This window comes from Dactylosporangium sp. NPDC000555 (assembly GCF_040300025.1).
GTDB lineage: Bacteria > Actinomycetota > Actinomycetes > Mycobacteriales > Micromonosporaceae > Dactylosporangium.
The window spans coordinates 57672-98750 of the sequence record NZ_JBEPDB010000024.1 but is presented as its reverse complement, the minus strand read 5'-3'; the positions used below and the strand labels follow the sequence as shown (position 1 = coordinate 98750).

38 protein-coding genes and 6 pseudogenes (1 of these 44 cut by a window edge) are annotated in these 41079 nt (G+C 69.7%); 23 read left to right on the top strand and 21 right to left on the bottom strand.

The features are described from left to right. Positions 1-638, top strand: a 638-nt coding sequence (locus ABT297_RS17455; protein ID WP_350550181.1) for an ABC transporter ATP-binding protein, incomplete at its 5' end; no start/stop codon positions are given. A 623-nt stretch (positions 639-1261) separates the two neighbouring features. Here the strand turns inward: ABT297_RS17455 and ABT297_RS17450 are convergent. The 3 genes from ABT297_RS17450 to ABT297_RS17440 are packed head-to-tail and all read right to left on the bottom strand — an operon-like array spanning position 1262 to position 2498. Further along, positions 1262-2080: an SDR family NAD(P)-dependent oxidoreductase gene (locus ABT297_RS17450; protein WP_350550179.1), complete on the bottom strand. Its 819-nt coding sequence runs from the start codon at positions 2078-2080 to the stop codon at positions 1262-1264. A 56-nt stretch (positions 2081-2136) separates the two neighbouring features. After that, on the bottom strand, positions 2137-2259 hold the full coding sequence (locus ABT297_RS17445) for a hypothetical protein (RefSeq protein ID WP_350550177.1): 123 nt from the start codon (positions 2257-2259) through the stop codon (positions 2137-2139). Next, complete coding sequence (locus ABT297_RS17440; RefSeq protein ID WP_350550174.1) at positions 2259-2498, bottom strand: DoxX family protein; 240 nt, start codon at positions 2496-2498, stop codon at positions 2259-2261. Before ABT297_RS17440 ends, ABT297_RS17445 begins: the two co-directional genes overlap by 1 nt. Before the next feature lie 130 nt (positions 2499-2628). Between ABT297_RS17440 and ABT297_RS17435 the strand changes: the two genes are divergently transcribed. From ABT297_RS17435 to ABT297_RS17410, 6 genes and pseudogenes are all read left to right on the top strand, one after another. Beyond that, positions 2629-3123 carry a MarR family winged helix-turn-helix transcriptional regulator gene (locus ABT297_RS17435; protein ID WP_350550171.1) on the top strand — a complete coding sequence of 165 codons (495 nt, stop codon included), beginning with the start codon at positions 2629-2631 and terminating at the stop codon, positions 3121-3123. A gap of 85 nt (positions 3124-3208) precedes the next feature. Further along, positions 3209-3877, top strand: coding sequence for an SDR family NAD(P)-dependent oxidoreductase (locus ABT297_RS17430; RefSeq protein WP_350550169.1), 669 nt, complete (start codon positions 3209-3211; stop codon positions 3875-3877). A 37-nt stretch (positions 3878-3914) separates the two neighbouring features. After that, entirely contained in the window at positions 3915-4652 is a 738-nt protein-coding gene (locus ABT297_RS17425; protein ID WP_350550166.1) for a dioxygenase family protein, read from the top strand. Between the two features lie 15 nt (positions 4653-4667). After that, positions 4668-4964 carry a hypothetical protein gene (locus ABT297_RS17420; protein WP_350550164.1) on the top strand — a complete coding sequence of 99 codons (297 nt, stop codon included), beginning with the start codon at positions 4668-4670 and terminating at the stop codon, positions 4962-4964. A gap of 103 nt (positions 4965-5067) precedes the next feature. Then, positions 5068-5361 (top strand): annotated as a pseudogene (locus ABT297_RS17415) (IS5/IS1182 family transposase); the annotation flags it as partial. A gap of 575 nt (positions 5362-5936) precedes the next feature. Then, positions 5937-6153 (top strand): annotated as a pseudogene (locus tag ABT297_RS17410) (ISL3 family transposase); the annotation flags it as partial. Here ABT297_RS17410 and ABT297_RS17405 read toward each other — a convergent pair. Next, positions 6144-6716, bottom strand: coding sequence for a site-specific integrase (locus ABT297_RS17405; RefSeq protein WP_350550186.1), 573 nt, complete (start codon positions 6714-6716; stop codon positions 6144-6146). The pseudogene ABT297_RS17410 and the gene ABT297_RS17405 overlap by 10 nt on opposite strands. A 327-nt stretch (positions 6717-7043) precedes the next feature. Between ABT297_RS17405 and ABT297_RS17400 the strand changes: the two genes are divergently transcribed. Beyond that, positions 7044-7946: a COG4705 family protein gene (locus ABT297_RS17400; protein ID WP_350550161.1), complete on the top strand. Its 903-nt coding sequence runs from the start codon at positions 7044-7046 to the stop codon at positions 7944-7946. A gap of 362 nt (positions 7947-8308) precedes the next feature. Here the strand turns inward: ABT297_RS17400 and ABT297_RS17395 are convergent, their stop codons facing one another. Continuing rightward, complete coding sequence (locus tag ABT297_RS17395; RefSeq protein WP_350550158.1) at positions 8309-9667, bottom strand: hypothetical protein; 1359 nt, start codon at positions 9665-9667, stop codon at positions 8309-8311. A gap of 660 nt (positions 9668-10327) precedes the next feature. On the opposite strand from ABT297_RS17395, the gene ABT297_RS17390 reads away from it, so the two are divergent. Further along, positions 10328-10816: a hypothetical protein gene (locus ABT297_RS17390; RefSeq protein WP_350550156.1), complete on the top strand. Its 489-nt coding sequence runs from the start codon at positions 10328-10330 to the stop codon at positions 10814-10816. Beyond that, positions 10813-11694, top strand: a pseudogene (locus tag ABT297_RS17385) (acyl-CoA dehydrogenase family protein); the annotation flags it as partial. The gene ABT297_RS17390 and the pseudogene ABT297_RS17385, both read left to right, overlap by 4 nt. 252 nt (positions 11695-11946) lie before the next feature. On the opposite strand, the gene ABT297_RS17380 reads toward ABT297_RS17385, so the two are convergent. The 12 genes from ABT297_RS17380 to ABT297_RS17325 all read right to left on the bottom strand — a co-directional run bounded on the left by ABT297_RS17380 (position 11947) and on the right by ABT297_RS17325 (position 23021). Then, the gene (locus tag ABT297_RS17380; protein ID WP_350550153.1) at positions 11947-12849 is read right to left on the bottom strand and encodes a LysR family transcriptional regulator; all 903 of its coding nucleotides are present in this window, start codon (positions 12847-12849) and stop codon (positions 11947-11949) included. 310 nt (positions 12850-13159) lie between these two features. Continuing rightward, positions 13160-13378: a tautomerase family protein gene (locus ABT297_RS17375; protein WP_350550151.1), complete on the bottom strand. Its 219-nt coding sequence runs from the start codon at positions 13376-13378 to the stop codon at positions 13160-13162. Positions 13379-13414: 36 nt separating this feature from the next. Next, a complete protein-coding gene (locus ABT297_RS17370) occupies positions 13415-14539 on the bottom strand; it encodes a mandelate racemase/muconate lactonizing enzyme family protein (protein WP_350550149.1) in 1125 nt (374 codons plus the stop codon). Beyond that, a complete protein-coding gene (locus tag ABT297_RS17365; protein ID WP_350550146.1) occupies positions 14536-16149 on the bottom strand; it encodes a phytoene desaturase family protein in 1614 nt (537 codons plus the stop codon). The genes ABT297_RS17370 and ABT297_RS17365 overlap by 4 nt, the downstream gene beginning before the upstream one ends. Continuing rightward, entirely contained in the window at positions 16146-17345 is a 1200-nt protein-coding gene (locus ABT297_RS17360) for a pyridoxal phosphate-dependent aminotransferase (RefSeq protein ID WP_350550144.1), read from the bottom strand. The genes ABT297_RS17365 and ABT297_RS17360 overlap by 4 nt, the downstream gene beginning before the upstream one ends. Then, positions 17345-18583 (bottom strand): metal-dependent hydrolase family protein, encoded by a 1239-nt coding sequence (locus ABT297_RS17355; protein WP_350550141.1) that lies wholly within the window; start codon positions 18581-18583, stop codon positions 17345-17347. The genes ABT297_RS17360 and ABT297_RS17355 overlap by 1 nt, the downstream gene beginning before the upstream one ends. Before the next feature lie 50 nt (positions 18584-18633). After that, a complete protein-coding gene (locus ABT297_RS17350; protein WP_350550138.1) occupies positions 18634-19467 on the bottom strand; it encodes an amino acid ABC transporter ATP-binding protein in 834 nt (277 codons plus the stop codon). Continuing rightward, a complete protein-coding gene (ehuD, locus tag ABT297_RS17345) occupies positions 19454-20113 on the bottom strand; it encodes an ectoine/hydroxyectoine ABC transporter permease subunit EhuD (RefSeq protein ID WP_350550135.1) in 660 nt (219 codons plus the stop codon). The genes ABT297_RS17350 and ehuD overlap by 14 nt, the downstream gene beginning before the upstream one ends. Further along, positions 20110-20826: an ectoine/hydroxyectoine ABC transporter permease subunit EhuC gene (ehuC, locus tag ABT297_RS17340; RefSeq protein ID WP_350550132.1), complete on the bottom strand. Its 717-nt coding sequence runs from the start codon at positions 20824-20826 to the stop codon at positions 20110-20112. Before ehuC ends, ehuD begins: the two co-directional genes overlap by 4 nt. 39 nt (positions 20827-20865) lie before the next feature. Then, a complete protein-coding gene (locus ABT297_RS17335) occupies positions 20866-21543 on the bottom strand; it encodes a FadR/GntR family transcriptional regulator (RefSeq protein WP_259858035.1) in 678 nt (225 codons plus the stop codon). 106 nt (positions 21544-21649) lie between these two features. Further along, complete coding sequence (locus tag ABT297_RS17330) at positions 21650-22141, bottom strand: hypothetical protein (protein WP_350550127.1); 492 nt, start codon at positions 22139-22141, stop codon at positions 21650-21652. A 37-nt stretch (positions 22142-22178) separates the two neighbouring features. Beyond that, on the bottom strand, positions 22179-23021 hold the full coding sequence (locus ABT297_RS17325; protein WP_350550124.1) for a transporter substrate-binding domain-containing protein: 843 nt from the start codon (positions 23019-23021) through the stop codon (positions 22179-22181). Between the two features lie 529 nt (positions 23022-23550). Here ABT297_RS17325 and ABT297_RS17320 point away from each other — a divergent pair. The 10 genes and pseudogenes from ABT297_RS17320 to ABT297_RS17275 all read left to right on the top strand — a co-directional run bounded on the left by ABT297_RS17320 (position 23551) and on the right by ABT297_RS17275 (position 33565). Then, on the top strand, positions 23551-23790 hold the full coding sequence (locus tag ABT297_RS17320; RefSeq protein ID WP_350550122.1) for a tautomerase family protein: 240 nt from the start codon (positions 23551-23553) through the stop codon (positions 23788-23790). 246 nt (positions 23791-24036) lie between these two features. Continuing rightward, positions 24037-25665: an L-glutamate gamma-semialdehyde dehydrogenase gene (gene pruA, locus ABT297_RS17315; RefSeq protein WP_350550119.1), complete on the top strand. Its 1629-nt coding sequence runs from the start codon at positions 24037-24039 to the stop codon at positions 25663-25665. A gap of 490 nt (positions 25666-26155) precedes the next feature. Then, positions 26156-27505, top strand: a complete 1350-nt coding sequence (locus ABT297_RS17310; RefSeq protein WP_350550117.1) for an acyltransferase — start codon at positions 26156-26158, stop codon at positions 27503-27505. Positions 27506-27527: 22 nt separating this feature from the next. Continuing rightward, positions 27528-27736: pseudogene (locus tag ABT297_RS43165) on the top strand (ArsR/SmtB family transcription factor); the annotation flags it as partial. Beyond that, positions 27658-27957 (top strand): annotated as a pseudogene (locus tag ABT297_RS17300) (hypothetical protein); the annotation flags it as partial. The pseudogenes ABT297_RS43165 and ABT297_RS17300, both read left to right, overlap by 79 nt. A 64-nt stretch (positions 27958-28021) precedes the next feature. Further along, a pseudogene (locus ABT297_RS17295) lies at positions 28022-28294 on the top strand (TIGR02391 family protein); the annotation flags it as partial. A 605-nt stretch (positions 28295-28899) separates the two neighbouring features. Beyond that, on the top strand, positions 28900-29958 hold the full coding sequence (locus ABT297_RS17290; RefSeq protein WP_350550115.1) for an ATP-binding cassette domain-containing protein: 1059 nt from the start codon (positions 28900-28902) through the stop codon (positions 29956-29958). Further along, the gene (locus tag ABT297_RS17285; protein WP_350550113.1) at positions 29958-30785 is read left to right on the top strand and encodes an ABC transporter permease; all 828 of its coding nucleotides are present in this window, start codon (positions 29958-29960) and stop codon (positions 30783-30785) included. The genes ABT297_RS17290 and ABT297_RS17285 overlap by 1 nt, the downstream gene beginning before the upstream one ends. 525 nt (positions 30786-31310) lie before the next feature. Next, positions 31311-31784 carry a winged helix-turn-helix domain-containing protein gene (locus ABT297_RS17280; RefSeq protein ID WP_350550111.1) on the top strand — a complete coding sequence of 158 codons (474 nt, stop codon included), beginning with the start codon at positions 31311-31313 and terminating at the stop codon, positions 31782-31784. Further along, positions 31781-33565 carry a non-ribosomal peptide synthetase gene (locus tag ABT297_RS17275; protein WP_350550108.1) on the top strand — a complete coding sequence of 595 codons (1785 nt, stop codon included), beginning with the start codon at positions 31781-31783 and terminating at the stop codon, positions 33563-33565. Before ABT297_RS17280 ends, ABT297_RS17275 begins: the two co-directional genes overlap by 4 nt. Positions 33566-33624: 59 nt before the next feature. Here ABT297_RS17275 and ABT297_RS17270 read toward each other — a convergent pair whose 3' ends face one another. Beyond that, entirely contained in the window at positions 33625-34836 is a 1212-nt protein-coding gene (locus ABT297_RS17270) for a cytochrome P450 (protein ID WP_350550106.1), read from the bottom strand. A gap of 162 nt (positions 34837-34998) precedes the next feature. Between ABT297_RS17270 and ABT297_RS17265 the strand changes: the two genes are divergently transcribed. Together ABT297_RS17265 and ABT297_RS17260 are read left to right on the top strand one after the other, a co-directional pair. Continuing rightward, a complete protein-coding gene (locus ABT297_RS17265; protein WP_350550104.1) occupies positions 34999-35766 on the top strand; it encodes a thioesterase II family protein in 768 nt (255 codons plus the stop codon). An 87-nt stretch (positions 35767-35853) separates the two neighbouring features. Further along, positions 35854-36927 carry a DNA glycosylase AlkZ-like family protein gene (locus tag ABT297_RS17260; RefSeq protein ID WP_350550101.1) on the top strand — a complete coding sequence of 358 codons (1074 nt, stop codon included), beginning with the start codon at positions 35854-35856 and terminating at the stop codon, positions 36925-36927. Here ABT297_RS17260 and ABT297_RS17255 read toward each other — a convergent pair. The 3 genes from ABT297_RS17255 to ABT297_RS17245 form a co-directional block, all read right to left on the bottom strand. Then, positions 36903-37760: a sugar phosphate isomerase/epimerase family protein gene (locus ABT297_RS17255; protein WP_350550097.1), complete on the bottom strand. Its 858-nt coding sequence runs from the start codon at positions 37758-37760 to the stop codon at positions 36903-36905. The genes ABT297_RS17260 and ABT297_RS17255 overlap by 25 nt on opposite strands. Further along, positions 37742-38473 carry a thioesterase II family protein gene (locus ABT297_RS17250; protein ID WP_350550095.1) on the bottom strand — a complete coding sequence of 244 codons (732 nt, stop codon included), beginning with the start codon at positions 38471-38473 and terminating at the stop codon, positions 37742-37744. The genes ABT297_RS17255 and ABT297_RS17250 overlap by 19 nt, the downstream gene beginning before the upstream one ends. A gap of 62 nt (positions 38474-38535) precedes the next feature. Beyond that, positions 38536-40257: a non-ribosomal peptide synthetase gene (locus tag ABT297_RS17245; RefSeq protein ID WP_350550092.1), complete on the bottom strand. Its 1722-nt coding sequence runs from the start codon at positions 40255-40257 to the stop codon at positions 38536-38538. A gap of 169 nt (positions 40258-40426) precedes the next feature. On the opposite strand from ABT297_RS17245, the gene ABT297_RS17240 reads away from it, so the two are divergent. Beyond that, positions 40427-41079, top strand: the 5' portion of a protein-coding gene (locus tag ABT297_RS17240) for an SDR family NAD(P)-dependent oxidoreductase (RefSeq protein ID WP_350550090.1). It continues 118 nt past the right edge of the window; 653 of the gene's 771 nt are visible here — the first part of the coding sequence; its start codon is at positions 40427-40429; the stop codon falls past the right edge of the window.

The following is a 41079-nucleotide window of genomic DNA, read 5'->3' as shown; positions in this document are numbered from 1 at the left end:
ATCCGCACGAGCTGTCCGGCGGGCAGCAGCAGCGGGTCGCGCTCGCCCGGGCACTGGCCCGCCGCCCGGCGCTCGTACTCCTCGACGAGCCGTTCTCGTCGCTGGACACCGCCCTGCGGTCGGCCACGCGCACCGCCGTCGCCGACGCCCTGCGCGCCGAACGGGTGACCACGCTGCTGGTCACCCACGACCAGGCGGAGGCGCTGTCGATGTCCGACGAGGTCGCCGTGCTGACCCACGGCAGGTTCACGCAGGTCGCACCCGCCCGCGAGATCTACGCCACCCCGGTCGACCTCGACACCGCACGGCTGCTCGGCCCCGGCACCACGTTGCCGGGGAAGGTCGACGCCGGCGCGGCGTCGTGCACGCTCGGCACGCTCCGTGTCGCGCAGCCGTGCCCGGACGGCGACGCCACCGTGTTCGTCCGGCCCGAACAGCTCCGCGTGACACCTGCCGCCGGTGGCAACGCCGTCGTCCGCGCCAGCGGATTCCTCGGCGCTGACACCGTCCTCACCGTGGAACTGCCCGACGGCACCCTGCTCGACGCCCGCGCCGACGCCACGGTGGCGTACATCGCTGGCGAACGGGTCACGGTCGACGTGGTCGGCGCCGTGAACGCCTACGCCACCCGCACCTGAGCCACGGCGGCCGCCGATGGCATCTGTCAGGACCGCTGCGGCGGACACGGGCCGGCCGTGACCGGGTGTCGGACACCCCGGTCACGGCACCGGCCGTCCCCGCCTGATCACACACCCCGTGGACCAGGCGCTTCAATCCCGCTTACCAACGCACTGGCAGTAAAGCGGTTGCGGCGGGTGATGAGGGTGTCGGGGTGGTCTGGTCCGAGCACCGACGGCCGGTACCGCGGGTTCTATCCGTGTGCCGGCCGCATGGCGTGTCCGCGGGGCGCCGTCTCAGCCGCCGGGGCGATGGTGTCGAACTCGATCGGGAGGTGGCGGGGGCCGCGGAGTTCCGGGCGGGGTCGGTATGGCGGCGGATCGGCCACCAGCCGGGGATTGACCAGTCGGCGGGCGAGCGCGGGCAGTGCCACCTGCGCCTCGACGCGGGCCAGTGGGGCGCCGAAGTTGGCGTGGAAGCCGCTGCCGAAGCCGAGGTGGGCGTTGTCGGTGCGGTCGGGATCGGGGAATCGGGCTGGGTCGGGTTCGCCGGTGGCGAGGACCAGCGCGAGGAGCGAGCCGGCAGGGATGGTGAGCGGGTAGCCGGCGGGGGCTGCGGAATCGGTGGTCCTCGGTCCGAAGGGTCAGGCGCTGGTCAGGTCGCGGGAGGCGGCGATGACGGTGCTGGTCTGGCTTGCGTCGAGGCTGATCGGTGTCGGGTGGCTGAAGTCTCCGGTCTTTCGCCAGTAGGAGCTCGTGGGCCAGTCCTGGCGACCGGTGGCGTTGATGGCGTTGTGGGCGGCCTTGTCGATGGAGTCGAAAAACAGCGGTCCGAGGACGGCGGCGGTGGTGCGCATCCAGCGCGGCTGCATGCGGAAAATGTCGGTCCGGGCGGTGCCGGCGTTGACAACGCCGGCAAGCAGGCCGGGTTCGGTGGCGGCGAGGTGAGCTGCGTAGTGATGGTTCGCGATCTGGATCGGCTTGCGCATCCGGGTGAAGCTGAACGGGGTGTACTGCGGGAAGTCGGCCATGTCGATCCGGGTCGTCAGGGGTACATGAGCGCTCATCATGACCACGCGCGGGTGTTCGGCGTAACGCAGGGCGGGCAACAGGAGCTGGGTGAGGTGGTAACGGCTGAGGTAGTTGACCGTGAAAAACGGGTGTAGGCCGTCGGCGGTGCGCAGATCCTCAAACGTCATGACACCGGTGGTGTGCAGGATCGCGTCGTAGCGTTCGTGCGCGGTCAGGAGTTCTCGGGCGGCCTGGCGGACGCCGTCGTGGGTGGACAGGTCCGCCTGCACGAACGAGGCCCGTTCGCGCGTCGCGCCGAAGGAGGCCAGGGCGGACTCGCCCTTACGCGGGTCACGGCCGAGGATGACGACGTGGTGGCCGTGCTGCAGGAGGCCGCGGGCGGACTCGAGCCCGATGCCACTGTTGCCGCCGCTGACGATGATGTTCTGCATGATGTGGTCCTTAACCTGGGTGCGCGGGGAAGGCCCGCGATGATTCGCGGGGATGGTCAGAGGCGGTAGGGGGCCGAACCGGCCCAGGCGAGCACGGCCGCCAGCACCAGCAGGATCGCGTTGGCGGCGATCATCTGCGGTTCGCCGCGACGGGCGTGGGTGATCGCCGCACCCGCCATCAGCAATACAGTCCGAGTGCCGCGAGAGGCACCAGGATCTCGGCGACGCCGAGCACCGCGGGCAGGGTCAGTCCGATCGCGACCAGGACCTCGGCGGCACCGATGAGCTTCACCGTCACGGTGCTGACGTCCGCGGTCCAGCCCAGGCCGGAGGCCGCCAACTGTTCGTTCGTCCGGGCCAGCTTCATGGTGCCGGTGGCCAGGAGCACGACGGCCAGCACGACCGCGACAACCCACATAGCGACGTGCATCGTCTATCGAACTCCCCGTCTATGACTAAAAGCTTGTAGTTAAGCTAGCAGCTTTTCGCTACAAGCTACAAGTCAAAACTCTCTGGAATGGCTACAAGCTTGTAGCTATGCTGGGGGCATGGACGACACCGAGGCACCCCGCTGGCTCGACGAGGAGCAGCAGCGGATCTGGTACCTGTTCGCCTACGCGCTGATCAGGCTGCCCGCGACGCTGGATACGCAGATGCAGCGCGACGCCGGCATCAGCCAGTTCGAGTACATGGTGCTGTCCTCGCTGTCCATGGCACCTGATCGCACCTACCGGATGAGCGTGCTGGCCGGCTACACCGCCAGCACCCTGGCCCGACTCGGCAACGTCGTCACCCGCCTGGAACGCCAGGGCTGGGTGCGCCGCAAGCCCGATCCGGCCGACGGCCGCTACACCCTCGCCACCCTCACCGACGAGGGTTGGGACAAGGTCGCCGCTGCCGCCCCAGCGCACGTCGCCGAGGTTCAGCGGACCATCTTCGACCCGCTCACCAAATCTCAGCAGCGACAGCTCGGTGTCATCGCCGAGCGCCTGCTCAAGGCAGCCGACCCGGACGGCCCTCTGAACCGCGCCGTCGACCGGTAGCCACCGGCTCCACACGTGCTTCTTTTCGCGATCTGACAGCAGGTGTCAGGCGTTTCCTCACCATGCCCGAAAGGGGTTTTCGCCCATGCCCACCATCGCCATCGTCGGTGCCGGCCCCGGTCTCGGACTGTCGCTCGCCAAGGTCTTCGGCGGTCACGGCTTCCAGGTCGCCCTCGTCTCGCGCAGCAAGGACAAGCTCGACGCGCTGGTCGCCGAACTCGCCACCGCAGGCATCACCGCTGGGGGCTTCCCCGCCGACACCGCCGACCAGGCGGCCCTGGCCGGGGCACTCGAGCGGGCCGCCACGCACTTCGGCGGGATCGACGTCCTGGAGTTCTCCCCCTACGCGGGCTTCAACCAGGTCTTCCCGCACGAGGTCACCGTCGACAACCTGCGCCCGGAGATCGATCAACTCCTCTACGGCGCCGTCACCGCCACCCAGACCGTGCTGCCCGGCATGCTTGCCGCCGGCGCCGGCACGCTGCTGTTCACCACCGGTGGTGGCGCGATCAGCCCGTACCCGGTGCTGGCCACCGTCAACGCTGCGCAGGCCGCCCTACGCAACTGGGCCCACAACCTGCACAACACCCTCGCAGACAAGGGAATCTACGCCGGCACCGTCGCCATCAACCTCTTCATCGGCGCGACCCCACCGGCCCCGGGCATCCCGCACGCCGACCCCGACGACATCGCCCAGGTCTACTGGGCACTGCACACCCAACGTGACAAGCCCGAGCACATCATCGCCGGCTGACCACACACCCACCTGCGACCATCGAAAGGTCTTCCGCATGACCGACTTCATCACCGCCGACGCCCAGGTCGCCGCGCTCCAGGCGATCATGGCGCAGTTCGGTGCGTCCACCGACCTGCTCGCCGGCGCCGGCAAGCAGTCCGACGGCGACTCGCCGCAGACCACCGAGGGGCCGTACTACATTCACGGCCACGACGCCCTGTTCCGCCGCGACATCGCCGACGGCCGCCCCGGCATCCCGCTACAACTGAGCATTCTGGTACGCGACACCGGCGGCGTGCCCCTCAGCGGCGCCGTCGTCGACGTGTGGCACTGCGACGCCCTCGGCTACTACTCCGGACACCTGGCCCACAACCCGGACACCCTCCCGCAGATGGACGACGATTCCTCCGACTTTCATGTCCCGCCGACCGACGACTCGCGTTTCCTGCGCGGCCTGCAGCACACCGACGCCGACGGCACCGCAACCTTCGACACCATCTATCCGGGCTGGTACTTCACCCGCAGCGTGCACATTCATCTCAAGATCCACGCTGGCGGACGGGAGATATACACCAGCCAGCTCTACCTGCCCGAGGAACACAACGAAACCGTCGGACAACTGCCGCCCTACAACCAGCACACCACCCTGCAGCGGCTGCCCAACGCCGACGACCTCGTCTACCAGAGCGCCGGCGGCAAAGACCTCCTCATCGACCTGCAACCCGTAGACCCGGACCGGCCGGCCACCGGGTTCACCGGCCAGTTCACCGCCACCGTCAGCCCCGCCCGGTAGATCCGGACAGCGACGGTGGCGCTTGCCGGCTGGCGGGAGGATCGCGGCTGGTTGGTGAGGGCTGGTGCGTCGCTGCTCGGCGTGACGGCCGCGGTCAACCTCTATGATCTGATCGCTTTGTGGTGGACGTGGGGGAGTGTCTCGGGCGGCGCCGCTGGGCGGGACGGCCGTCTGTACACGTCGGTGATCGTCGGGACCGGTGCGGAGAGCGGGCCTGACGTCTTCGGTGCGCTGAGCACCGTCGTGGCACTGGCCGGGCCTGTGCTGCTCGCTGTTGGCGCGTTGCGTGGCGCTGTTTCGCGGGCTGTATGACGTGCGGCGGTCAGCTCAGCGATTCCGGTGGTCGACACGCTCCTGACGCGCAGCCCGGACAGGTGCGGGAAGACGTGCCGTCGCGCCGCGGAGTACAGCCCGGCACCTGGACGCCGGCTACGACTCAGCCGCCACCCGCACCGCACTCACCAAACGCGGACTCACCGGCGAGATCGCCCGCAAAGGTGTCAAAGCCCCCATCAAAGCCACCCGACGCTGGCACGTCGAGCGCACCAATGCCTGGCACAACGCCTTCAACCGGCTCCAACGCTGCTACGAACGCAGGGAAGACGTCATCAACGCCTACTTCGACCTCGCCGACGCGATCATTACCGTACGCAGCCCTATCCGCCAGGCATGGACCCTCTACCGCTGGGACACCCGTCCCACCCGCTGACCATGAACGTCCACCTATTTGTGCGACCTCTTAGTCACCCATGTCCCGCTGAGTGCGACCACAAGCACGACAGTGGCAAGCATCCAGGCTAGCCAGGAAGGACCGTCAGGGCGCACCACGGTCCATGCAACGATCAAGGACCCGATCACCACGACCGCTAGGGCTACCAGATAACCGACGCCGGCAGCGCTGGCCGGAATAGGCAGACGAGTTCCCGAGACTTTCGCCGCGATACGGCTAATCACTCCCACAAATAGGGCTGCAGCGACGAGAGAGATGCCCGCGATCTGTTGCGGCAGAAGAGCGGCTGCCACGACTGCAGCGCCTGCGATGAATCCGGTTATTGCGTAGTACCACCACGGAACGACAATCTGGCGGTCAGCCCCATTCGACCGGGCGACCGGTTCCTGTTCTTCTGCTGAGGCCGGTCCCATAGCCACAAGTCAACACGTGGCCCCATGCTGCGTCAAGCTTTCCCGAATTGAGGGTGTAGTGGTGGGTGAGTCCGGTTGCTGGGTAGGGTCGAGGTCTTCGAAGATGGAGATTCCTACCCCTTCCACCCGAAATACCCCGATGTGCTCCACCCTACCTTCCAGGCTCCCGACCTGACCACGTTCTGCCGCCTCGAGGAGTTCGGCCTCCGGGCTGTCGCGGAGTGGATTGAGCGGGCCGGCGGCGATCGAGTGCCGCGTCGTCGAGCTGGACGAGTGGTGCTTTCACTGCTGCGCCGAGGGATCGCCGCGAGGAACGGTCGCACGGAGTCTGGCCCATGCGCTGTTCGGTCACCGGCCGGTCCTGGTGTTTCGGCCGCAGCCCGGCCAGGCCGGCCCGGGCCTGCGCCACCCGCCTCCTTCTTCGGCCGTGTCCGGGCATCGGCCGCCGCGACCCGCCGGTCGGTGAGGTGGGCGGCCGTAGCCGTGGATCTCGATGTGCTTGGCCGGGTTCGCTTCGATGAGCCCTTCGCGGACGGCGAGGTTGAGTGCCGCGCACAGGGTGGTGCGCGGTGCTGCATCGCTGAGGGGGAACTGGGGTTGGCCGCGCCGGTTGGTGGTCTTGGCGATCTCGGCGAATCTGGCACGCAGCAGCGGCGCGTCGAGGTCGGCGACGGTGAGGGTGCCGAGCCAGGGGATGAGGACCTGTTCGACGTCGCGGGTGTAGTGCGGCAGGCTGGCGGGGTGTAGGTGGGTGCGGGTGGACAGCCAGTACCGCAGCCACCGCTCCACCGTCCAGGACCGGGCGGTGCGCTCCTCACCAGTACACGCCAGCCACTCGTCGCGGGCGCGGCGGCCTGCGACGCGAAGCCGCCGCGGCGGACCGCTTCGAGCAGGTTCCTTGATGAGGCGTGGAAGTGCCACGACCCGTGGGTTTGCTCGGTCAATCGCGGGCAGCGCTGCTCTAGCCGCCGGCGGGCCGCTGCCGTACGGCATCCGCACCGCAGCGAGGAGCTGTTCGACGAGGTCGCGATGGGCGACCGTCGTCGCCGTGGTCGGGCTCGGCCCGATCGAGGAGCGCGTGGTCGGCGACGGGTCGCGGTGTCTCCCAGTGCTGCAGGTCCGCTTGGCCGGCGAGCCTGAGGGTGGGAGTGTGTGCTGTTCAGGCGTTTCTTATCCAATTTGGCGTAAATTTGCCCAAATTTGCCCGCTGTTGCCGGGTCCGACGACCGACTGGTGCAAGGAGCTCTCGTGAAGCATGCCGAGGACGCCAACAAAGCGCAGTTCACCCACGGCGGCCGGTACGTCATGAAGAAGCTGCCCGAGGTCACCCTCGCGTTCTGGATCATGAAGATCGCCGCCACGACCCTGGGTGAGACCGCCGGAGACCTGTTCGCCCAGACCCTCAAGCTGGGGTACTTCCTCACCACGATCGCCCTGTTCGGCATGTTCGTGGTCACGTTGCTGGTGCAGTTGCGTTCCCGCAGGTACAACCCCTTCTTCTACTGGACGGTCATTCTGTCCACGAGCATGGCCGGCACGACCATGTCGGACTTCATGAACCGCGACGCGACCGCGAAGTACCTTCCCGCCGGCGCCGATGCGCTCGGCTGGGGGCCGCAGGGATTGGGACTGGGCTACCCGACCGGCGCGGCGATCCTCGTCGCGCTGTTGATCGCCATCTTCGTGGCGTGGCGGTACACCGGGCTGACGTTCGCCATCCGTGACATCGACACGTTCCGCGGCGAGGCGCTGTTCTGGTCGGCGATCCTGGTCTCCAACACGCTGGGCACGTCGATGGGCGACTTTCTGTCCGACAGCTCCGGCCTTGGCTACGGCGGCGGGGCCCTGCTCGTCACCGGGGCCCTCGTGGCCCTGACCGCCCTCAAGTACGTTCCCGTTGTGCCGAACGTCGCGTTGTTCTGGGCCGCGTTCGTGCTGACCCGGCCGCTGGGCGCCACCGCCGGCGACTTCCTCACCAAACCCGCCGCCAAGGGCGGCCTGAACCTGGGCACACTCGGCTCGTCCGCGGTCCTGCTCACGGTCCTGTTCGCGCTCATGGCCTACGCCCATGTCAGGGACCGCAAGCACGGCCCGCGTTTCCACGAGCGCCGTAGCGGAGCCGTCGGCGATCGGCTACCAGCAGACGGGTGAACGCCCGAAGCTCGTGCGCGTACGCGCCGGCGCGTTGCGAGTCGTTATTGCCGCCGCGCCGTGGACTACGGGGTCGGACACAACAGCCACGAGGAACACCCTGCTCGGTCCGACGGTACCGAGGCCGAGGCCGAGGCCGCCGTCGGCGTGCGATTGGGCCAACCAGTCGCCGAGCGGGGGGGGGGTGAGGACGCTGCCCTTGCCGAAAACCCCATCCGCCCTGGTATGGGCCGTTTCATAGAAGGTGGATGTCGGTAGTGGTCGCTTGGGGGCTCTTCGAAACTAGACTAGCCGACGGCTCCTGTTCAGACTCCGGGTCGGCCTGTGGCCCGGCTTCCGGGATTGGCTTCCGGACCGACGGATCAGGCATGGGCCCGCGTCACCACCTGGACCTGCGGGGTGTAGTGGCGCGCATCAGTCGCCCGGATCACCGTGGAGACGTTGTGCTTGTTGAACCCCTTGAAGCCGTTGCGGCGAGCGAGGTTCTCCAGGTGCGAGCCGGGTGCGCCGACAGTGGCGAAGCGTTCGGCGACGGTCGCGTCGAGAACCCCTGCGGCGACCAGTGGTTCCAGTCGTGCCGGGGCGACTATCCAGGTCTCCGCCTCGGTGAACGCCTGCTTCAGGTAGGGGAATTCGGAGAACGGTGACATCTGCGCGATGCCCTTGTCGCGCAGATCCTCGCGGAGGGCGTCGAAGTCGAACTGGCCCTCGAGGTGGTGCATGCCGGCGCTGAGGACCGACTCGCCGTGGAGAGCGCACCAGAGCCCGACGGTGCCCAGCGTCTGACGTTCAACCAGGGACTCATGCACGAGGTCGACGCCGACTTCGTCGGGTGCGAGGTCAGCGTCGGCGAAGATGACGCCCCCAGTGTTGGGGTGCTCCAGGACCAGGGCGCCCCAGCCGGCGTCTGCTCCGGCGTAGAAGTGTTCCCGCGCCGCGAACCCCAGCGCGGTCAGCAGGTCGATCAGCGGGCGGAACGCCGCCCTGCTGCTGCGGAAGGTGTGATGGTCGTTGTTTCCCCAGCCGAGACCGAGGCGGTCCTGACGGCTGTGCTGGGTCGCGCCGGCGCTGTTGCGCCGCTGCCAGTACTGCCGCTCCAGTTCGAGAAAGTAGCTCGCTGCAAGATCGGCACCGACCAGCCGCACCGCTTCGCGGACGGCGGTCATCTGCTGCCGCACACCGTCGGCGCCCTCGTGATGGCGGGGCCGTTCGGTAAGCGCACGCCAGGCCGCGGATGCGGCAGCGGCCTGCACCTGACCATGTTCCTGCGGCTGGACTCCCGCAGCCCAGGAGCGGCGCTCCAGACCGGCGACACCGATCTCCTCGGCGCCTGACACCAGGGCTAGCCGCAGCCTCGACAGTGGCGCGCCGTCGACCCCGTGCGTGCTGCCCTGCGCTTGAGCGAACGCCGCTGCGTCGTCGACGCGCACAGCGACCGCTCTGCGGTCGGCCGGGACGATTGCTGGCAGCTGTGCGGCCGGGTGGCGCCAGATCCCCGTGGTCGTCCGCCAGCCTTCGACGTATCCGATCGCGGCGAGCGACTGCTCGTCGATGGGTGCGACAATGTGGTCCACCCAGTCGAACAGCCGCGTCGACGTGCACGATGTCATGGCCTCTTCCAGCGCGCGCAGCCGGGCGCTGGATTGGAGCATGCCGTCGAGGAGTTCGGCGACATAGGACTCCGCATCGGGGTGCAGGTCCCAATCGGACTTGTCTTGCATTGCGTGTTGCACCTCCAGGGTCGTTATGTTGCAACCCTGACAGGAGCTGGCGATGCGAGGAAGGCACCGGGCCCCGCGAGCCTGGCACCACCAGCATAAGGGTTGCTGGTGCTACTACTGTGTGGCCGCGCGCATCGATAGCCCTGTCGTGCTGGTCCACCGGCCGTTTTTCGTCCAGTCGTCCCACGAGTTGTCCGTCAGCTGCAGCGGGGCGAGTGCAGCGGCGGTCGATGCGACCGCCGCCAGCTGGGGTCGCCCGGAGCATCGGGTGCTGCGCCGCAATGACGCCACAATCTGGGACCTGTTCGCCGCGCTGCTGGAGACCGGCCGTCTCGATCGGGCCGCGCTGGACGCGGCGATGCAGCACGGCAGGTCCGGCCTGCACACCGCGGTCGGCGAGGTGCAGCGGACCGCGACCCGCCGTCCGACGGTGCTGGACGAGAGCCTGCGGGTCGTCGAGGCGCTGCGTAGGGTGTACCCGCTGGTGCTCATCGACGCCCCGGTCGCGGATGTCGCCGGTGTCTGGCGGCTGTTTCACTTGCCGGCGTGCCCGGTGCTGGTGGCCCCGGGCCGGGGTCGACAGTGTGCAGCACACGATGCGCCTGTTGGCGCAGTTGCGCGGTGTGGGGATGCAGGACGCGGCGGCGCGGGCCGGTGGTCGTGGCGGCGACGGTGCCGCGGCCGGCCCGGGAGGTCCGCGCCGCGGTCCGCCAGCTCGGCGGCGCGGTGTCGGCCGTGGTCAGCGTGCCGTTCGACGAGCACCTGGCCCGGACCGAGCCGCTCGACGTCGGCCGCGAGCAGCAGCACATGTCGGGTCCGCGGATCCGGGATCAGCTGCTGCTCGATGGACGCGCCCGCCGCGCGCAGCTGCGCCGCCCGCCGCCGTCCCGACTCGGTGGCCACCAGCTCGACCTGTCGGTAATCGCGGCTCGGGTGCTCCGGCTGACCAGCCCCAGCCGCTCCAACCGGGTCACAGCACTGCGCGTCGTACCCTGCGCCATCCCCGTCGCGGCGGCCACCACGGCCTGGGCTGAGGCCAAGGATTCCTTACGTCCGGCGAGAGGAACCCGCGTCGTTGCTTCGCTTGGCTCGCCATGCAGCGGTTGGCAAGCTCGTGTCTACACGAGCGCAGGACGAGGAGCCCCATGAATCGACCACCGACGCTGGCCGTCACCCCGGATTTGCTCCTCGATCTCGATCAGGCGCTCTCCGAGGAGGAGCGCGAGATTCGACAGACCGTGCAGCGGATGCTGGCCATGCATGCTCGGCCGCATGTCGCCCAGTGGTACGAGGACGGTCGCGTACCGGCACGTGAGCTGTTCAAACAGTTCGGCGAGCTTGGCATCCTGGGGATGCATTTGACCGGCTACGGCTGTGCCGGCATGTCCGCCACTGCGTATGGCCTCGCCTGTCTGGAACTGGAGTCCGTCGACTCGGGCCTGCGGTCGATGGTCAGCGTGCAGGGGTCCCTTGCGATGTATGCGATCCACGCCTACGGCCGGGAGGAACAGCGTTGCGAGTGGTTGCCCCGCATGGCCGCCGGCGACGTGATCGGCTGCTTCGGCTTGACCGAACCAGACGCCGGGTCAGATCCAGGAAGCATGCGGACAACCGCACGGCCGGAACGTGGCGGCTGGGTGCTCAACGGGACGAAGATGTGGATTACCAACGGATCCGTCGCGGACGTAGCAATCATCTGGGCGAAGACACCCGATGGTGTCCGCGGCTTCGTCGTACCCAGCGACACACCGGGGTTTACCGCGCATGACATCCGGGGCAAGCTGTCACTTCGTGCCTCGGTCACCAGCGAGCTCGTGCTCAACGACGTGAGGTTGCCGGCCGACTCTATGCTGCCCGGCGCCCGAGGCTTGTCCGGGCCGCTCCGTTGTCTGAACGAGGCACGGTTCGGGATCGTCTTCGGGGCGATGGGCGCGGCCCGCGACTGCCTCGTGACGGCCGTCGATTACGCGCTCGCACGCGTCCAGTTCGGCCGGCCGATCGCCGGGTTCCAGCTCACGCAGCAGAAGGGAGAGCCGCCAGATGACGACGGAGACCACCGGCGAGCAGTTGGAGCAGTGAAGATCCGCCTGCCCGGTTCATCGTATTGACGGATGCCGTGCAGGTGCGCGAATCGGCGGTGAAGGTGCGCACCGATGATCTCCGGTTGAGGGCTGCGGTTGATGTCGCCTTGCTGATGGGCGTTGAGCCGAGGTGCGATTCTCGTGTTCGGGTCGTCGGGGCGGTGTCCTCGGTGGCGGTTGCTTGCGTCTCGCCAGTGGTCAGGTGAATTCGACCGCTGCGCCTGCCTGGGCGAGCGCGCCGATCGCGAGCGGCAGTACGGGGTTGGAGTTGTTGGCGCGGTAGAGAAGGCTCACGTGTCGTTGATAGGCGATGCCGGCGAGGGATGTGGCGCGTGCCATTGATTGCGTGCTGAGGGCCAGCGTTGGAACCACCGCGATTCCGAGGCCCCAGCGTACCAACGACCGGACCACGGCGTAGTCGTTGCTGTGGAAGGCGATGCGTGGTTCGAATCCTGCGGTGCCGCACAACCGCATGAGTCCTGTATGCCCGTCGCTGCCCTCGTCGCTCGAGATCCACGTCTCGTTGGCGAGATCGCACAGTTCGACGGGCCGGCCGACACGGTCGCTGTCGGGCGGTACCAGAAGGTGCAGGTCTTCGTGCAGGATTGTGGTGGCGGCCAGACCGGTCGGCCAGGTCCGCGGGACCAGGTCGTAGTGATAGACGACTGCCAGGTCAAGTTTTCCCTCGGTCAAGGTAACAAGCAGTTCGTCCGGCTCGCCCTCATCGAGGCGCACGTCAATGCCTGGGCGGCGTTTGAGCAGGCCGGACAGTGCACGCGGCACTAGCTGGGTGCTTCCGGTGGGGAAACTACCGATCCGCAGCCGCCCAGTGGCACCTTTTGCCATTGCGGCGACCTGGGTCTCAAGATCGTCGAAGGCGGAGAGCAGATCGTAGCCGCGCTCTGCCAGGAACAGCGCCCCAGAACTCGGGCGGACGCTGTGCGAGTGACGTTCGAACAATCGCAAGCCGGTTGCCCGCTCCAGCGCCAACATCTGCTGCGATACCGCGGATGCGGTGTAGCCCAAGGCCCGCCCGGCCTTGGCGAACGATCCCATCCTGACGACCTGCGTCAAGGTTTTGAGATGAATCGGATTGAGCATGAGCGGACCTTACGCGATGGGTCATCAACGTTCACTCTGGCTTGTCCCAAGGGCTTGCGGAAGCTGTCAAGGCCGATGAGACACGAGCTGGTTACGCGGTCTGTGTCCGGGATTGGTGTCCGACGAATTTGACGATGTCGATTGCAGCCACGCGGGACGCGCCGCACTTCGCCGGCTGGCCACCCTGACGGGCGGCTAGCCGGCGAACCTTGGGAGGTCGGTAGACCTAGGACGTGAGATGAATGACGAGGTCCTCGATCGTGGGCCATTCCCGAGGTATGGCGTGCACCGATATACAGATGCGCGAAGATTATCGTCTCGGATGGGGTTCCTTCGCCTCACCCGCGGCGTCGGAACGCAGCACACCGCCGACCGCGCTGTGATGGCGTTCGGTCTCCACGATCTGTACGCGGACGGCGGCCGGGTCGACGCTGAGGCTCTCGACTACGGCGTCGGTGACGAGTCGCGCGAGGTCGCGTTTCTGCTGCGGGGTTCGGCCAGAGAACATCTCGACTTTGACGGTAGGCAAGGCAGTTCCTTTTCGTTCGTTGGGGCGGGTGTGGGGCTATACCCGCTTGCGCATGTCCAGGGCGTCGATCGCGTCCAGGTCGATCTCGATGCCGAGTCCGGGCCCGTTCGGGACGGTGAGCGCCCCGTCCTGGATGGGCATCCCGTCGCCGGTGATCTGCCGGGCGTATTTGCGCGGGCCCATCAGGTACGAGGGGTAGGCGAGCTGTGGCACGCAGGCGGCCAGATGCGCGCCGGCTGCGGCGGCGATGCCCAGCTCGACCACGCTGCCCACCATCGCGCTGAGCCCGTGCGCGAGGGCTGATCGGGCGGCGTCCAGTGCGGCCGCGGGTCCGCCCAGCTTGCACATCCCGATGGTGGCCACGGCGGCGGTATGGGTGCCGGCGGTGCGGACAGCATCGACATCGGACAGGACGCCCTCGTCTGCGGCGACGTCGATGCCGTACCGCTCGCCGTAGATCCGGGTGACCTCGCGCATGCCGGTGGGGTCGCGCGCCGGCAGCGGTTGTTCCACGAGCCGCACGCCCAACTCGGCCAGGCGCGGACCGGCCCGCAGCGCCTCGGATCGGCTCCACAGTCCGTTGACGTCGATGATGATCGTGGTCGCCGGGCCGAGCGCGGCCCGGGCCATGGCCAGCCGGTCCAGGTCGGCGGCCAGCTCGCCCGGTCCGACGTAGAGCTTGAGGGTGTGGAACTCCGCGGCCTGCCGGGTGGCCGCCTCGACGATGACCTCTGGCCGCTCGTCCCAGCCCACGCTGCCGTGCAGCGGCAGGGTTTCGCGATACCGCCCGCCGAGGACCGCCCAGATCGGGCTGCCGGCGGCCTTGCCGGTGAGGTCTAGGAGCGCGGTCTCCAGTGCGGCCCGGGTGAAGGTGAAACCGACCAGGCGCCGGTCGAGCAGGTTCACCGTGGTGCGCCAGGAGCGCGGATCGCGGCCGAGCAGGAACGGTTCGATCCGCTCGGAGATCACCGAGACCACCGATTCCCGGGTCTCTGCGGTCAGCTGGGGCACCGGGCATGCCTCACCCCAGCCGATGAGGCCCTCGTCGGTCTCCACCCGGACCAGGACGTTGGAGGATCTCTCCCGGACCACGTGCCCGAACTTGAATGGCTCCTTCAGCCGCGCGTCCAGCGGGATGGCGTCGATCTTCGTGATCTTCATGTGCTCGCTGCTCCGTCATTTCCGGCGAGATCGGCCAGGACCGCCATGCTCGCGTTACGGCCCGGCACTCCGGTCACCGAGCCGCCCGGCCAGCTGCCGGCGCCGCACAGGTACAGGCCCTGCACCGGGGTGCGGTAGTCGGCCATTCCGGGCAGCGGGCGGAAGGAGAACATCTGGGCCGGGAGCGTGTCGCCGTGGGTGATGTTCCCCCGCAGCAGCCCGTACTCCGACTCCAGATCCACCGGCGACCAGAACCGGACGTCCGTGATGATCTCCTTCAGGTTCGGTATGTACTCGGACAGCACATCGATGCAGCGCATCCCGAACCGGCTCCGCTCCTGCTCCCAGGTCGTCCCGACCAGGTCGTACGGCGCGTGGAAGACGTTCACGCTCATCACGTGCCTGCCCTCTGGGGTGACGCTCGGGTCGGACACCGATGGGGTCAGACCCCACAGCATCGGGCCGTGCGACGGGCGCCCGTACTTTGCGTCGTCGAAGGCCCGTTCCATGTACTCCAGCGACGGGGCGATCCGGAACTGACAGCCTGCCAGCAGTTCGGCCTCCGTGTCGTCGCCGGCCATCGCGAAGCGGGGGATCCCGTCCAACGCCAGTCCCACCTTGAACGCCGAGCCGTGCAGCGGTAGCCGGGCCGCCCGGTCGCGCACCTCGTCGGGCAGCGCGTCCGGAGGCAACAGGTCCAGCAGGGTGGTCATCGGGTTCACATTGGACAGCACGACCCGGGCCCGGAACTCCTCGCCCGAGGTGGTGACCGCGGCCCGGATACGACCGTTCTCGGTGACCAACTGCGCCACCCGCGCGCCCAGCCGCAACTGCCCGCCGGCGGCGGTGAAAGCGCGGGTCATCGCCACCGCGATCGTCCCCATGCCGCCGATCGGGATGCCGGTCGAACCGCGCAGCACCTGCCGGCGCGGGTCGTCCGCGCCGATCGTGGCCGCGGAGCGCACCGACAGCGGGCGGGCCAACAGCCGCATCACGGTCCCGGGGGACCGTGGCCCGGCCAGGTTGGCCACGATGGCCACGCTGGCGATGAGCGCCTTGACCTCGTCGGACTCGAACCACTCGTCCAGCAGGTCCTGGACGCTGCCAAACATGATCTTGGACAGCATCTCCTCGCCGCGCGCGTCGGCGATGTCGCCGATCACGGTGGCGAACGGCGGGGGCGCCTCGAAGATGTTGGCCCGCAGCCGGGCCGCGAACTCCTCCAGGTAGGCGAAGAACGGGTAGTACCGCTCGGCGTCGCGGCGGGAGAACTTGGCGATCTGGTCGAGGCTGCGCCCCCGGTCGCGCCACCCGATGAACCCGGTCCCGCCGGGGAACGGGTAGGTCAGCGACGGATCGGGCCGTACGAACCGAAGCCCGAAGTCGGCCAGGCTCAGCTCTGCCACGATGCGCGGCTCCAGCGACCCCGGGCTGTTGGTGATTGAGGCGGTATAGCCGGGGAAGTACTCCACCGGTGCGGTCAGCCCGCCGGCGATGTCGCGCTGCTCCAGGATGACCGTGCGTAGTCCGGCCTTGGCCAGGTAGGTGCCGGCGACCAGCCCGTTGTGGCCACCGCCGATGATCGCCACGTCGTACTCGCCCCCGCTCATCGGGCCTCCGCCGGCTCGCGCAGCAGCGACAGGGCGGCGGTCAGCCGGCGCAGTGCTTCGCCCAGCTCGGGCTCCTCGGCCACGAACGTGATCCGCAGCCGGCCCGGCGAACCGAACAGGGTGCCGGGCATGAGCAGGACTCGCGCCTCCCGCTTCAGGTACTGCACCAGGTCCAGGTCGGTCTCGATGGGCGTGCCGGCCTGGTCGCGGCTACCGAGGTACGGGGTGCAGTCGGCGAACGTGTACATCCCCGCGGCCGCTGGAAGCACCCGCAGGCGCGTGCCGGAGCTCAGCGTCGAGTGGGTCAGCTCGGCTGCGGCCCGGTATCGCTGGGCCGTCTCGGCCAATGAGTCCTGTGGCCCGGTGAGCGCGGCGGTCGCCGCGTGCTGGCTGATCGAGCTGGCACACGAGGTGGTGATGTACTGGAGCCGGGCGAGGTGTTCGATGATCTCCGGCGGGCCGAGTGCCCAGCCGATCCGGTAGCCGGTCATCCCGTACGCTTTCGACACCCCGCTGACCACCACCGTGCGCTCGCGGGCTCGAGGGCTGACCGAGGCTAGGCAAGGCGCTGTCGTGCCATCGAAGGTGAGCTGTTCGTACACCTGGTCGCTGATGACGTTCACCGCGGGGTGGTCGGCCAGCAGGGTGTCGAGCGCGGCGAGTTCGGCCCGGCTGTAGACCGTGCCGGTCGGGTTGTTCGGGCTGTTCAGCATGATCCACCTGGTCTGCGGCGTCAGCGCCGCGCCGATCTGCGCCACGGGCAGTCGGTAGTCGCCGTCGGGCCCGTTGACCACCACGGGCTGCCCGCCGGCCAGGAGCACCATCTGGTAGTAGACGGGGTAGTACGGGGCGAGCAGCAGTACCTCGTCGCCGTCGCGGATGGTGGCGAGCAGCGTGTTGATGATCATCTGCTTCGAGCCGTTGCCGACACAGACGTGATCTGGGTCGTAGTCCACACCGTGCTGGTCGGACACCTGCGCCGCGACCGCCTCGCGCAGCGCCCGGATCCCGGTGACCGGGGTGTACCCGGTGTGGCCGTCGGTCGCAGCCTGCGCGGTCGCCGCCGCGACGTGCGCCGGGACCGGCGAGCGAGGGTCGCCGGGGCCGAGGTTGATCGTGCCGGCTTCCCGGCTGAATAAGTCGGGATAGCGGTCCACCGTGGTGAACAGCCCTTCGGTTCGTAGGGTGAAGCGCATCAGACGATGTCACCCCCCGCGCAGGTCGCGATCAGGGCGGACGGGCGGATCGTCACGCCGTCGCGGACCACCAGCTCGATCGAGTCGTCGCAGGCGGACAGGTCGGCCAGCGGGTCGCGGCCGAGCACCACCAGGTCGGCGAGCATGCCCTCGGCCAGGATGCCGATGTCTGGTACGTCGATGATCTGCGCGGCGTCCCGGGTGGCCGCGGCGAGCGCCTGCTCTGGGGTGCGTCCCGCCTCGACCATGTGCACCATCTCCCGGCCCATCTTGCCGACCACGTCGGTGCCCACGCCCAGCCGCACGCCGGCCTTGACGGCCCGGGCCAGGCTGGCCATTCGCAGCTCGATGCTCTTCTTCGCGTTGTCCTGCATCCACTGTGGCCGGCCGTGCCGCTCGCCCTCGTACGCCACCGAGTAGGAGTCGTCGATGGTTGGCACCAGCGCCACGTCTCGTTCGGCGAGCAGGTCCGCGCATTCATCGTCGAGGAACGCGGCGTGCTCGATGGTGTCCACACCAGCCAGGACACTCGCTTTGATCGCGGCCGGCGGCTGGGCGTGCGAGGCTACCCGCAGCCCGAACCGGTGCGCCTCCTCGACCACCGCGCGCAGCTCCTCATCGGACAGTTGCTGCGCCCACGGGTTCTCGCGGCGCATGGCGACCACGCCGCCGCTGGCGCACACCTTGATCACGTCGGCTCCCCGCTTGTGCTGCAACCGCGCCAGGTGTCGCATGGCGTCGGCCCCGTCGCCCTCCGCGCACAGCGGTTGCCCGTGCCCACCGGTCGCGGAGATCATCTGTCCACACGCCACGACCCTGGGCCCGACGAACTGGCCCATGTCGATGATGTCCCGGATCACGATGTTGGTGGCGTCCTTGGAGCCGAGGTCGCGCAGGGTGGTCACGCCGGAGGCGAGGGCGAGCAGGGCGTTGCGGATCGCGCGGGGGACCAGGGTCACGGTGGGGCCACCGACCCGGTCGTGCATGCTGCCGCGTACGTTGTGCATGTCCAGGTGCTCATGCAGATTGATCAGACCGGGGATGACGTACCGGCCGGGCAGGTCGAGGACCTGCTCGGGGTGCGCGTCGACCCAGCTTGTCAGCTCCGCCGGCAGTTGTCCGTCGGGGTGCACCCCGCCCAGCCGGTTGCCCCGCAGAACGACCGTGGCCCGGTCGACCACGCCCTGGTCGGTCATGGTGATCGCGGTGACGCCCCGGATGACCTTGGTGACTTCCATCGAAATGGACCAACCTTCCTGTGTGACTGCTCGATACCGGCTGTCTGTCCTCACCTCTCCACCACCGCGGAGAGGAATCGTTTGGTGCGTTCGTGGGCCGGCTCCCGCAGCACCTGCGCCGCCGGCCCGTCCTCAACCACCTGGCCCTCGTCGAACATCAGCACCCGGTCGACGCTGCGGGCGGCGAAGGACATCTCGTGGGTGACCATGAGGATGGTCAGGTCGCTGGCCTGGCTGATGTCGCGGATGACCGCCAGTACCTCGCCGACCAGCTCCGGATCCAGCGCCGAGGTCACCTCGTCCAGCAACACCAGCCTCGGTTCCATGGCCAGCGCCCGGGCGATCGCCACCCGCTGCTGCTGCCCGCCGGACAGGTTCGCCGGCCAGGCGTCGGCGAAGCCGGACAGGCCCACCATCTCCAGCAGTTCCAGGGCCTTGGCCCTGGCCGCCTCCCGGCCGATCCCGCGGGAACGGATCGGTCCCTCGGTGATGTTGGCCAGCACGCGCATGTGTGGGAACAGGTTGAAGTGCTGGAAGACCATGCCAACATGCCGCATGGTGCGGTCCCGGTCGCGAGCGTCGCCCCGGCGCCAGGGGCGCGGCCTGCGGTACGGCCAGACCTGCTGGCCGAACACGGCCACCTGGCCGGCGTCCGGCTCCTCCAGACCGGCCACGATCCGCAGCACGGTGGTCTTGCCGGACCCGCTGGGCCCGATCAGGGCGACCTTCTCGCCGGTCCGCACCGTCAGGCTCAGATCGTCAAGCACCAGGCGGGTGGAGAACGACTTCGAGACCGCTTGGAAGCGGACCGACTCGGGCTTCGGCTCGGCGGGCCGCGACGCGTCGCCCCTGCGGATAAGACCATTGATGTCAGGCTGCGCCACGGGCCAACCGCCTTTCCAACACGCGTAGGGCCAGTACGCAGGGGATGGTGATGACGATGAACGCCACCCCGGCCAGGGTGAGTGGTTCCAGGTAGCGGTAGCTCTCCGCGCCCAGATCCAGCCCGGCGGTGAGCAGCTCGGTCACGGTGATGGTGGACAGCACGGGGGTGTACTTGAGCATGACGACGATGTTGTTGCCGAGCGCCGGCAGCACCGCGCGGAACACCTGGGGGATGACCACGTCGATCCACTGCCACACCGGCGGCAGCCGCAGCACCTTGGCCGCCTCCCACTGCCCGCGGGGCAGGTTGACGATTCCCGCCCGGTACACCTCGGCCATGTAGGCGCTGCCGTACAGGCCGAGGCTGAACACGCCGATGACGAACGGCCCGCCGCTGATCCCGATCGAGGGGAGTGCGTAGTAGAAGAAGAAGACCTGCACGACCAGCGGGGTACCGCGGACGAAGTCGACGATCAGCCGGGCCAGGTGAGCCACCCCGGGCACCCCGCTGAGCACGAGAATGGCCCAGAACAGGCCGGCGACGAGCGCGATCACGGAACCGAGCGCGGTGACCTCGGCGGTGATCAGCATGCCGCGCAGCAGATTGGGCAAGCACGACCAGGCGTACGACCAGCTCCAGCTCATCGGGCCTCAGCTCCCGCCCGTTGCGTGGCGCCGCGCCGCTTCCTGTCGCGCACCATGTCCGCGCGCCCCCGGCCCGTCACCATGACCCGCTTCTCCAGAAGGCGGAAGGCGAACGCGATGGTCGACGAGAGCAGGTAGTAGATGACCAGCAAGAACCCGAAGACCAGCACACTCTGGCCGATCTCGTAGCGCACATCCTGAGCGCGACCGGTCAGGTCATGGACGGAGATGAACGACAGCAGGGCGGTGAACTTGAGCAGTGCGATGCTGAGGTTCCCGAACGGCGGCACCATGGTCGGCACCGCCTGGGGGAGGATGACTCGCACCATTCTGCGCCAGCCCCGCAGCCCGAGTACGTGCGCCGCCTCCCACTGCCCGCGAGGCACCGACAGCAGCGAGCCACGGACGATCTCCGACGCGTAACAGGCTTCGGCCACGCCGAGCACGACGACGCCGGTGAACATCGGGGACAGCGTCACGCCGAACTGCGGCATCACATAGAACGCCCAGAAGAGCATCACCAGCGTGGCGGTGCCGCGGAAGGTCTCCACCACGCCGGTGCACAGCCAGCGGACGGCTGTTGGGCCGTAGGCGCGCCCGACGGCGAGCAGGAAGGCGAGCACCACCATGATCACCCACGCCATCGCGGTGACCTTCAGGGTGACCAGCAGGCCACCCCAGAGATACGGCAGCTCCTCGATGAGGCGGTTCATCCGCAGCCGCCCAGGGTGGCGGCCGGCGGGCGGGTGGCGTCAGGACAGCCCGTCGATGCTGTCGTGGGTCTGCTGGAGATGCTTCTGCATGAGCGAGCGGGCCGCCTCGGCGTCGCGGCGTTCGATGGCCGCCGCGATCTGCAGGTGGTCCGACGTGAGCGTGTGCGCGTCGTCGTCGGAGCGGTACCGGTCCCGCTGACGAAGCTCCTCCAGCAGCCGCAACTGATGGTTGATGAGCTGCTCGATGACGACGTGATGGGCGGCCGCGGCGATGGCGTTGTGGAACCGGATGGTGTCCGCCCAGGAACTGTGGTCCTTGGCCGCGTCCAGGATCTCCCGCATCTCCTCGTCGGTGTGCCGCAGGCAGGCCAGCTCCGCGGCCCGGGGTTCCAGCAGCGCGCGGGCGTCGAGGACCTCGTTGATCGTGATGACCTCGATGCTGTCGGTGAGGCTCCAGTCGGCCGAGCCGGTCGGCTGCACGTCACGCACCGCGCGACCCACGCCGTGCCGAGTGACGATGATGCCCCGGGCCTCCAGGACGCGCAGCGCCTCCCGCAGGCTGTTGCGGCTGACGCCGAGCTGCTCGGCGAGCTCCCGCTCAGGCGGAAGCGTCTGGCCAGGCTTGAGGATGCCGCTGTCGATGAGTTCCCGGATCTGGTGTTGAACCTCGTTGTGCAGTCGCTTGATGTTGATCCGGTTGAAGACTCGGTCGGCCATGGCGACTGCCTTTCCGGACACGCGGACCAGACAGCGTGCCCCGTTTGCGTACGATATCTGTTGATGTCAAGCCCGGATAGGGGGGCTCCGGCAACGGCGTCGGCCGTCATGACCGGCCAACCGTTCCGACCCGGGGCGCCGCCGCGTACGCGATGACCTTGAGGCCGGTGACGCCCGAAAACCCGAGCGAGCCGCCGCCGGCTATCCCCAGACCGCTGTGCCGCACCGCGCTGTGCGGCTGAGCCGGACCCACCTCTCCATGGCTATTAAGCCACACCGTGCGCGCCTCTGGCCGCCTGGCCACTCGCCAGCCCTCCACTACGGCGGCCAGCTTGCCCTGCTCGGCGGCGGGCAGGCGGGGCAACTCCTCGGCGTGCTGGCGCAGGCGTTCCCCCGAGGCGCCCAGCCCTTCCCGGCGGGCTGGCTCGTCGCCGCGCCATCCGGGAAGCCCCCGCTCGGCTCCATGTGCCGCCGGGTCGAGCTGGTCATCGGAGCAGTCCGGCGCATGCCCGACCTCGGCAATTGCCGCCCGGTTGCACACGGTGAACCTGATTGGCGACCCGGTTGGCAGGCCACCGATAGTCATCGCGAAGATCATCTGCTGGGTACCTTCCTGCCCGACGGCGCGGACCGGACTACCGGGCGGTGCAAGCCTGCTCGGCGGTGACGTTGATGGTGATCTTGGGATCGAACCCGTTGCTCTCGGAGATCGACTTGTACTTGCCGTTGTCCTTGATCGTCTTCAGCCCCCGGGAGAAGACGTCCATGAGCTCCTTGTCGTCCTTACGGAAGGCGGCGGCAGCCGGCTGGAGCACCACGTCGGAGGCGGCGAGGAAGGTGACCCCCTCGGCCGCGATGCCCTGCAGGGACTGGCCGCCCGCGAAAGCGGCGTCGACGCGTCCGGCGTTCACCGCGTCGATCAGGTCCCGGACGCTGGGGTAGAGCGAGATGGCCGACTCCGGCACGCCGAGCGCCTTGGCCTTGGCGTTGGTGGTACTGCCGCGCAGCAGCCCGAGTTTCAGGCCACCCTTGCCAAATTGGCCGAGCGAGGCGATCTGCTTCGGGTTTCCATTGGGTACGGCGAGGCTGAACGTCTCAGTCTCCAGCGGGTCGGTGAAGGCGACCTGCTGGCAGCGTTCGGCGGTGATCTGCAGACAGGCGCCGACCATGTCCCAGCGCTTGGCCTGGAGGCCGGAGATCAGATCGGAGTACGCGGACGCCACGATGTACGTCGGCTCGGGCCGTCCCGCGGCGGTGAACGCCGCAGTGATCAACTGAGGACACACGCCGGTGCCCGCTCCGGTGCTCTTGTCCTGGCTGCTGTATGGCGGCTGTTCGACGATGCCCACCTTGACCGGCGCGGCCTTGTCGTTGGCGCCGCTCCCGCCGTCGGTCCCGCCGCACCCCACCGAAAGGCTCAGCGTCGCCACGAAGGTCAACGCCAGCCGGGTCTTCCTTGACCGCCAGAAATCTCTCACGTTTCCTCCTGGAAGTTTTTTGTGCCCCCCGGCACCGGTTCGTCATGGCATCGCGAACAACTGGGCGAGGGCAGGATCGGCGGAGCCCCGCCGGGGTGTCTCCGGCTCGAGCGCCGGACGACTGGAGATTTGCATTCGCTTGGAAGGATGTCAAGTGGGTGGAGGTCCAACCACTGGGTGTCTTGACAACCTGAAGGCACGGCTTCTAGCGTCTGCCGGCAACGGAGTCCAAGACGAGCTGACCCGATGAGGCGGCGCGCACGGCCGCGGCGGAGTCCGGTATGCGTGGTGACGTCTCGCCTGGTCACGAGGCAGTCAAGGACGACGCAGGGCGCGGATGTTCAGGACCGGGTGCGAATCGAGCACCCCGGATAAGCGGATCCCGAACACCGAGCGGCCGGCAGTCGAAGACCTGTCACTCAAGATCAAGTAGGCGAGCGCTTCAACGCCAGCGACGCGGGACGGGCCTATCGCTCAGGGGTCGGCACCTGGTCGATGACCGTGAGTGACGGTCTGGGCTACTTGAAGTATGACGAGATTAGCCGGCAATGCCAGCAGAGCGAGGCGAAGGGGAGGGCCAGTGCCCGGGGTGAGGATCGAGATGTTCTCTGGTCGGACGATGACACAGAAGCGTGAGTTGGTCCGACGAGTGACCGACGCGGTGGTCGAGGCGCTCGGGGTCGACAAGGAGGGCGTCCGAGTGAAGATCATCGAAGAGGAGCGACACCACGTTGCGCACGGTGGCGTGCTCGGCAGTGAGCTGCCCTAGCCGGTGTGCCCCGGCCACTGTGAAGGGGCGATCGCGAGCGCGGGGGACGCCCGCCTGGTGCTCGCCCCGCTGGTGAGACCGCTGTTGACCGGCTCTGACGCCGGCCGTCGGACGACATCTGGCGGGCTTGGCCGCATGGCGGCAAGGCGCACATGATCGACTGCACGCAGCCGTACCCGGCTTGGCTCGATGCACTGTATGACAAGACCGAGCAGCCGACCTACTGGGCCAGGGAGAACAACGTTCATGGATGCCTTGACGGCGGTACCTTCGCCGACCAACGAGCCCGTGCTCGACCACACCCCGGGCAGCTCCGAGCGGGCCGACCTGGAGCGGCGCGTGGCGCAGCTATGGAACGAGAAGCACGACCTGCCGCACTGGATCGGCGGCCGACGGGTCATCGGTGGGCACTCCCGCACCGAGGTGACGGCGCCGTTCGAACACCGGCACGCGCTCGGCGTGCTGGCCGGCGCCACCGAAACCGAGGCGCGGGCCGCCGTCGACGCGGCCAAGGCGGCGGCGCCGATGTGGCGCGGGTTGACCTTCGACGACCGCGCCGCGATCTTCCTCAAAGCCGCCGACCTACTCAGCGGTCCGTGGCGGTCCACGCTCAACGCCGCCACCATGCTCGGCCAGGCCAAGACGGCGATCCAGGCCGAGATCGACGCGGCGTGCGAGCTGATCGACTTCTGGCGCTTCAACGTCCACTTCGCCCGCACGATCCTCGGCGAACAGCCAATGGTCAACGCCAAGGGCGTGTGGAACCGAAGCGACCACCGGCCGCTCGACGGGTTCGTCTATGCGATCACCCCGTTCAACTTCACGGCGATCGCCGGGAACCTCCCAACCGCACCGGCGCTGATGGGCAACACCGTCATCTGGAAGCCGTCGCAAGCCCAGGCGCTCGCCGCCCACTTCACCATGGCGCTGCTGGAGGAAGCAGGACTCCCGCCCGGTGTCATCAATCTGGTGCACGGCGACGGCGTGCCGGTGTCGAATGTGGCGCTCGCCGACCAGGATCTCGCCGGTATCCATTTCACCGGCTCGACGGGCACCTTCCGCAAGCTCTGGCGGGCGGTCGGGGAGAACATCGCGAACTACCGCTCGTACCCGCGGATCATCGGCGAGACCGGCGGCAAGGGCTTCATCCTGGCCCATCCGAGCGCCTCCGCGCGGGTGCTGCGCACGGCGATGCTGCGCGGCGCCTTCGAGTACCAGGGCCAGAAATGCTCAGCGGCCTCGCGCGCGTACGTGCCGCGCAGCATCTGGAGCGGGCTGCGCGACGACATCGTCGCGAGTACCGAGGCATTGACGATGGGACCGCCGACCGACTTCACCAACTTCATGTCCGCGGTGATCGACAGTCGGGCATTCGCCACCCACAAGACCGCCATCGACCGTGCCCACGCCACAGCGTCGGTGCGGGTCCTCGCCGGCGGGACGTATGACGACAGCGTCGGCTACTACGTCCGGCCCACGCTGCTGGAGGTCGCAGACCCCGGCGACGAGGCGTTCACCACCGAGTACTTCGGCCCGATTCTCGCCGTGCACGTCTACCCGGACGACGAGTACGACAGCGTGGTCCGACAACTGGAGTCGGTGACCGACTACGCGCTCACCGGCGCGGTCATCGCACAGGACCGGGCGGCGATCGCGCGCGCCACCGAGACGCTTCGTTTTGCGGCCGGCAACTTCTACATCAACGACAAGCCCACCGGCGCGGTGGTCGGGCAGCAGCCGTTCGGCGGATCGCGTGCCTCGGGTACCAACGACAAGGCCGGTGCCGCGACCAACCTGCTGCGATGGACGTCGCCCCGGTCCATCAAGGAGACCTTTGTGCCACCCACACACCATGGATACCCGCACATGGAGTGACCGCAGTGAGGTTCCACCCCAGGACCCGGACACCGGGGGTTTCACGCCGCGAGGGCGATGGGTTGACGGTAGCAGACACGGGCCTCGTACTGGGTCGGCCGGCACCGCAAGCGGCTGGAGCATCTGACCGCGGACAAGGCGTACGGGTCGAAGGCCGGCCGCCGGTCGCTGCGGGCACGGGGCATCCCGCACACCATTCCGGAGCGGACTGATGTGCGGGCCAGCCGCGCCCGCAAAGGGATCGCGGGGCGGGCGGCCTCAACGTTACGAGGGGAGCCGCACACCCGGATCCTTGGTGAATCGCGGCCACGCCTGCACAACCTGCTTTCCGGCATTGCCACAGCTTGGCATGCACGACGCCGGCATCAAGGCCAAGCCCCCTGGAGGGGTGCCTACATAGCGCCGCCGGTCTGTCCGCTCGGCCGATGCCGCGGCAGCGCTTGGTTTACGAAGATCGATACTTTGAGCCGCAGCGTCGTGAGGGGTATCCATGGGTGGCTGGCCGCAACTGCGCGAGAGCCGGACCGTCACGTCGGGCCAGGCGCCCGGCACGGTGATCCGGTGCGGCCTGCGGGACACGCTGCTGTCGAACGTCCCGGTCTCGATCGTGCTGTTCTTCGCCCGGCCGCTGCCCGCCGACGACCTGGCGAAGGGGCTGGCGCGGGCGCTGGCCGCGGTTCCCGTCTTCGGCGGGCGGATGCGCACCACCGGCGACCTGCTGGAGATCGTCTGCAGCGACGAGGGCGTACCGATGGAGTTCTACACCATCGACGACACGCTCGCCGAGGCCGTCAGCCGCGTCGCGATGCCCAATTCGGGGCTGGCCAACCACTGCGAGGCGACGAAGGCGCGCGACGGCGGGCTGCCGCTGCTGACCGTGCGGGTCACCGAGTTCTCCGACGGCGGCACCGCCGTGTGCACCTCGTTCCACCACTCGGTCGGCGACATGCAGACCTACATGCTGTTCATGCAGGCGTGGTCGGCGGCGGTCGACGGCGGGGAGATGCCGGAGGCCGTCGTCGTGGAGGACCGCGACGGGTACCTCGACGAGATCCTGCCGCCGAGCGACGGCGGGATGCCGAGCTTCCGGCTGCCGGAGCCCGCCGAGGCCGAGGCGCTGGCCGCCGAGCTGGCGGCGGCCGCCCGGGCGAACCGGACCGTGCAGATCTACTTCGGCACGCAAGAGGTGGCCCGGATGCGCGACGAGCTCGCCGCCGAGGCCGGGCGCTGGCTGTCGACCAACGACGTGCTCGCCGCGCACATCCACACCGCCCTGCGGGACCTCGACGACTACGACGGGGTGCGGCACATCTCGATGCCGGTGAACATCCGGCCCCGGCTGGACCTGCCGCCCGCGGTGGTCGGCAACATCCTCAGCGAGGTGTACGTCCCGTGCGCCCCGGAGACGACGACCGCGCAGTTCGCCGCCCAGATCCGCGCCACCATGGACGACCTCGCCGTCACGCCGCCGAGCTTCCGGGCCGACGAGCGCCTCATCGAGCAGCTCGGCCGCGACCGGCTGCCCGACCTCGTGCCGTACGCGTTCGACCCGCCGCGCCGCACGTTCAGCCTCTCCAACTGGACCCGCTTCGGCGTCGTCGACGTCACCCTCGGCGGGCAGCGGCCGGTGATGGTGAGCCCGACCACCGCCGTCTCCCTGCCATGGGTCGCCTGGCTGGTGGAGGGCTTCGACGGCGCCGGGTACCTGCTCACGATCGTGGTGCCGGTGCGCTTCGCCGGCAAGCTGCGCGGCGAGGCGGGACGCGCCCGGCTGCACCGCTTCCGGGCCGACGACGACGAGCTGCCGCCGCTGGCCGTGGCCGCGGGCCGGATCATCTGAGCGGTTCCCGCCTCGGTCGAGGGGAGAGGTGGGCGTCTGCGAACTCACCCCAACGCTCGAACTGTCCGGGCCGACCATCTCGCACCACCTGAAGACCTGCGCGAAGCCGGGCTCGTCGACGCCGGTCGCCGCGGCACCTGGGTCTACTGCGGGTGCCGTTGTGGGACTTGGGTGGCTTGTCCCGTACCTGGCTGGTGGGGTCTTCAACGATCCGTTGCCGGCGGACGGTGAGGGTGGCCAGGCGGCGGGCCGAACTGCGCCCGCCGCTGACCATCATCGTCCTCGACCCCGACGAGGGCGGCCGGCTCATCAAGGCGGAGGCCGTCGCCGCCACCCTGGACGACATCGCCCGGCTCACCGACCGCCTTCGGACCGAGTTGCGCCGCCGGGGGGTGCACGCGCAGGTGCTCCACTACTGCGAGGACGAGCTCGTACGTGAGTCGCTGTTCCATGCGGTATTCGAGGCGACCAAAGGCGTCAGCGAGCGGCTGCGCCAGATGACCGGGCCTACAGCTCGACGGTGCGGCCATGGTCGACAAGGCGCTCTGCGGCAATGCGCCGTGCCTTCGGGTGAACGCCCTGCGAAGCGCGACGGACGCCAGCGAGCAGAGCGGCTTCGCGAACCTCCTTACGGGCATCTTTGGCATGTTCCGCAACCCGCCGGCGCACACTACCCGCGCTCGGACCTCGTGGACGCTCACCGAGCCCGACGCCCTGGACCTGTTCACCATGCTGTCCCTGGTGCATCGCCGCCTCGACAACGCCCGGATCGTCCCGCAGGACCAGTGACTGCGCTACAACACCTGGTCAAGTGTCGTTCGTGGTGCCGCGTCCACACTGGACTTTCACCCACGACGAGGTGCCCGATGCGGGATGACCCGAGCCACCGGCCGCACGTACCACCATCTGCTCGAACTGCTCGACCGGATGACCGCAACCGACTGACGCGAAAGCTCGGGCCATGCCGCTTCACATGATCGACCTGCCTGGCGGACGGGTACGAGGCGCACGCCGCGCACGAGGCCGAACGGCGCCGTTGCGTTGTGGGATCGCAGGACGCGCTGGCGGTTTCTCTTGACGGTCGCAACGCTTCCTAGATCATCGGGGCCTCGCATGATGCAATGTAGGTATGTTTATTAGCGTTCAGGTTGGGTACTAAAAGTCGTTCGACACTCAATCCAGGGCTATTGTTTCGCGACAGTCACTGTCAATCTCGGACAAAACTCCGAATGGTGGATATGGTTCGGGATGTTTCATATTAGGTGTGACGAAGACCACAGTTTGGCCGGATATTCTTTGTGGATCACGGAGTCGCGGCGCGGAGCCCTGGGCGGGACTGACACGTTCGTGAAAGAACCCCTCGCGCGCGCGGGCGGTTTGCGTTAACTGAATACATGGGTGATGCAATCGTTCTAGAGGGATTGCGCAAGCGGTTCGGGGACACGACCGCGCTCGATGGATTCGATCTTGTGGTGCCCGAGGCGACAGTCGTAGGGCTGCTGGGGCCGAACGGGGCCGGCAAGACGACCGCGGTGCGGATCGTGTCGACGCTGCTGCGTCCGGACGGCGGAAGCGCCAAGGTGTTCGGCGCGGATGTCGTGTCACAAGCAAACCGAGTGCGCGCCTGCATTGGCCTGACCGGTCAGTTCTCGGCGGTGGACGAGATCCTCACCGGCGCCGAGAATCTCCGGCTGGCCGGCCGGCTGCACCGGCTCGGCGCCCGGGAGGCGCACTCTCGCGCCGAGCAGCTACTGGCGGTGTTCGACCTCACCGAGGCGGCGAACCGGCAGGTCAAGACGTACTCCGGCGGCATGCGCCGCCGGCTGGACCTGGCCGCCAGCCTCATGGCGCGGCCGCGCCTGCTCATCCTCGACGAGCCGACGACTGGCCTGGACTCCCGCAGCCGGATGGCGATGTGGGACGTCATCGCCGAGCTGCGGTCCGCCGGAACGACGGTCCTGCTCACCACCCAGTACCTCGAGGAGGCCGATCGGCTCGCCGACTCGATCGCCGTGATCGACCGCGGCCGGCTCGTCGCCAGCGGCACCGCGAGCGAGCTGAAGGCTCAGGTGGGCGGTGAGCACCTGGAGCTGGTCCTCGCCGACCGCGCCGACCGCGATGCCGCACTCGAGGTGCTGGCCGGCTTCGGTGCGGAGTCCGCCGACACCGAGCAGAACCACGCGGCGGTCACCGTCGACCTGGCGAACCGGTCGCTCGACGACCTGCCCGACATGCTCATCGCGCTTCGGAAGCGCTCGATCGGCGTCGCTGATGTCGCGGTACGCCGGCCGACGCTGGACAGTGTGTTCCTCCGGCTCACCGGTCACCCCGCCTCCACCGACGACTCGGAGGACAAGGCGGGCGGCGGACCGGCGAACAGTAGTGAGCGGACGTCGCGCCGCGGTGCCGATGCTAAGCGCGAAGCGGTGACCGCCGGATCGAGGGAGGGCTGATGGTCTCGACTACCGGAGTGTTCGCGTCCGGGCCGGTTACCCGTGACGCCACGTCGACGAGCCCGCGGTGGTGGCTGTCGGACGCGTGGCAGATGGCGCTGCGTAACCTGCGCCGCATCCAGCGGACCCCGGAGCTGGTGATGTACGCGGTCGTGCAGCCGTTGATGTTCATCCTGCTGTTCGCCTACGTGTTCGGCGGCGCGATCAACGTCGGCGGCGTCGGATACCGCCAGTTCCTGATGCCGGGCATCTTCGTGATGATGGTGCTGTTCTCCTCCGTCGCGGCCACCACGGTGACGCTCGCCGAGGACATGCAGCGGGGGATCATCGACCGGTTCCGTTCGATGCCGATGACGCGCTCGTCGGTCCTGGTCGGCCGGACCCTTTCGGAGCTGATCCGCACACTCGTCGCGGTCGTCGTCATGATCATCATGGGGCTGGTGATCGGGTTCCGGTTCCACGGCGGCTTCGGCGCGGCGATCGGCGGGTTCGCGCTGCTGCTGCTCTTCGGGACCGCGTTCGCCTGGATCGGCGCCGTCCTGGGACTGACCGCACCGAGCACCGAGGCGGCCTCCTCCGCCGGCACCGTCTGGCTGTTCCCGTTCGCCTTCATCAGCTCGGCGTTCGTGCCCACCGGTTCGATGCCCGGCTGGTTGCGGGTCTACGCCGATCACAGCCCGGTGACGGTGACGGTCAACGCGCTTCGCGACGCCTTCGAGCGAGGTCAATTCGGCTCCGCGGCGTGGCAGTCGCTGATCTGGTCGGTCTGCCTGCTCGCGGTGTTCGCGCCGCTGGCCACGACGCTGTACGCCAGACGCAGCCGTTAGCTCCGGCAAGATCCGACGACGCTCGGACCGGGCCGCGCGTACGCCGATATCGCCTGTCGATATCGGCGCAGCGGCGTATGCACGCCCGCCCGGTGCGGCGCCGCCGGCCCGCGGAAAACGATCCGCGATGAATTTCGCTCTCAGGTGGACACATTCGAGAAACTGTTTCAGGATAGTCTATGTGCCGCCCGATTGGGGGAGCCGGCGAATTTTCGCTGCCCGCTGGGTAGGTGCACGGGTCCCGTTGGACCTGGGTCAGGGTATCTGGTCGATGTTCGCTTGAGGGCGTGCCGCCAATTGCCCTGGCGTAATGCTGCGCAGAACGACCGATGTAGACAATCGTGCTCGGAGGACCACGGCATGAACCAAGGAACTCTGGTGGCAACGGCCCCACCTCGGCAGCGTTCTACCGCCAATACCGTCGACCGGCGATCGGCCGCCCCCGTGGTTGATCGCTCCCGGTGGCTCGCAGGGCAGCGCGTCCTCGGCCGCAATCGTCTCCAGCGTCAGCCCCCTCGTGATGTCATGTTCCTGCGATGGCCGCACGAGGAGGAGAAGCGCTCGGAGCTGCTCGCCGACCGCATCCCGATCCTGTGGGTGGTGGAGTCGACGTACGCGCCCCCGCAGTCACTGGACCCGATCGAGGACTGGGTGCGCCTGCCGATGCCCAAGCCCGACATCGAGGCCCGCGTCGCGTGTCTGATGCAGCGGGCGCGCGCCGAAGCCGTACCCGTGATCGGACCCGACAACGTGCTGCACACCAGTGCCGGGCGGCTGGCGCTGGCCGACTCCGAGGCGGCGATCCTGGCCCCGCTGGCCGAGAACTTCCAGCGCGTGGTGCTGCGCCGGGATTTGGTGCAGCGCGCCTGGGGAACGCCATCCGACGAACACCGCAACGCGCTGGATCTGCGGATCCTGCGGCTGCGCCGGCGCATCGCACCGCTTGGGCTGGAGATCAAGACGGTGTGGGGCCGCGGGTACATGCTGGAGCTGGCATGAGCGCCGCCGCCAACCGCCTCGCGGGCACGTTCCCGCAGCTGTTCGAGGACGTGGTGGCGCGCCGCGCCGACACCGTCGCGGTGGTCGGCACCCGGGGTCGCCTGACCTACGCGCAGCTGGCCGGCCGGTCGCGGCGAGTCGCCCGCGGGCTGATCGCGAAAGGGGTCGGTCCCGAGGACGTCGTCGCCGTGGTGGCCGACCGCAGCACCGACGACTGGCTCGTGGCGATCCTCGGGGTACTGCTTTCCGGCGGTGGGTACCTCGCGATCGATCCGGCCTATCCGGCGGAGCGGGTCAGCTTCATGCTGTCCGATGCCGCCCCCAAACTCGTTCTCGTCCCCGCGCCGCTGGACTGGGACGCCGGACTGCCGAGTGTGGTGATCGAGGCGGTCATCGCCGACGAGCCGGACGACTCGGCGATCCGCCCGGCCGAGCGGACGGCGGCGCTGGCCCCGGACAACCTCGCCTACCTGATCTACACCTCGGGCTCGACGGGCACGCCGAAAGGCGTGGCGGTGACCCACGCCGGCCTGGCCGCGCTCGCGGCGACGCAGCGGCGGGTGATCGGCACCGGCCCGTCCGACCAGGTGCTGCAGTGGGCCTCGCCGAGCTTCGACGCGGCGTTCTGGGACGTCACGCTCGCGCTGCTGCACGGCGCCACCCTGCACCTGGCCGCGCCGGAGCAGCTCCTGCCCGGGGAACCGCTGGCGGAGACGCTGCGCCGCCGCGGCATCACCTGCGCCACCCTGCCCCCGGTGGCGCTCGCCGCTCTGGACGCCGGCGGCGACCTGCTGGCCGGCCGTACGGTGGTCTCCACCGGCGATACCTGCACGCGGGGCATCGTCGACGGGTGGGCGCGGGGCCGCCGGCTGATCAACGGCTACGGGCCGACCGAGACGACCGTCGGGGCAACCCTGAGCGCGCCGCTGGTCCCCGGCGTGCCGGCCCACATCGGAACGCCGTTCGACGGCGCCCGGGTCGACGTGGTCGACGGGGCGCTGGACGAGGTCCCGAGCGGCGCCGTGGGCGAGTTCCTGGTGGCCGGCCCTGGTGTGGCGCGCGGATATCATCGCCGACCCCGGCTGACCGCCGAACGCTTCCGGCCGGATCCGCGCGGAACCGGGGGGCAGCGGGCGTACCTCACCGGCGACCTCGGCTGCCGCCGCACGGACGGCCGGCTGCAGTTCGCGGGCCGGCGCGACGACCAGGTCAAGATCCGCGGGTTCCGGGTCGAGCTCGGGGAGATCGAGGCCACGCTTGCCCAGCACCCCGACGTGCTGGCCGCCGCCGTCGCGGTGCGGCCGATCGGCGACGGTCCGGACACGGCCATCCTCGCCTGGGTGACCACCGCGTCCGGCCGCACCGACGCCGGCCCGTTGCGCCGGTATCTGGCCCAGCGCCTGCCCCGGCACCTGGTGCCGGCGGTCATCTCGGCGCTGCCCGACATGCCGACCAACGCGCACGGCAAGATAGATCGTGCGGCGCTGCCGACCCCGAACCCCTCGGCGCTGCTGGCCGAGCCGGCACCGGGGGCCGCCGCGCCGGAGGAGGACGAGGTCGAGCGCTCGGTGCGCGCGCTGTTCGAAGAGTCGCTGCAGATGACGAACCTCGCACCGGACGACAACTTCTTCGACCTCGGCGGTGACTCGATCCGCTACACCAGGCTGATCAGCCGGCTCAACCGGCAGCTCGAGGTCCGTCTGCCGCTCAAGGAGGCGTTCCTGGGCGCCAGCCCGCGGGCGGTCGCGCGGCTGGCCAGGTCGGCGGTGCCGACCGGCTGACGGGTGAGCGACGCTACACCGGCTGCCCGGCGCGCACGGCGCCGGGCAGCCGTCGCGTCTCACCCCGCGGGGACCAGCCTCGCCGGCACGCTGCTGTAGCCGGACAGGAAGTTGGAGTACACCTGCCGCGGCGGCGCCGGCAGCTCGATCGCGCGGACCTGCTCGCGCAGCGCCTCCAGCAGCAGGCGCAGCTCCAGTCTGGCCATCACCGCACCGAGGCAGAAGTGCCGACCCTGGCCGAAGGTCACATGATCGTTCGGCTGCCGGGTGATGTCGAAGCGGCCCGGGTCGGCGAAGTGCCGCTCGTCGAAGTTGGCCGAGATGTTCCACAGCGTGACGACGTCGCCCTTGCGCACGGCCGCGGCGCCGATCCGCACGTCGCTCAGCGCGGTGCGGGCGAAGTGCATCGACGGCGTGCTCCAGCGCAGCACCTCCTCGACCGCGGCTTCGACCGGCGCGCCGGCGCGCAGGCGGCGCCACTGCCCGGGATGGCGCGCGAACAGCACCGCGGCGCAGCATGCCGACATCCGGGTGGACTCGTCGCCGCCCAGGATCAGCGAGTAGCAGTTCAGCGCCACGGCGTCGTCGTCCAGCGGCTGCCCGTCGACCCGCACGGTGGCCAGCGCGCTGACGATGTCGTCGCCGGGCCGCTCGCGGCGCTCGGTGATCAGCTCGTTGAAGTAGAACAGGATCTCCGCCCGGGCCGCGTGGGCGTCCAGCGCCGTCGTGCCGGGGTCGTCCGAGGACAGTGCCGCCTTGTTCCAGGCGAGCAGGTGAGGACGGTCGGCGTCGGGAATCGCCATCAGGTCGCAGATCGCCTCGATCGGCAGGCGGTCGGCGACCTCGGTGGCGAAGTCGACCGTCTGCCGATCGACCGCGGACGCGACGATCCGCCGGGTCCGCTCCCGGATGCTCGGGGTCACCGCCGCGAGCGCCCGTGGGGTGAAGAACCGGGTCATCACCTTGCGAATCGCGCGGTGCCGGGGACCGTCAGTGACCGCCAGCATGCGCCCGCCGGCCGGATCGCGCCCCGCGAGCAGGACGTCCAGGACGCTGCCGCGCTCCGACGTGAAGTGCTCGTTGTCGCGGTACACCGCCACCACGTCGTCGTAGCGGCTCACCACCCAGAAACCGGAGTCCTTGTACGGGTGCCAGTACACCGGGCTCGTGCTTCGTACGCTGGACCATAGCCGGTGCATGTCGTTGAGCTGGAAGGTCTCCGGCGCGGTCAGGTCGTAGTCGGCAATGTGCCGCGTCGTGACGTCCTGCATCGTGACCACCCCCTGCCCATGGCCGGCGCCGACCGCCGGCGCCGACGGTCCTACTGTCCCAGGGAATCCTGTGGCGATCCGGCCATCCCTTCGGCGTTCCTTCGCGACTGAAGTGCGCAAGGAATCGGGCAACGGCGACGCTGCGCGCGGCATGCTGAAACGGTGACCAGCAGGAGCGTGACGTCCCCGAAGCGGTGGCTGCGCGGCACGGACCCGGGCAGCGGCGAGCCGCGGATCGTGTGCTGCCCGCACTCCGGCGGCAACGCCGCCTACTTCCGGCCGTGGCAGGAGCTGGGGCCGCCGGGCGTCAGCGTCCTGGCGGTGCAGTACCCCGGCCGGCACGACCGGCTCGCCGAGCCGTACGCCGGCAGCGTCGAGCAGATCGCCGACGCCCTCGCCGAGGAGATCGGCCGGCACCCGGCGCCGACGGTGCTGTTCGGCCACAGCATGGGCTCGTCGGTGGCGTACGAGACGGCGCGTCGGCTGCGCGACGCCGGCCTGCCGCTCGACGGCCTCGTCGTGTCCGCGCACACGCCGCCGGACGTTGCGGTCGACAGCAACATCCACCTCCTGTCGGAGGCTCAGATGTGGCAGGCGCTGACCGAGCTGGGCGGCACCGAGCCGGAGATCCTGCAGCTGGTCGCTCTGCGCGAGCTCTTCACGCCGCTGGTGCGGGCCGACCTCGCGCTCGACGCCACGTACCGGCAGCCCGCGGCCGCCGGCAGCCTCGACGTTCCGGTGGTGGCGATCGCCGGCGACCAGGACGCGGTGGCGCCGCCGGACGCGGTGCGAGGCTGGCGCGAGGTCACCACCGGCCGGTTCGAGCTGCACACGTTCGACGGCGACCACTTTTACCTGCAGCGGCACGCCGCAGCCGTGGTGGCGCTCGCCGCCGGGCTGCTGCCGGCGCCGGGTCAGGCGGCCGGTTGACGCCGCCGGGAAAACCTGTCCCGGCCGCGAAGGACTTCCCGGCGCCGCCGCTCGGCCGCTGCTAGCGTGGTTCGCGTGGCAGCCGCGATGACTGTTGACCGAGAGCAATGGATCGGATTCCGGTGGCAACGGCACGGCCTGGACGGTCAGTCGAGTGACAGGTCCCTCGACGACCTTTTCGCCCTCGGCGTGCAGGGCGGTCGTCAGGCCGGCGCCGAGCTGTCGTTGATGCAGCGGGCGAGCAAGATCGGCGGTGCGCTGGCGGTCGAGGCGATCGGCCCGGACGGCCCCCTCGTCAACCTATGGTCGGTCCGCGGAGCGCCGCACGCCCACCGGATCACCCACGTCGACTTCATCCGCGACGCGCTGGCCCCCGACGCCTCCGACGAGGGCGGAACGCGCTACGTGGCGGCGGTGGACGAGGTGGCCGGGGCGCTGCGCTCGGTGGTGAAGGGCCGGATGTCCAAGGCCGACGCGAGCCGCGCCGTCGCCGACCAGGTGTCCAAGTCGCTGGTGAGCTGGTGCGAGCGCTGCAAGGCCACCCACGTGCCCGACGGGACGTTCCGGGCGGCGGGCCTGCAGGCGCAGGTCGTGCTCGGCCCCGAAGAGCGACGGGCGACCACGCTGTGCCCGAAGCCGCGCCATCGCCAGCACAAGGTGAGCGACGCCCGGCTGGAACTGGTGCGGACGTACCTGCGGGTGAACGGCCCGTCGACCAAGACGTTGCTGCGCGAGTGGCTCGGCGGTGCGGAGGCGACCGTCGCGACGTGGTCGCGCCTCGACGATCTCGTCAAGGTCCAGGTCGCCAACAAGCGCTACGAGCTGCCCGAGGAGCTGCTCGACGCGGTGCGCAAGGCCCCGAAGGCGTCGGGCGTGGTGCTCGTGCCGGCGAACGACCCGTATCTGCGGCAGGTCGATCGGAGCCTGCTGGTGCCCGACAGCCGGCAGCGGCAGCAGATCTGGAAGGCGCTGTCCGGGCCGGGGGCGCTGCTGGTCGACGGCGAGGTCGCCGGATTCTGGCGGTATCGCGGCAGCGAGCACAAGCTGAATATCACCACGTTCACCGACCTGAAGCCGGCGCAGCGCAGCAAGGCGGAGAAGAACGCCGCCCTCGTCGCCGAGGCCAACCGCGACGATCAGCCCAAGGTCGTCTGGGACTGACCAGCCACCGCCGCGCCGGACAGCGTGCGCTCGGTCGCGTCGCGCGCCCGCAGCGCCACCTCTGCGGCCCGGGCCGCGGGCACCGGCGTGGTGAAGACCTCCGGCCCGACCGGGCAGCGCGGGTGCGGCGCCGTCGCGGCCAGCAGCCGGCGCAGCGCGAAGCTTCCCTCGCCGGGCATCAGCCGCCCGGTCGTGCTCTCCACGACCGGGTCGGCGCCGGGCGTTGCCGGTCCGTCGGCCAGCTGGAGCGCGCCCACCGCCTCCGGCGGCACATCGGCGATCCGGTTGCGTGGGTCGCGGAAGAAGTGCCAGGTGTCGATCGTCAGGCGCACGTCCGGGCCGGCCGCCAGGCACAGCTCATACGCCGCGGCGAGGTTCGGGATGCCGGAGGACACCTGCGCCTCGACCGCCACGGTGATGCCCCGCCGGCGGGCCCGGGCGGCGAAGTCCGCGAGATGCGCACCAGCCGCGTGCGGCAGGGCACGCCACGTGACGTCGATGGCGTTGAGCAGGGTGATGCCGAAGCGCTCGCCCAGCTCCAGGCAGCGGGCCGCCGACATCGCCGCGTGGACGCGATGCGCGGGATGCGCCGCAACCGGATCGGGCAGCCAGGACGCCACCGGGTCCAGGCATGCCAGCGCCACGCCGCAGCGGGTCAGCTCCGCCCGCAGCCGCGGCTCGTCGCCGACGACGAGCACGGCGTCCAGCTCGGCCGGCGCGACGGACAGCCCGGCAAAGCCGGCACGCCCCGCCGCGCGGATGCGGGTCCACAGGTCGTGGCCGGCCAGGGTGCCCGCCCACAGGCACAGCGACGTCATCGGTGCCCCAGGCATCCGGCGATGGACGTGGCGAGCTCGGCAACGACCCGCGACACCTCGCTGTGGATGAAGAAGTGCCCGCCGGGCAGCATCGAGCAGCGGAACGGCCCGACGGTCTGCGCCCGCCAGGCCCGGATTGCCTCCGCCGACGCCTCGGGGTCGCGGTCGCCGCCGAGCGCGTGCAGGTACAGGTCCAGCGGCGGCTCCGGCCGGTAGCGGTAGGTGTCGACGTACCTGAAGTCGGCGCGCAGCGGAGGCAGGACCAGCTCCCGCAGTTCTGGGTCGTTCAGCACGACCTCGGGCAGGGCACCCAGCGCGATCACCCGGCGCAGGAACGCGGCGTCGTCGAGGCCGGAGTCCTCGGGCGTGGGCACGGGCAGCTGCGGCGCCGGGCAACCGGACACCGCCAGCAGCGCGGGGTGGCGCCGCCCCCGGCGGCGCAGCTCGCGGGCCAGCTCGAACGCCAGGCGGGCACCGACGCTGTGCCCGTACAGCCCGTAGGGCCGGTCCAGCCACTCCTCGACGCCGTCGGCCAGCCGGTCCAGGTCGATCTGCGGCGCCTCGGCGATGCGATGCTCGCGCCCGGGCGGGCAGATCGGCAGCACCTCCACGTCGACCCGCTCCGACAGCAGCGCCGGCCAACCGCGGAACGCGGTCGCGCCGGCGCCGGCGGAGGGGATGCAGAACAACCGGAACGCGGCGTCCGGCCTCGGCAGCGACCGGGTCACCCAGCGTCCCGCCGCCCGTCCGCGGGCCGCCGGCGGGCGACCGCCCATCGTGCGGTGCGCCGTCACGGCCGGCCGCCCTCCGCCGCTGCGGCCTGCCGCCGCTCCACCAGCTCGGCGAGGTCCGCCACGGTCTGGTGGCCCAGGAACTCCTCGGCCGTCACCTCGATGCCCACCTCGCCCAGGTCCGCCAGCAGCGAGATCACCCGGAGCGAGTCGCCGCCGAGCAGGAAGTAGTTGTCGTGCCGGCCGACCTGGTCGATCTGCAGGTTGTCCGCCCACACGAGGCTCAGCTGCTTCTCCAGCGGGGAGATCGGCTCCTCATAGCCGTCGAGCCCGTCGAGGTCGGCCCGGCTCGCCCACGGATAGGGCAGCGCGGCGCGATCGACCTTGCCGTTCGGGTCCAGCGGGATGTCGTCGAGCACGCGGACGTACGACGGCAGCATGTAGGTGGGCAGCCGCTCGCGCAGCCATCGCATCAGGTGCGGTGCCGACACGGGGGAGTCGCTCGCGGGCGCGACGAACGCGCCGAGCCGCTTCTCCGTGCCGACGTCGAAGACCTTGACGGCGGCCTGGCCCACGTCCGGGTGGGCGACGAGCATGTTCTCGATCTCGGGCAGCTCGATTCGGAACCCCCGGATCTTGACCTGCCGGTCCACCCGGCCGTGGATGAGGAACGCCCCGTCCGCCGCCACGCTGCCCAGGTCGCCGGTGCGGTATCGGCGCCCGCCCGGCGTCGTCGCGTCCGGGTCCGGCACGAACCGTTCGGCGGTGAGGCGCGGGCGGCGGTAATACCCCCGCGACACCCCGGCGCCGCCGATGAGGATCTCGCCGACGCCGTCGTCCTGCCCGTCGTCGGCGATGACCATGCGCTCGCCGCGTGGCGGCGTCCCGATCGGCACCGACTCCAGCCGCTGGCCCGGCACCGCCTGGTAGATGCCGGAGTACACCGTCGTCTCCGACGGCCCGTAGGCGTTGAACAGGCCCCGGCGCGGCTGCGTGGCCGCGCGGCAGAACTGGTCCGGGCCGAGCACGTCCCCGCCGGCCTGCAGGACACCGACCGCCGACAGCGCGGCTGGGTCGTGCTCCACCATGAGGTGGAACACGCCGGCGGTCAGGAACATCCAGTCGGGGCGCACCGCGCGGATCTCGGCGGCCAGCTCCTTCACCGACCGGCCGCTCGACATGATCACCAGGCAGCCGCCGTGGCACAGCGCGCCCCAGATCTCGAACGCCGCGACATCGAACGATATCGAAACCGTTTGCGCAACCCGTTCGCCGGGGCCGACGCCGAGCCGAGGTTCGTCCATCAGCGCGCAGACGTTGCGGTGCTCCACCATGACGCCCTTGGGCCGCCCGGTCGAGCCGGACGTGTAGACGATGTAGGCGAGGTCCGCGCCGATCAGGTCGCGCCGCGGCGCGGCGCGCAGCGGTGCCGCCGCGGCCGCGTCCACATCGAGCTCGGTCAGCGTCAGCACCGCGCCGCAGTCCTCCTTCATGAAGGACTGGCGAGCCGACGGGTACTCCGGATCGACCGGGATGTAGCAGCCGCCGGCCTTGAGGACGGCCAGGAAGGAGACGATCACCCGGTAACCGCGGGGCATCTGCACGGCGACCGGATCCTCGATCCCGACGCCGTCGTCGGCCAGCCGCGCCGCCAGCGTCGACGCCAGCGCGTCGAGCTGGGCATAGGTCAGCGTGGTGGCACCGTCGACCACGGCGGGCGCGTCCGGCTGGCGGCGGGCCCACTGCTCGAAGCGACGGTGCACGAGGGTCTCGATCTCCACGTTCGCCTCCATCCGTGAACGGGTCTGCGGGTCAATGTGCTTCGCCGCGCGGTGGACGGCAACGCACCCGAAGGATTCGTCGAAGAATTCGGCGGGCCACACCCGCACGAGGGAAGCATCTGCGACAGATAGCGTGCGCGCCGACCGCCGCTCGCCCCACGTTGGTCGGGTGGGGCGCGAAGGCGAGAAGGCCGGTCCGGCCGGGATCGTGGCGGTCACCGGAGCCGGGTCCGGCATCGGACGGGCGGTGGCCGAGCGGCTGCTGAGCTCCGGCGACACCGTGGTCGCCGTCGGCCGGCGCGCGGCGTTACTGGACACGCTCGCGGCGGCGGCACCGGCCGACGGCGCGGTCGTGCCGGTGCCGATGGACATCACCGATCCGGCGGCGCCCGAACGCCTGCGCACGTTGGTCGCCGAGCGGTTCGGGCGCCTGGACGGCCTGGTGAACTGTGCCGGGCTCGCCCGCTTCGCGCCGCTGGAGTCGGCCCGCCTGGACGACCTCGACCGCATGCTGGCCGTCAACCTGCGTGCCCCGGCGGCGTTGATCCAGGCCCTCCTGCCGGCGCTCGTCGAGGGGCGCGGCAGCGTCGTCAACGTCACGTCGGTCGGTGGCGTGCTCGCGATGCCGGGACGGTCCTTCTACGGGGCGACCAAGGCGGCGATCAACAGCCTCACCCGATCGCTCGCGCGGGAGCTGGCACCGCGGGTGCGGGTCAACGCGATCGTGCCCGGACCGGTCGACACCCCCATGTACGACGACCTAGGGCTCGCCCCGGCGCAGACCCGAGCCCTGCGCGACGGGCTGCTGGACAGCACGCCCAT

Bases quoted from the DNA above. Each gene is read 5' to 3' on its own strand.
- ABT297_RS17450 (WP_350550179.1), bottom strand. From the start codon at position 2,080: ATGCAGAACATCATCGTCAGCGGCGGCAACAGTGGCATCGGGCTCGAG.
- ABT297_RS17445 (WP_350550177.1), bottom strand. From the start codon at position 2,259: ATGGCGGGTGCGGCGATCACCCACGCCCGTCGCGGCGAACCGCAGATG.
- ABT297_RS17440 (WP_350550174.1), bottom strand. From the start codon at position 2,498: ATGTGGGTTGTCGCGGTCGTGCTGGCCGTCGTGCTCCTGGCCACCGGC.
- ABT297_RS17435 (WP_350550171.1), top strand. From the start codon at position 2,629: ATGGACGACACCGAGGCACCCCGCTGGCTCGACGAGGAGCAGCAGCGG.
- ABT297_RS17430 (WP_350550169.1), top strand. From the start codon at position 3,209: ATGCCCACCATCGCCATCGTCGGTGCCGGCCCCGGTCTCGGACTGTCG.
- ABT297_RS17425 (WP_350550166.1), top strand. From the start codon at position 3,915: ATGACCGACTTCATCACCGCCGACGCCCAGGTCGCCGCGCTCCAGGCG.
- ABT297_RS17395 (WP_350550158.1), bottom strand. From the start codon at position 9,667: ATGCAAGACAAGTCCGATTGGGACCTGCACCCCGATGCGGAGTCCTAT.
- ABT297_RS17380 (WP_350550153.1), bottom strand. From the start codon at position 12,849: ATGCTCAATCCGATTCATCTCAAAACCTTGACGCAGGTCGTCAGGATG.
- ABT297_RS17370 (WP_350550149.1), bottom strand. From the start codon at position 14,539: ATGAAGATCACGAAGATCGACGCCATCCCGCTGGACGCGCGGCTGAAG.
- ABT297_RS17365 (WP_350550146.1), bottom strand. From the start codon at position 16,149: ATGAGCGGGGGCGAGTACGACGTGGCGATCATCGGCGGTGGCCACAAC.
- ABT297_RS17360 (WP_350550144.1), bottom strand. From the start codon at position 17,345: ATGCGCTTCACCCTACGAACCGAAGGGCTGTTCACCACGGTGGACCGC.
- ABT297_RS17355 (WP_350550141.1), bottom strand. From the start codon at position 18,583: ATGGAAGTCACCAAGGTCATCCGGGGCGTCACCGCGATCACCATGACC.
- ehuD (WP_350550135.1), bottom strand. From the start codon at position 20,113: ATGAGCTGGAGCTGGTCGTACGCCTGGTCGTGCTTGCCCAATCTGCTG.
- ehuC (WP_350550132.1), bottom strand. From the start codon at position 20,826: ATGAACCGCCTCATCGAGGAGCTGCCGTATCTCTGGGGTGGCCTGCTG.
- ABT297_RS17335 (WP_259858035.1), bottom strand. From the start codon at position 21,543: ATGGCCGACCGAGTCTTCAACCGGATCAACATCAAGCGACTGCACAAC.
- ABT297_RS17330 (WP_350550127.1), bottom strand. From the start codon at position 22,141: ATGATCTTCGCGATGACTATCGGTGGCCTGCCAACCGGGTCGCCAATC.
- ABT297_RS17320 (WP_350550122.1), top strand. From the start codon at position 23,551: ATGACGAGATTAGCCGGCAATGCCAGCAGAGCGAGGCGAAGGGGAGGG.
- pruA (WP_350550119.1), top strand. From the start codon at position 24,037: ATGGATGCCTTGACGGCGGTACCTTCGCCGACCAACGAGCCCGTGCTC.
- ABT297_RS17310 (WP_350550117.1), top strand. From the start codon at position 26,156: ATGGGTGGCTGGCCGCAACTGCGCGAGAGCCGGACCGTCACGTCGGGC.
- ABT297_RS17290 (WP_350550115.1), top strand. From the start codon at position 28,900: ATGGGTGATGCAATCGTTCTAGAGGGATTGCGCAAGCGGTTCGGGGAC.
- ABT297_RS17285 (WP_350550113.1), top strand. From the start codon at position 29,958: ATGGTCTCGACTACCGGAGTGTTCGCGTCCGGGCCGGTTACCCGTGAC.
- ABT297_RS17280 (WP_350550111.1), top strand. From the start codon at position 31,311: ATGTTCCTGCGATGGCCGCACGAGGAGGAGAAGCGCTCGGAGCTGCTC.
- ABT297_RS17275 (WP_350550108.1), top strand. From the start codon at position 31,781: ATGAGCGCCGCCGCCAACCGCCTCGCGGGCACGTTCCCGCAGCTGTTC.
- ABT297_RS17270 (WP_350550106.1), bottom strand. From the start codon at position 34,836: ATGCAGGACGTCACGACGCGGCACATTGCCGACTACGACCTGACCGCG.
- ABT297_RS17260 (WP_350550101.1), top strand. From the start codon at position 35,854: ATGACTGTTGACCGAGAGCAATGGATCGGATTCCGGTGGCAACGGCAC.
- ABT297_RS17255 (WP_350550097.1), bottom strand. From the start codon at position 37,760: ATGCCTGGGGCACCGATGACGTCGCTGTGCCTGTGGGCGGGCACCCTG.